The sequence below is a fragment of the Pseudomonas sp. AC229 genome (assembly GCF_979254655.1).
The window spans coordinates 115344-173014 of record NZ_CEEDHK010000015.1 but is presented as its reverse complement, the minus strand read 5'-3'; the positions used below and the strand labels follow the sequence as shown (position 1 = coordinate 173014).

The 57671-nt window shown below is 55.1% G+C and carries 48 protein-coding genes, 2 tRNA genes and 1 pseudogene (2 of these 51 cut by a window edge); 14 read left to right on the top strand and 37 right to left on the bottom strand.

Annotated elements, in window-relative coordinates; translation table 11 throughout:
• The 4 genes in view from AC0IW7_RS20520 to AC0IW7_RS20505 are tightly spaced (at most 27 nt apart) and all read right to left on the bottom strand, a layout consistent with a single transcriptional unit that may run on beyond the window.
• Nucleotides 1-382: the start of a restriction endonuclease subunit S gene (locus AC0IW7_RS20520; RefSeq protein ID WP_471820453.1), read on the bottom strand. The gene continues 887 nt to the left of window position 1, outside the view; the window shows 382 of its 1269 coding nt (coding positions 1-382); it begins with the start codon at nucleotides 380-382; its stop codon lies beyond the left edge, outside the window.
• Nucleotides 375-2021 (bottom strand): HsdM family class I SAM-dependent methyltransferase, encoded by a 1647-nt coding sequence (locus AC0IW7_RS20515; RefSeq protein ID WP_471820452.1) that lies wholly within the window; start codon nucleotides 2019-2021, stop codon nucleotides 375-377. Before AC0IW7_RS20515 ends, AC0IW7_RS20520 begins: the two co-directional genes overlap by 8 nt.
• Nucleotides 2015-5125: a type I restriction endonuclease subunit R gene (locus AC0IW7_RS20510; RefSeq protein ID WP_471820451.1), complete on the bottom strand. Its 3111-nt coding sequence runs from the start codon at nucleotides 5123-5125 to the stop codon at nucleotides 2015-2017. The genes AC0IW7_RS20515 and AC0IW7_RS20510 overlap by 7 nt, the downstream gene beginning before the upstream one ends.
• A gap of 27 nt (nucleotides 5126-5152) precedes the next feature.
• Nucleotides 5153-5359, bottom strand: a complete 207-nt coding sequence (locus AC0IW7_RS20505) for a helix-turn-helix domain-containing protein (protein WP_471820450.1) — start codon at nucleotides 5357-5359, stop codon at nucleotides 5153-5155.
• A 400-nt stretch (nucleotides 5360-5759) separates the two neighbouring features.
• On the opposite strand from AC0IW7_RS20505, the gene AC0IW7_RS20500 reads away from it, so the two are divergent.
• Nucleotides 5760-9020, top strand: coding sequence for a DEAD/DEAH box helicase (locus AC0IW7_RS20500; RefSeq protein ID WP_471820448.1), 3261 nt, complete (start codon nucleotides 5760-5762; stop codon nucleotides 9018-9020).
• A 73-nt stretch (nucleotides 9021-9093) separates the two neighbouring features.
• Here the strand turns inward: AC0IW7_RS20500 and AC0IW7_RS20495 are convergent, their stop codons facing one another.
• The 3 genes from AC0IW7_RS20495 to AC0IW7_RS20485 form a co-directional block, all read right to left on the bottom strand.
• Complete coding sequence (locus AC0IW7_RS20495) at nucleotides 9094-13092, bottom strand: hypothetical protein (protein WP_471820446.1); 3999 nt, start codon at nucleotides 13090-13092, stop codon at nucleotides 9094-9096.
• Nucleotides 13093-13202: 110 nt separating this feature from the next.
• Nucleotides 13203-14885 (bottom strand): hypothetical protein, encoded by a 1683-nt coding sequence (locus AC0IW7_RS20490; protein ID WP_471820444.1) that lies wholly within the window; start codon nucleotides 14883-14885, stop codon nucleotides 13203-13205.
• Between the two features lie 280 nt (nucleotides 14886-15165).
• Nucleotides 15166-17079, bottom strand: coding sequence for an NERD domain-containing protein (locus AC0IW7_RS20485; RefSeq protein ID WP_471820442.1), 1914 nt, complete (start codon nucleotides 17077-17079; stop codon nucleotides 15166-15168).
• 516 nt (nucleotides 17080-17595) lie between these two features.
• Here AC0IW7_RS20485 and AC0IW7_RS20480 point away from each other — a divergent pair.
• From AC0IW7_RS20480 to AC0IW7_RS20455, 6 genes are all read left to right on the top strand, one after another.
• The gene (locus AC0IW7_RS20480; protein WP_471820440.1) at nucleotides 17596-17934 is read left to right on the top strand and encodes a hypothetical protein; all 339 of its coding nucleotides are present in this window, start codon (nucleotides 17596-17598) and stop codon (nucleotides 17932-17934) included.
• A 99-nt stretch (nucleotides 17935-18033) separates the two neighbouring features.
• Entirely contained in the window at nucleotides 18034-19002 is a 969-nt protein-coding gene (locus AC0IW7_RS20475; RefSeq protein WP_471820438.1) for a DUF932 domain-containing protein, read from the top strand.
• Nucleotides 19003-19080: 78 nt separating this feature from the next.
• Entirely contained in the window at nucleotides 19081-20082 is a 1002-nt protein-coding gene (locus tag AC0IW7_RS20470) for a YqaJ viral recombinase family nuclease (protein ID WP_471820436.1), read from the top strand.
• Nucleotides 20083-20162: 80 nt separating this feature from the next.
• A complete protein-coding gene (locus AC0IW7_RS20465) occupies nucleotides 20163-21059 on the top strand; it encodes a recombination directionality factor (protein ID WP_471820434.1) in 897 nt (298 codons plus the stop codon).
• A 37-nt stretch (nucleotides 21060-21096) separates the two neighbouring features.
• Nucleotides 21097-21273, top strand: coding sequence for a hypothetical protein (locus tag AC0IW7_RS20460; protein ID WP_471820432.1), 177 nt, complete (start codon nucleotides 21097-21099; stop codon nucleotides 21271-21273).
• 58 nt (nucleotides 21274-21331) lie between these two features.
• Nucleotides 21332-21706 carry a hypothetical protein gene (locus AC0IW7_RS20455; RefSeq protein WP_471820430.1) on the top strand — a complete coding sequence of 125 codons (375 nt, stop codon included), beginning with the start codon at nucleotides 21332-21334 and terminating at the stop codon, nucleotides 21704-21706.
• On the opposite strand, the gene AC0IW7_RS20450 is transcribed toward AC0IW7_RS20455, so the two are convergent.
• Entirely contained in the window at nucleotides 21692-22051 is a 360-nt protein-coding gene (locus AC0IW7_RS20450; protein ID WP_471820470.1) for a helix-turn-helix domain-containing protein, read from the bottom strand. The two genes, AC0IW7_RS20455 and AC0IW7_RS20450, sit on opposite strands and share 15 nt — an antisense overlap.
• Nucleotides 22052-22176: 125 nt before the next feature.
• On the opposite strand from AC0IW7_RS20450, the gene AC0IW7_RS20445 reads away from it, so the two are divergent.
• Together AC0IW7_RS20445 and AC0IW7_RS20440 are read left to right on the top strand one after the other, a co-directional pair.
• Complete coding sequence (locus AC0IW7_RS20445; protein ID WP_471820428.1) at nucleotides 22177-22629, top strand: hypothetical protein; 453 nt, start codon at nucleotides 22177-22179, stop codon at nucleotides 22627-22629.
• Between the two features lie 28 nt (nucleotides 22630-22657).
• Nucleotides 22658-23032: a hypothetical protein gene (locus AC0IW7_RS20440; RefSeq protein ID WP_471820426.1), complete on the top strand. Its 375-nt coding sequence runs from the start codon at nucleotides 22658-22660 to the stop codon at nucleotides 23030-23032.
• 474 nt (nucleotides 23033-23506) lie between these two features.
• Here AC0IW7_RS20440 and AC0IW7_RS20435 read toward each other — a convergent pair whose 3' ends face one another.
• Both AC0IW7_RS20435 and AC0IW7_RS20430 read right to left on the bottom strand, forming a co-directional pair.
• Entirely contained in the window at nucleotides 23507-23689 is a 183-nt protein-coding gene (locus AC0IW7_RS20435; RefSeq protein ID WP_471820425.1) for a helix-turn-helix transcriptional regulator, read from the bottom strand.
• 254 nt (nucleotides 23690-23943) lie between these two features.
• Entirely contained in the window at nucleotides 23944-24501 is a 558-nt protein-coding gene (locus tag AC0IW7_RS20430) for a YagK/YfjJ domain-containing protein (protein WP_471820468.1), read from the bottom strand.
• A gap of 964 nt (nucleotides 24502-25465) precedes the next feature.
• Between AC0IW7_RS20430 and AC0IW7_RS20425 the strand changes: the two genes are divergently transcribed.
• On the top strand, nucleotides 25466-26557 hold the full coding sequence (locus AC0IW7_RS20425) for a hypothetical protein (protein WP_471820423.1): 1092 nt from the start codon (nucleotides 25466-25468) through the stop codon (nucleotides 26555-26557).
• Nucleotides 26558-26564: 7 nt separating this feature from the next.
• Here AC0IW7_RS20425 and AC0IW7_RS20420 read toward each other — a convergent pair whose 3' ends face one another.
• Complete coding sequence (locus AC0IW7_RS20420; protein ID WP_471820421.1) at nucleotides 26565-27995, bottom strand: YfjI family protein; 1431 nt, start codon at nucleotides 27993-27995, stop codon at nucleotides 26565-26567.
• A gap of 421 nt (nucleotides 27996-28416) precedes the next feature.
• On the opposite strand from AC0IW7_RS20420, the gene AC0IW7_RS20415 reads away from it, so the two are divergent.
• On the top strand, nucleotides 28417-29325 hold the full coding sequence (locus AC0IW7_RS20415; protein WP_471820419.1) for a hypothetical protein: 909 nt from the start codon (nucleotides 28417-28419) through the stop codon (nucleotides 29323-29325).
• A gap of 498 nt (nucleotides 29326-29823) precedes the next feature.
• On the opposite strand, the gene AC0IW7_RS20410 is transcribed toward AC0IW7_RS20415, so the two are convergent.
• The 14 genes and pseudogenes from AC0IW7_RS20410 to AC0IW7_RS20345 form a co-directional block, all read right to left on the bottom strand.
• Nucleotides 29824-30513, bottom strand: a complete 690-nt coding sequence (locus tag AC0IW7_RS20410) for an RNA ligase family protein (RefSeq protein WP_471820417.1) — start codon at nucleotides 30511-30513, stop codon at nucleotides 29824-29826.
• Nucleotides 30510-31058, bottom strand: coding sequence for a hypothetical protein (locus tag AC0IW7_RS20405; RefSeq protein ID WP_471820415.1), 549 nt, complete (start codon nucleotides 31056-31058; stop codon nucleotides 30510-30512). Before AC0IW7_RS20405 ends, AC0IW7_RS20410 begins: the two co-directional genes overlap by 4 nt.
• Nucleotides 31051-32340: an AAA family ATPase gene (locus tag AC0IW7_RS20400; protein ID WP_471820413.1), complete on the bottom strand. Its 1290-nt coding sequence runs from the start codon at nucleotides 32338-32340 to the stop codon at nucleotides 31051-31053. Before AC0IW7_RS20400 ends, AC0IW7_RS20405 begins: the two co-directional genes overlap by 8 nt.
• Nucleotides 32341-32545: 205 nt before the next feature.
• Nucleotides 32546-32647 (bottom strand): annotated as a pseudogene (locus AC0IW7_RS20395) (LysE family translocator); the annotation flags it as partial.
• A gap of 206 nt (nucleotides 32648-32853) precedes the next feature.
• Nucleotides 32854-32930, bottom strand: a tRNA-Pro gene (locus AC0IW7_RS20390).
• A 91-nt stretch (nucleotides 32931-33021) separates the two neighbouring features.
• On the bottom strand, nucleotides 33022-33378 hold the full coding sequence (locus AC0IW7_RS20385) for a MerR family transcriptional regulator (protein ID WP_122492473.1): 357 nt from the start codon (nucleotides 33376-33378) through the stop codon (nucleotides 33022-33024).
• Nucleotides 33359-33661 carry an integration host factor subunit alpha gene (gene ihfA, locus AC0IW7_RS20380; RefSeq protein ID WP_003243414.1) on the bottom strand — a complete coding sequence of 101 codons (303 nt, stop codon included), beginning with the start codon at nucleotides 33659-33661 and terminating at the stop codon, nucleotides 33359-33361. Before ihfA ends, AC0IW7_RS20385 begins: the two co-directional genes overlap by 20 nt.
• A 3-nt stretch (nucleotides 33662-33664) precedes the next feature.
• Entirely contained in the window at nucleotides 33665-36043 is a 2379-nt protein-coding gene (pheT, locus tag AC0IW7_RS20375) for a phenylalanine--tRNA ligase subunit beta (protein WP_471820411.1), read from the bottom strand.
• Nucleotides 36044-36081: 38 nt separating this feature from the next.
• Nucleotides 36082-37098 carry a phenylalanine--tRNA ligase subunit alpha gene (gene pheS, locus AC0IW7_RS20370; RefSeq protein WP_122451698.1) on the bottom strand — a complete coding sequence of 339 codons (1017 nt, stop codon included), beginning with the start codon at nucleotides 37096-37098 and terminating at the stop codon, nucleotides 36082-36084.
• A 95-nt stretch (nucleotides 37099-37193) separates the two neighbouring features.
• Nucleotides 37194-37550: a 50S ribosomal protein L20 gene (gene rplT, locus AC0IW7_RS20365; protein WP_108096687.1), complete on the bottom strand. Its 357-nt coding sequence runs from the start codon at nucleotides 37548-37550 to the stop codon at nucleotides 37194-37196.
• Nucleotides 37551-37579: 29 nt separating this feature from the next.
• On the bottom strand, nucleotides 37580-37774 hold the full coding sequence (rpmI, locus tag AC0IW7_RS20360) for a 50S ribosomal protein L35 (RefSeq protein ID WP_042552869.1): 195 nt from the start codon (nucleotides 37772-37774) through the stop codon (nucleotides 37580-37582).
• 60 nt (nucleotides 37775-37834) lie between these two features.
• Nucleotides 37835-38386: a translation initiation factor IF-3 gene (gene infC, locus AC0IW7_RS20355; protein WP_206000741.1), complete on the bottom strand. Its 552-nt coding sequence runs from the start codon at nucleotides 38384-38386 to the stop codon at nucleotides 37835-37837.
• The gene (gene thrS, locus AC0IW7_RS20350) at nucleotides 38386-40308 is read right to left on the bottom strand and encodes a threonine--tRNA ligase (protein WP_471820409.1); all 1923 of its coding nucleotides are present in this window, start codon (nucleotides 40306-40308) and stop codon (nucleotides 38386-38388) included. The genes infC and thrS overlap by 1 nt, the downstream gene beginning before the upstream one ends.
• Nucleotides 40309-40528: 220 nt before the next feature.
• A tRNA-Val gene (locus AC0IW7_RS20345) sits at nucleotides 40529-40605 on the bottom strand.
• A gap of 183 nt (nucleotides 40606-40788) precedes the next feature.
• Between AC0IW7_RS20345 and AC0IW7_RS20340 the strand changes: the two genes are divergently transcribed.
• Nucleotides 40789-42072, top strand: coding sequence for an NAD(P)/FAD-dependent oxidoreductase (locus AC0IW7_RS20340; RefSeq protein WP_471820407.1), 1284 nt, complete (start codon nucleotides 40789-40791; stop codon nucleotides 42070-42072).
• 56 nt (nucleotides 42073-42128) lie between these two features.
• On the opposite strand, the gene AC0IW7_RS20335 is transcribed toward AC0IW7_RS20340, so the two are convergent.
• From AC0IW7_RS20335 to ppsA, 9 genes are all read right to left on the bottom strand, one after another.
• A complete protein-coding gene (locus tag AC0IW7_RS20335; RefSeq protein WP_471820405.1) occupies nucleotides 42129-42800 on the bottom strand; it encodes a peptidase C39 family protein in 672 nt (223 codons plus the stop codon).
• Nucleotides 42801-42920: 120 nt separating this feature from the next.
• A complete protein-coding gene (locus AC0IW7_RS20330; protein WP_122492480.1) occupies nucleotides 42921-43958 on the bottom strand; it encodes an OmpA family protein in 1038 nt (345 codons plus the stop codon).
• A gap of 107 nt (nucleotides 43959-44065) precedes the next feature.
• Complete coding sequence (gene sigX / locus AC0IW7_RS20325) at nucleotides 44066-44656, bottom strand: RNA polymerase sigma factor SigX (RefSeq protein WP_471820403.1); 591 nt, start codon at nucleotides 44654-44656, stop codon at nucleotides 44066-44068.
• A gap of 93 nt (nucleotides 44657-44749) precedes the next feature.
• On the bottom strand, nucleotides 44750-45574 hold the full coding sequence (locus AC0IW7_RS20320; protein ID WP_122492482.1) for a mechanosensitive ion channel family protein: 825 nt from the start codon (nucleotides 45572-45574) through the stop codon (nucleotides 44750-44752).
• Nucleotides 45575-45576: 2 nt separating this feature from the next.
• Nucleotides 45577-45822 carry a CrfX protein gene (locus tag AC0IW7_RS20315; protein ID WP_463382096.1) on the bottom strand — a complete coding sequence of 82 codons (246 nt, stop codon included), beginning with the start codon at nucleotides 45820-45822 and terminating at the stop codon, nucleotides 45577-45579.
• 53 nt (nucleotides 45823-45875) lie between these two features.
• Nucleotides 45876-46871, bottom strand: coding sequence for a zinc transporter ZntB (locus AC0IW7_RS20310; protein WP_471820401.1), 996 nt, complete (start codon nucleotides 46869-46871; stop codon nucleotides 45876-45878).
• A 79-nt stretch (nucleotides 46872-46950) separates the two neighbouring features.
• Nucleotides 46951-47439: a ribonuclease E activity regulator RraA gene (gene rraA, locus AC0IW7_RS20305; RefSeq protein WP_471820400.1), complete on the bottom strand. Its 489-nt coding sequence runs from the start codon at nucleotides 47437-47439 to the stop codon at nucleotides 46951-46953.
• A gap of 68 nt (nucleotides 47440-47507) precedes the next feature.
• Nucleotides 47508-48515, bottom strand: coding sequence for an alpha/beta fold hydrolase (locus tag AC0IW7_RS20300; RefSeq protein ID WP_471820398.1), 1008 nt, complete (start codon nucleotides 48513-48515; stop codon nucleotides 47508-47510).
• A 128-nt stretch (nucleotides 48516-48643) separates the two neighbouring features.
• Entirely contained in the window at nucleotides 48644-51016 is a 2373-nt protein-coding gene (gene ppsA, locus AC0IW7_RS20295; RefSeq protein ID WP_471820396.1) for a phosphoenolpyruvate synthase, read from the bottom strand.
• A gap of 193 nt (nucleotides 51017-51209) precedes the next feature.
• Between ppsA and ppsR the strand changes: the two genes are divergently transcribed.
• Both ppsR and AC0IW7_RS20285 read left to right on the top strand, forming a co-directional pair.
• Nucleotides 51210-52028: a posphoenolpyruvate synthetase regulatory kinase/phosphorylase PpsR gene (ppsR, locus tag AC0IW7_RS20290; protein WP_110618553.1), complete on the top strand. Its 819-nt coding sequence runs from the start codon at nucleotides 51210-51212 to the stop codon at nucleotides 52026-52028.
• A gap of 45 nt (nucleotides 52029-52073) precedes the next feature.
• Nucleotides 52074-52718 (top strand): LysE family translocator, encoded by a 645-nt coding sequence (locus tag AC0IW7_RS20285; protein ID WP_471820394.1) that lies wholly within the window; start codon nucleotides 52074-52076, stop codon nucleotides 52716-52718.
• A 163-nt stretch (nucleotides 52719-52881) separates the two neighbouring features.
• Here AC0IW7_RS20285 and prpF read toward each other — a convergent pair whose 3' ends face one another.
• The 3 genes from prpF to prpC all read right to left on the bottom strand — a co-directional run.
• The gene (gene prpF / locus AC0IW7_RS20280) at nucleotides 52882-54069 is read right to left on the bottom strand and encodes a 2-methylaconitate cis-trans isomerase PrpF (protein ID WP_471820393.1); all 1188 of its coding nucleotides are present in this window, start codon (nucleotides 54067-54069) and stop codon (nucleotides 52882-52884) included.
• 131 nt (nucleotides 54070-54200) lie between these two features.
• Entirely contained in the window at nucleotides 54201-56810 is a 2610-nt protein-coding gene (gene acnD, locus AC0IW7_RS20275; RefSeq protein WP_471820466.1) for a Fe/S-dependent 2-methylisocitrate dehydratase AcnD, read from the bottom strand.
• A 14-nt stretch (nucleotides 56811-56824) separates the two neighbouring features.
• A protein-coding gene (gene prpC / locus AC0IW7_RS20270) for a bifunctional 2-methylcitrate synthase/citrate synthase (RefSeq protein WP_110618555.1) crosses the window boundary here: on the bottom strand, nucleotides 56825-57671 show its 3' portion. It continues 317 nt past the right edge of the window; only the last 847 of its 1164 coding nucleotides appear in the window; its start codon lies beyond the right edge, outside the window; the stop codon is at nucleotides 56825-56827.

Here is a 57671-nt window from a genome sequence, read left to right as displayed (position 1 = left end):
TCGAGGGGGTGCTGAGGTGATAAGTTAAAAATTCAGGATCAATCATCTTCCCAGGACGAACGAGGAGACAACCTGTGCCGCAAAAATAGCCAGCCTCAGTTTTCCTGATTAATGCTTTTTGAGTTACATCGCCTCTCCTGCTATAGACAATGTCTCCTTCTTTCACCAAGTGCTTAGATAGGCGACTAGCATCTTCCTCCGAAATGAACGCGATGGAGGACAAATCCACCCGATTACTTTTCATGTTTGCAGGCATGATGCAAGGTACGCCTACATCAACATAATCAGCAGCGTGTAACTGGCTACCAAACGGACCTGTTTGAATTTTTCCACCGCCGGCAGAGACAATCTCTCCAAGCGTTGTTTGGCACCACTTACTCATACAACAACCCCGCCAACTGCTTTTTGATCTCCCGCTCCAACCCCGCAGACTCCTTGAATAGCTTGTCCAGATTGTCGCTAAATCCCTGTATTTTTGCGGTGAACTGCTTTGGCGTCAGATCTGAATACTCAATATTTACCTCGAAATACTGCCCAGCGCTCAGACTGTAGTTTTTGGCGGCGATCTCGGAATAACTCACCACTACCGAAAAATCATCTACTGCCTGTTTGGCGTTGAAAGTGGCGATGATGCGGTCTTCCTCGGCTTCGGATAGCAACGTTTTCTGGTTCTTACCGTCTTTGACCTTAGTGCCTAGGTTGGAGGCGTCCAGTAGGACTACGCCTTCTTTATTTGCGTCGTCGATAAACAGGATGGACACATTGGTGCCAGTAGTGGCGAAGATGTTGCTGGGCATGGACACCACGCCGGCCAGCATCCTGTTGTCCACTAGATGCTGGCGAATCTTCTTGTCGATACCGCTTTGTGCAGTGATAAAGCCGGTCGGCACTACTACGGCGGCTTTACCACCGGGTTTCAGCGAGTGGATGATGTGCTGCAAAAAGAGCTGGTAGATAGCCATCTTGTCCATGGCCTGCTTGGGGATATTGGGAACCCCGCAGAAGAAGCGTTCTTGATGCTCCTTGCTATCCAGCTCGTTACGGAAATCGCTGAAATCCATCTTGAACGGCGGATTGCTGACGATGTAATCGAATTTTTTAAGCGCCTTACCCTCCCGGTGGTAGGGGTGGAGCATAGTGTTGCCCTGGATGATATTGGGGATGGAATGCACCAGGTTGTTGAGGATCAGGTTCAAGCGCAGCAGACTGGATGATTTTTGCGAAATGTCCTGCGAATAAATGCTGCAGCGCTGCTCGCCGATGGCGTGTGCGATGTTCATCAGCAAGGTGCCGGAGCCGGCGGAAGGGTCGTAGCAGCTCACGTTCCTGATTTTGCCGCGCACATTATCGGGAACCAGAATGGCAGCCATGATCTTGGCCACGGCGTGTGGGGTGTAATACTCGGCGTATTTGCCGCCGCTGTCCTTGTTGTAGTCCTTGATCAGGTATTCGAAAAGCGTGGAATAGAAGTCGTACTTCTGAGTAAAGATGCTCTCAAAGCTGCGCTCTAAACTGAATTCCACCAGTTTGTTGATCAGGGCGCGGCAGAAATTGTCGCGCTTGGACGGGTCCGAGATGTATTCGCTGACGCGATCAAACAGCGTGACCTTGGCTCCGCCATCGGTTTTCACCGCGAAGATGTCGTTGTTGGTAATGGCGATGTCGCGCAGGGTGTCGTCAAATAACTTGGCGAATTCAGGCTCATTCTGCCGGCCGAACAGATGGGCTAGGAAGTGCTCAGGTTTTAGGCGTGGGGTGTCCGGCCCCAACTGCAATTGCAGCATTTCCAGTTCATCAGCACTAAGACTAGCCATGGCCTGCTCCCAAGTGAGGGCTTGGCCTAGCTCGGGGCGGATTTTCTTGGCTTCGAAGGTGAATTTATCGTTGAGAAACTTATAGAGAAAGACCTGGGTGATGATCTTGAATTCGTTGCCATCGTTGCCCAGGCCATAGGCAGCGCAGATGCCCTTTAGACTGTCGATCAGTTGGCGGGTGCGTTGCTCAAATTCTTGCGTTACCACGTACGTGTTCCTGTTCGAGTGCCGGAGGCAAATTCATTGATGTATTCGGCCACCACCAACTGGTTGATGGTGCGGGAAGCGTCTGGAGTGAGCTGGATTTTCTGGCGATTTTGGAACTCGCCAATCACCAGCGGCATCATCATCCCTTCGAAATAGCTCTCGTTATTCACTAGCTGGGTGTTCTGAAGCACCTGCTCGTCGGCCTGTTGTTTGACACCGGAGAGCGCCTCAAACAGGCGGCGTTCGGTTTGTGTGAGGCCGCCACGCTCTTGCAGGCGCTTGTGGATGCGGGTGTATTTGGCGTCACCCTGGTACTTGGCGCGCAGCTGGTTATTCTGCCGATTGAGCTCTTTGACCTGGTCGTGAATTGCGTTGAGTGCGCCGATGTTGGCGGTCATTTCGTCCTGGGTGACTTCGTTGAGTTTCTTCTTCTTGAACAGCCGCTCCAGCTCTTCCCTCAGAGTAATGAACTTGGGATCTTGCTGGTCGAAATTGTCGGCCAGGGCCTCGCGGGTTTGGCGCAGAGTGTTCTTGAGCTTGTCAGCCAGTACCAGTTCTTCTTCACGGATCTTAGTGAACATGAACAGCACATCTTCCAGCGCCACGTTGAGCAGGTTGCTGGTGTCAGTGCTGGATTCGATGCTCTCTTTCAGGTTGAGCATATCGAGGTGGTTGCAGGTTTCGCGGTAGAGCTGGTTAATCTTCTGAAAATCAAGCTCTTGCAGAAGCGGATAGTCACCCTGCAGGCGGATCAGGTTGTAGAGGCTGCGGGCGTCGGCCAGTGCTTTCTTGAGCGCCAGCACCGTGGCGCGATCCTGAATTTGGGTGATCTGCCGCGAAAACTCTTCGGCGTTTTCGATGTTGAAGCTGAATAGGATGTCCTTGATCGCTTCGATTTCCTCGGCGATTTCTTCAGCGGATTTGAACAGGTTGGAGTAGTGCTCAACCTCATCGCCTAGCTCGGCCTGCAGCTCGTCGAAATAGGCCTTGTTGGTGGCGTCGAATTCCTTGCGAATATCGGCGAAATCGACCACATAGCCGTAGCGAAAATCCTTGTAGGTACGATTGACGCGGGTGAGCGCCTGCAGCAGGTTGTGCGAACGAATTACCCGGCCGAGGTAGAGCTTTTTCAGGCGCTTGGCATCGAAGCCGGTGAGCAGCATGTTGTAGACGAACAGCAAGTCGATCTTGCCCGCTTTGAAGTCTTCCACCCATTGCTTGCGCTCTTCCTTGCTGCCCACGTCGTGCAGGATCAGGGCGGCGCTTTTGACACGGTTCTCCAGCAGGCTGCGGGCAGCGTAACTGTCGGGCTTCGCGGCGGCGATCAAGGCCTGCGAGGAGTCCTGCAGGTTACGGCTGGGCTGGCCCTGCTTGGCATGAACAGTGCCGAAGATCTCAAACATCTGCCGGGCCTGGTCGGCACTGTCGCAGATCACCATGCCGCCGATGCTGGCATCAGCTAGTGCACTGCGGCTCTTTTCGAAATCACGCACGATGTATTCGAGCATGGGCTCGACGAATTTAGGGTGGGCGTAGATGAGCTTGCGGTCGATATCACCCTGCTGCAGCTCTACAGCAGCCAGCGCTTCTTGAAGGACCATTTTGTAGTTAGTGGCAATTTCTTCGCGGATCAGGCGAAGGGTGTAACCGTCAGCGATGGAGGCGTTGTAGTAGTACTTGTGGATGTAGTCGCCAAACAAAGCGCGAGAGTTGTAGTCATCGCCAAGCAACGGAGTTCCGGTAAGTCCAACCTTGATGGCGCAACGGTCTGACTGGCTTAGATTTGCGAGGAAACTGCCCTGCGGGTTGTAGCTGCGGTGCACCTCATCAAGGAAGTAGACGCGCTGGATGTTGACGTCGTAGTCCTCGGTACGCACCACGTCCGGGTCATCCTGGAATTTCTGGATGTTGACCACGGTGATCTCGGGCCGTCCGCTGTGGTTGTGTAATACCTGGGTGGCCTTGATATCACGGGCGAAGGCTTCACGGCTGTCGATGCTGTGTACGATCAGCCCACGCCCGGAAAATTCGCGCTGGGCCTGGGTGAGCAGATCGAGCCGGTCGACGATGAAATAGAACTTGGGGATTATGCCCTGGCGCTGGAAGTAGTCCGTCAGAAAGCGGACGTTGTAGTAGGCAAGCGCGGTTTTACCGCTACCCTGGGTGTGCCAAATGATGCCCTTGTGCACGCCGGCATCGAGCTTCCTCTCAATCGCCTTAGTGGCGAAAAGCTGCGGATAACGCATGACGTGCTTATGCAGGCCGTCGGCCTCGTTGACATAGACGAGCGAAAAACGCAGCAGAAAAGCCAGGCGTTGGCGGCTGAACAATGACGTGCAAATACGATTGGTCGGTGCGTCGGGATCCTTGTTACTGAGGAACTCCGGGCTGTGCTTGATGACGTTGAGGTTGTTGTCGCGCAGCACCGCGTTCTCGACGTCGTCATCTTCGGCAGCCAGCAGCTCGGCCAGATTCAACGTTTCCTCTTCACGGAAGTAATTGAAGATCGGCGTGTCATACGAAGGGCTGGCATAAAAAGCACCTTCGATGGGCTGCGGAGAACCGTCTTCGTACTCCATGTTGTTGGAGAAGACCATCAACTGGGTAATGTTAATGAAGCGACGGAAACGCGGATTGCGGCAGCGCGTAATGATGCGGTTTCGCTCAGCCAATACGCCTTCACGGTTGTGGGGCTTCTTGACCTCAATAAAGACCAGCGGCATGCCATTGATAAGCAGAGTGATGTCAGGCCGAAACTCGTCGTCGCCGTTTTTGCAGGGCAGCTCGGTCACAACGTGGAAGCTGTTGTTGTCGAAGTTCTCGAAGTCGATCAGACGGATGCTCGAACGCTCGGTTAGCTTGTCGTAGAAAGCCTGGCCGAGGTCTTCGTTGTCCAGCAAGAGCTTGACTTCCGCCAGCAGGCGGTCGATGTCATCGGCTTCCACACCAGGGTTAATCCTGGTCAGCGAAGAACAAAAAAGCGCCGGGAAGATATTGGTTTGCTCATCCCAGGAAGCCCCCTTCAGGGAGAGGTAGCTGTAGCCCAGGCGAACCAGGTGCAAGATGCAAGGGATCTTGACGCGCGAATCTTCACTGAAAACCATCAGGTGTGCTCTTCCTTATGCAATGCGCTAGTTGTGTTGCACCAAAATATCGGCGGCATCATCAGCTCCACCGGCTCTTACCCACTCGTCCACCTCGGAGAGCTGGAACTTCCAGAGCCTGCCAATGCGATGAGCCGGCATGCCCCGTCGTTCACGCCAGCGGTAAACCGTGTCCTTGGCCACACCCAAGTGAAGGGAGACCTGTTCGGCGGTGACCCAAGGTTCAGTGCTCATTATGGTTACGCTCAAGCTTAAGCAGCCATAGTCGTTTAAAGTCGACTGAAGTCTATCAGTGGAGCGAAAAATACGCTGCCCACGCTATGCACCTGCTTACAAGCTGAAACCTATACGGCGGGGGATTTACTACAACGCCCTGGTCACCATCACAGTGCCCGCGCTGAAGGTTGTCAGGCACTAGGTCGGAGGGGCGAAAAATCCAGCGGCATCGTCAACGACGACAACGATTGGGCCAACGAAACGATGGTCAACCCAAGACCCGCTGGAGCTGTTCCAGCGAGTGGTCACTGTGAGCCTAGAAACAATGAAAATCGTCAAGGCGCGGCCTCCGCTGGATATCTGAGTGTGCATTAGCGAGCTACGCTGCTTCGATCTGACTAGCCATGGATGACGGTAAATGTTCACCCTGCCTGCAATAGTTTTTGAAGAGCGATATTCGATTGGTGTTGTTCAGCACCAGATAAGGCCGGCGCAGCAAGTCTCGTTGGTCGCCGAAACGTCAATCAACGTATCGGTGCGAATCAAGCAGCCACTAAGGCGCTTCGATAATGAGGAAAGGGTGATCGTCACTTCTCGAAAGGATATCCAGCTTCCTGATGGAATAGACGGAATACTTCTTGAAGAAAATGGCGAGTACAGTTGGGCTCGGCATCGACTGCTAGACGAGTTTCAAAGTCATCGAGCACAGGTGGGTCGTGCGAATCATGCTCGTGAAATCGCCGCCTGCTGGAACGACACGTTACGTTTCCGAGCTGAACGCCGTGAGCCAGACGAAGGAGACTCTTCCGGATTGCGCCCCCCTCAACTAGGCGCATTACATGCCATTGGGGCTCACTGGAGCCTGGAGCAAGCACCAGCGACCATCGTAATGCCAACGGGTACCGGCAAGACGGAAACGATGCTAGCGGCATTGGCAGCCTACGCCCGCGAGCCCATTTTGGTGGTTGTACCTTGGGATGCCCTCAGAGCGCAGACCGCTAACAAATTCATTACCTTCGGTTTATTGCGAGAAATCGGCGTTCTCCCCTCGGATGTGCCCAATCCGATTGTCGGGATCATGAAGAAACGGCCAAAGACCCACGCAAATCTGCACATCTTCGAACATTGCAACGTTGTGGTCGCGACCATTAGTTCAATTGGCGCCGGCTTGTCCGCCGCGCTCTTGGAAGATCTCGCCAGTCGATGCAACGCGCTAATACTGGACGAGGCGCACCACGTTCCCGCCACGAGCTGGACCCACCTCAAAGCCGCGTTCCGAGGAGTACCAACTCTTCAGTTCACTGCCACACCATTCCGACGTGACACACAGCTTGTGGATGGGAAGATCATCTTCAACTACCCGCTGGGCGCCGCGCAGCGGGATGGGTACTTCAAGCCAATTCGCTTTGAGCCGTTGCAAGTCAATCCGCTAGAGGCTGATCAGGCCATTGCCGAAGCTGCCGTGATGCAACTCAGAAAGGACATGGCCGAGGGCCTTGACCACCTACTGATGGCGCGCTGCTCAAGCATCGCGCGGGCGACCATTGTCACAAAGATTTATCAAACGATAGCAGGTGATTTGAACCCTGTTCTCATCCATTCCGAGTCGGATGAAACGCAAGTGCGACTCACCGCGCTGAAGAACCGGGAAGCGAAGATTGTCATCTGCGTCGGTATGCTTGGCGAGGGGTTTGACTTGCCACAGTTGAAGGTTGCAGCTGTACATGACATGCACAGAAGCCTCGCAATTCTGCTGCAATTTGTAGGGCGCTTTACACGTGTGGCCGGCGAGAATATTGGAGATGCGACCGTAGTGGCCAATATTGGCGACAAGAGCGTTTCTGATGCACTGGAGCGTTTGTACAGTGAAGACGCGGATTGGAACCTCATACTTTCCGAAATGAGCTCAACAGCTGCTCGGGATCACGCGGAGCTAGTGGCTTTCCTGCACGCCTCCAAACGACTCGACGATCATGATCAATCCGACTCAATAGTATTGTCACCGCACTTACTAAAGCCCAAGTTCAGTACAGCCGTTTACCGGGCCACAGCGTTCGCTGGAGAGCGGTTCCATAGTGGCCTCCCCGCCAACCTCAAGCTGCAGGCCGTGTGGCAACACAAAGAGAGCCCGACCTTGTACTTCGTTACCAGGGCCGAGTCCCGTGTTCGGTGGACGAACACGAAGGGAGTGCTGGATTGCGAGTGGGCATTGTTCGTCCTACACCATGACGTGGAGCGAGGGCTTCTATACCTCTCCTCGACCAATCATGACTCGCTGTTTCCCGAACTTGCTGAAGCTGTCGCAGGCGAAGCGGTATTGATCAGCGGTGAGCAGATGTTCCGCAGCCTGGGGCACATCAACCGCCTTATGCTGCAAAACATTGGGGTCAAAAAACATGGGCGTCGGAATCTCAGCTTTGCCATGTACACCGGAGGAGATGTAGACGAGGCACTGGGTCTGACTGAACGGCACAACTCAGTCAAAAACAATGTCAGCGGGACGGGCTGGGAAGAGGGGGCACGCGTATCCGTCGGGTGCTCCATCAAGGGCAGAATATGGTCACGAGACCAGGGCTCCATTCCCGCGCTTATAACTTGGTGTCATCGGGTCGGCACCAAGCTCCTGGATAACACGATCAACATCGAAAACATCATTGCAAACGTACTGGTGCCCTCTGATGTTGAAGAGTTTCCGGCAGACAAGATCGTCTTGGCAATAGAGTGGCCTGCCGAGCTTCTGGGGATCGCGGAGGAGCGGATTGTACTTAGCCCGACCGCCCAAGAAGACCCGCTGCCACTGTACATGTTCGAACTGGAGTTCGTTTCGCTCACCGCCGCATCACTCCAGTTTGTATTGGTCGCAGGGGATGACACCATGATTGGCGAGTTCGAGCTTCGTCTCGACGCTCAACTCGGCTTCAGGGTGCAGCAAACGAGCGGAGATCCGCTAACCATCACCATCGGAAAACGCACTAGCCGACTTGATGAGTATTTCTGTAGTTATCCTCCGCTGATTCGTTTTATCGACCTCAGTGAGCTCGACGGCAATCTGCTGATACAGCCGAGGAATCCTCGCGACCTGATCCTCGATGTCACCCAGTTTGAAGCTTGGGATTGGACGGGCATTGATCTGACCAAGGAGAGTTACTGGAAGGACGGGATGGGCCGGCAAGACTCAATCCAATGGAAGGTGGCTCAAGTTTACATCGCCGGAAATTTTGACGTCGTCTTCGACGATGACTCGGCCGGCGAGGCGGCCGATCTCGTGTGCCTAAAGGAGGACAAAGACGTGATCCGGCTAGCCATGATCCACTGTAAATTCTCCGGTGCGGCGACATCGGGGGAACGCATCAAGGATGCTGTCGAAGTTTGCTCCCAAGCTGTGCGCTCCGCAAAATGGAAATGGAGGTTTGCGGATCTCTGCCGTCACCTGCTTGGGCGGGAAGAACGTTTGAAAACGTTTGCACGCCCCACACGCTTCTTCCAGGGTAATGCGGCTAGGCTGAACGAGCTGATTAGGCAGAGTCGGTTCAAACCCATCGTCGCGGAGGTGCTGATTGCTCAGCCAGGCATATCAGCGACTAGCCGTAGCGATGACCAGGAGATGGTCATCGCGGCCGCCATGGCCTACCTGAAAGAAACCATTGGATGTGATCTGCAGATTATCTGTAGCCCCTGATGGTGGACCGCCGTGCAGCCATACCCTTCCTAGGCTCATCGTCGCGAAGCTGCGGGTGATCCATCTTGCGCGCCTACTGATCGGTCTTGATCTTCATGTACGCAAGCACCTCCGCACAAACTACGGGATCACCAAGATCGGCAATTGTTGCTTCGTCAACATTGGCAAGAGTGCCGCCCAGTGCCCAGACCACAGCCTTGTGGCCTGCAGGTAGCATCGCAGCAATTTCCTCTGCAACTGACTGATTACGATCTTTGAGCAGCCAAACTATTAGAAGCAGAAATGCACGGCGCATGGGATTGGTCGCTAGCTCTTCTGCTGCAGCTCTAGTAGCAGGGATGTATCCGCGCCAACCCAACAGCAAGGCGAGCACACCAGCCACCGACTCCTGGCGTGTGGCAACTAGCGACGGCGTTATCTCGTCGACTATCCGCTGATCGACCAGTTCTCCCGCCTGAAGAAGCGCATATGCAGCTGACGACAGGACCGGCGCTCGACCCGGACCCACCGCGACGTCAAAGAGTCTCTTCTGCATGACTACGCTGGACTTCGCCAGTAATCCGAAGATGGCATTGCGTACATGCGGATCCGAAGTGTCGATCGCGACCGAAAACAAGGTTTCGTCATCCTTCGCCCCGAGAGGACCTGAACCAGAGAGCGCGGCAATTGCTTCCTGCGCGATCGGATAGTCGTCGCTGTCGTCACGATAGTGCATCGAGTTTTTCGACCACTCGTCACCCGCTAGTTTGATCAACGTCATTTGGTGAGCCGGGTGTGGCTTCGCTTTGAGTATCTCCACAAGCGCCTGCCGAACGGGGCTACCGCGGTGAGAGGCGAAGGACAATATACGCTCTGGCAGCGGGGCGACGATTGGGCTCGCGACCGCCGCCAAAGCACGTGCAACAACATGGGCGAATCGGTGATCAAGTGCTGCCTCCACCTCGTCAGTCATCCCGTGACGAATCGCGGCCTCCACCGCAAGAACGACGGTGCTGGAATCATCGCTAGCTCCAAGTGCCCAGCGGACGTCGTCCTCAACTGACAACGTTATGCTCACATCAAGCTCAAGCCGGAGCGCACGCACCTGATCACTCCCGTCGGGAACAGCGGTGAGAATGACGCGCGCCGCATCAGAGAGTAAGACGGGGGCTTTTTCATCTAGAGCAATCTCGGCAGCATAAATCTCGCAAAATGGCTGGGGAAGATGCGCAAAAGCGGCTTCTGCAGCGGCGGTATGTTTCACTCCGTCGCGTGCGCGACTGCGGCTCAGATAGACAATCCCACGACTGATCTCAACCACACGGTTGGTCGAGCCTTGCTCGAGAAGATCGGCCACGACCACAGAGAAAGCCGCCCCACCGAGCTCGAGCAGGCACGCAAGCGCCGTACGCTCAATGCTAACGTCCGGCGAACCCTCCCTGAGTCGGGCTTCAAGCGCTAGGCGATATTGAGGATCCCAATCTTTCAGCAGCACCAGCCACAGATCATCTTCATCCTTCGTGCCATAACCCGCCTGGAAGGCACCGGCGAACTCTTCCCCGTCGACCCGGTTTTGGCGCGCTTCGTCGGCAAGTGCACGTAGCCAATACGAACGAAGTCGATCAAAGTGAGGATGTTGGACGATACAACGCCAACCCTTTACCTCACGAACACGACTTACATAAGCCTTTAGGAACTCGCTGGCCGTGTAGCCATCGTCATTCTCCGAGAGATGCTGTGCATGCTCCTCGCTGTAGACGTCGTTGATAATGTCGAGACGCACTTCGGCAGTCTCCCGCAAACCCTCTTCCGTCGGCGTCAGCACGTCGACGGCTATATCGACAATAGCTTCGAAAGCGTCGATGTCATTAAGCGCCCCGTGAGCGATTACGTCATCAGAAGCAATGTAGCCGTAATGGACGGTCTCACTTGCTGCATCGAAAAATGCAGACTCTAGTCCTGAAGAAAGCCGAAATAGATCGTCAGCGAATGACCTGGGGTAGTGAACCTGATCTTGCGGCAAGATTTTTCTAATGAAGGCCTCGATTAGCGGCTTGGTCGATTGATCGTTAGATCGGTCGTGATACCAGTCAGCGCTATATTCCGGCCGTGCCCAGGTAACCAGACCTCCAAACGAACTGTCGGGGCGATGTAGCAAAAAGCGCGCTATTTCGGCAGCATTACTTGCTGCCGAACCGGAGCGAGCGGCAAGTTTGAGATGAGCTCCGAGCTCTTTGCCACCATCTACAAGCCTTGCCTTCAGCCAGGTATCGATCTTGGCAGCCGCGCCGCTGCTTGGCTTTACCCCAAACTGATCACATGTTCGAGCAAGTATGCGCGATGCCGCACCTGCGCCCCATTCCGCGCCAGGCCCCGTGGCAGAAACAATAAGATCGATCAATTTGCGTAGTGTCTGGCGGACGACCTGCCGGTGTTCTTTGAGTGTTCGCGTAATACCGGCTTCGACGCGAGGATGGTAATAGGTGATGATTCCTCCATCGCTTTGGCGCAAATTCCGAGCGGCGACTAAAAAGTCTACAAGCGGCGATACACCTTTCTCCATCGCAGCATCCATGTCGGCGAGACCATCCTCAATCTCGCGGAGAACTGAGCGCGTCACCTTATCGTTCGCCGCTAGCAGCGCCCAGACAATAGCAGCCGCGCGCACGTCATCGCGCGTCTCGATCTGCTCGATAACGGTCTGTTCAATCGAGTTCTGGTGCGCACGATCGATGGCCGCAGTCACAAAGCGAGGTGGGTTTTTGAGTCCATCGCGATCCTGTGTACGCATCGCGTCGAAGAACTTCTGGATCTCAAGCGGTGTCGCCAGCTTGTCGAGCACCTGGCGCTCGGAACCCCGAGCAAGCGGCTGTAAATCGCGCGGAAGACTGTCGATCCGACTTTGATAGAGCAGTTGTCGCTCGGATTTCCCATAATTCTCGGCTTCGAGCCTTACGACCCAGGGTTTAACCGTTCCGAGAGCGCCTGATGCCTGCGCTACGTCGAACCTCGAAGTCGCGATGATCATTCGGTCGGGCCTAGCGGCCGCGAGGAAATCCCCTAGCTGATCGTTCCATGGACGGCTGTCAGGATCGAAGTCGAACCGTCCCCATGGATCCTCAATGTCATAAAGAACCGGGGGAGGCGTCGTGTCATTGCGTAATTGGGAAGGACCAAGCCTGATTGGTACACGCGTGAGGCCATGTACGTCCTTGCGCAACTCATCGTAGAGCATCTTGGTCGCGAGTGTTTTGCCGGTTCCCGACTGGCCGATGATGATAGCGGCCGATCCCTCGGCCATCGCGGTGCGCAAATGCCCCCAGTTGTTTGGATGGACGTAATGTTCGAGTTCGGGTGCACTTGCGAGATAACCTTCGTGCAGCCGGATAACCGCCTCCAACTCTTCACGCCTCCAGCACCCGCCGCCTGCTCGTGCGATTCTCGTGCGTGCCTCTTCGCGCAGCTTAGTGCGGCACTCGTAAAGCCGCGCACTAGGAACGCGGCAACCTTCAGCGAGGAGGCGATTAATGTCCCCAAGCAGACGTTCGTCATCCTGATTTGCAATAACAGCGACGCGGCCGGAGATGTCGTGATCGATACCTCGGGATATGACACCCGGCATCACGCTGGGTGCGGGCCAAGTCCCAGCTCGCCGCCGGTTAAGCTTTCGCGCGTCGCCATTGACGCCAGCGCTGGTTACGAGCAGATAGCGGGAGTTGGTATCTTTGAGCCGCTTCGCGGCCGATATTCGATTATCACTACCGTGTTCGAGTAGTGTCTTGAGCGTTTTGGGCGTCCAGGCGTCGCCGCCTAGGCGCTTCGCCTGAACTATAAGCGTATAGCCCGTCATCGGCACTTGGCTGACAAGCCGCCCGGGCTCGGGATCAGTAAGCGTGACCTCCAAATCTTCCTGAGTGGCAGGTTCCAAAACGAGGTGTTCCGCCAGCCGCGACACGAGTATTAAGTCGAGCGCTAGCCAAACCGAAACGTCAATCTGATACTCATAACCAGCGAGCGAAGCGGCGCCCGCTCCGCTCTCATCTGCCATGACGTCTTTAGCTCCTGTAACGCCAGGATTTTTTCGCTGTGTCATAGAAAAACATCCATGTCAGGCTGCCAATAATTAAGTAGCCCATCTTAGCGTGCACTTCGAAATAGCGCCGAGGGGCCGTTTATATCGCAGTTGAATCCTATCCACTCGACCTAGACAGGTATCCGCTTGGAAGCGGAGGCCTTTACGCTGGGAGCACACTCGCTACAGCTCAGCTTCCGCTGCTTAAACCAGATGTGTTCCGGTTCGAAGTAAAAGGCTTTGCGAACCTCATTTACGAATTCTGAGCGAGTGAGCGCTTCTCCCGTGTAGCGGTAAAAAACAAGCTCGTGCAGATGCTCAAGGATCGACTGCTCGCTATCGAAGTCGGCCGCGTCGAACTCATACCCCGAATCGTCCTCGTCGTTCTTCCAAGACTCGAATAGATAAGGACGAATCGCAGCAATTAAGTTGGCCTCCATGCGGCCACCCATAATCTCCGCCTTTTTCCAGACGACGTCAGAATCGAGTGAAAGCTCATGCTTAGGATCGGCGGCTACTAAGCCAATGGAGTCCATCGGCAACTTGTGAGCGGTGCTGCGCCAGTGACCTTCCGTTTTTCCCATCCAACGATCGAACTTCTGTTGCAGTTGAAGGATATGGCTCAATAGCCGTGCTCGTGGCGTGCACTGTTCGTAACCTGCTTCAATGCTATCTCGGATAGCTTGAATGGCTATGCGAGCTGATCGCTCTTCCGCCGGCGCAAGGAACGGCACTGCTCGATAAGCGCGAACCTTACCTAAATAGCATTCAATGGCCCGCTCCTGACTTCCGGTCTCTAAAGCCATCCAACCAACCAGGGCTTCTCGAATCTCGCCGAGATTGCGCTCCAAAACGGCTTTCCCTTGAACGAGTTCGCCGAGGCGCGTCAATACAGCAGATAGCTCCTGATGTTTTTCATGTGAGAGTGAGTTCAACGGCCTGCGCAGACGCGAGTGAAAAGGTGATCCGATAACCATCGACACTCCATCATCAGACGACTGGCGATCCGACTCCTGACGACCGATCCAATACAGTCGTTTGGGGTCGACAAGCCCATGGGTTGGCTGCACCCAGGCGCTGATCTGTGCATATTCGAGCAGTTTGAAAAGAGTCTCACTACGCTCTTTACTAGCCAAAAGCGCACTCAAAACAAAGCCGGTAAATTCTCTGAACCCTGGGTGCTCGACGACTTCCTCAAGGGAGCCATTCAGCGAGCGGATCACGGATATTGAATGCAGTGCATGCAAGTACTCGATAACGGTAATTCGCGCCACTTCAGACGTTGGAAATTGGGCGAGCTGCCATCCATCTTCAGAAGGATTTGGCTCGTTCACCAGCGCGTTCGAAAGTCGTCTTATTTGCCAAGGAGCACCATGACAGATTTCTGCAGCGTCCTCGAACAGCATAGGCGCACGCAGCCAGAGCTGGGCGTTGTCTGAGCGGCAGATCTCCCGAGGGGCATGAATATCCTCGAACACCTGGAGCAAAACTAACCGCCTGGCTACTGCTTCAGTTTGATTCTGGTCGGCTGGTTCAAATCGCACACCGGTACGATCTTCTAGTCGGTACGGATAACCAGGTAGTACGCGCAGCTCTGCAGTTAGGCGAGCAAGCTCGCTGGAAAATGAGACTGGGGCGTTTCCTATTCGGTGTTCAGCCATGGCCATGTGGGCGGTGGCTTGCTTCCAACCAGAAAATCCAAAGTCGATAGCAGCAACGTCCAATGCTTCGCTATGCCTGATGTTAGTTTCAGAACGAAGTTGCTTGGCGTGATTTTTGAGATGGCGCTGTAGGCGAGATGTATAGCTGCTCATACGAAGTCCTTCGTGCTTACGCAGCCCGAGAGGCATCACCCGCAAATACCGACAAGGCTGCTAGCAGCACAAAGTCAACGTATGGATAGAAGAAAATTGCAGTCCCTACAAGGGTTCGCTATAGCGGGTGGCCGGCTTCTGCATGAGGCCTCACTAACGATCAAACCACAGACGCTAGCATCGTTCAAGATATGCACAATCCGAGTTAAAAAGAACATGAGCATTCGGCCTGAAGCGGCAAGCCAATTCAGTGGCCTCATCCGCCTCGTCATTAGCGGTCCTATTTAAAAAAACTTCGCCAAAGTTCCTCTGACTCGACCAGTCGGACGAAGCGCTCAGCAGAGAAACCGTCTGGGAACATTGACCCAATTTCAACATCGTCAATTTCGTCAATCGGCCGGAGAAGCTTCTTCTCATCACGCAAAACAACCTCCAGCGCCTCCCGAGACACCACCCTAAACCCATCGACTAACTGCCCATCCATCTCAATGGATGTATCGACTATCCAGGCAAGTAGATCGTCCTCGGGATGCTGACCGTGGTAACCCAACCTAGATCGTAACTCCAGATCAGCTATAAGAGCTCTTGCCACCCCAACGCGCTTACGCCTTAACTGCCAAGCTGCCTTGCGCAACGTGTTGGTGCGATGGAGCCAGACTTCATGGGTGGTCGAGCGGATATAGCCCGATTTGACCTCCAAGAGCAGTAGTACGCCATCTTGATGGCAGATCAAATCGACTTCGCCGGCATCATCCTCCTCTGTTGCAGGAGGTCGATACCCCACCTCAACGGCGAAGCCTCGTTGCCGAAGGCTCTCGGCTAGCGCCAACTCAACCCGCTGGGTTTCTGCTTGCGCGTCGGTCCGGCGCGCATTTAGGCGTCGAAGGTTATTAATGGCTGCCGTCAGGTTGTTTTGCTGCGCGCCCACCCAGGGGAACTGAAAACTGTAACGGCCTACTTTGTAAAAGGGCTGTTCGTACAAACGCGGCGTGGGTATTCCTGGCTGCTGTTGCATTTGCTGAGCTAGCGATTTCAGGTCGCCGGTCCAAAATTTGAGGATCGACTTTGCCGTAACAACGCTGCCTTGAGGGTGCTCTTCGCAGACCGTCCAATCTTTGATCCTGTGGACTTTCTCTTCCTCTTCGGACCAGGTCATGGGAAACCGGTTCTCCCCAGTGCGCATGCCATCCATGGCCAGGCGACCCAGCGCGTGGGCGACTACACCCGATTCGCGGAAGTGGGCACGAAATGGCTGAATGAACTGACTTAGGAAGAAGACCGAGAACAGCTCACTCGCCAATAGCAGATGGTGGAGCTGAACCTCAGAACCATCACTGAGCGAGAGCCGATCGCCCAAGCCGTAAATCTGCTGTAACTGCAGCCTGCCACGAATGGCCTTGATGTAGGCCAGTTGATTTAGCTCATGATTCTCAGGCGAACCGATAGTTTGCTCGGCCAAACCTGAATCGATAAATACTTGCACCGCTCGATTCATCCAGTAGTGCCAAAGCAGATCACTCTTACGCCCAGTTCGCTGCCATTGTTCTGTTCCAGCCTGGGACTTGTTATAGATAACCGACTCGCCTGGCGTCAGTTGATAACGGCACTCAGGGTCGAAGCAGAACCAATCGATTGAGCCCTCGTAGTCGATCCTCTCTCGCACCGCCTCAATCAGTACGGCTAGCCACTCCAGATTCTCTCGACATACCGCCAACTCGGCGGCTCCTGAGTCTCGGAAGATAATCGGGGATAGGTGCCGTTTCAGAGATTGACCGAGTTTTGACTCGCTCATCCGAAAATCCTCCTCCGGACACGAGCGCAGTTTCCTCAGGATGATGCGGTTATAGACGCCCCATTGCTGACTAGAATGATCATCGAAGGCCTCTTCGGTAAATGCCTGATACGCCAAAATGCTGAGGTATGAAAACAGCTCCAGCAGGGATAAATGCTTAAGGTGTTTTTCAGCGTGAGCGATCACCTCATCAAAAGGCTTGAGCTGATCAAGTAAGCGGTCACACACGCCGAAGAAGACTAGCCACTCATCAGCTGTCAGTGCTGCACGAAGCGTCTTCCAGAGCGGTGACTCTGCACGCTCAAAAAGCTTTGAGTAGCGAATTGCCCATCTTAGGGTGTCAGGGTTATGGCTCGCCAAGTGCAGCAGGAGATCGACACTGATTGCAGTGTCGAAATGCAAAACTCGGCTCAGCGCTAAGCTGGCGAGCTTTGAGCATGCAACTGCCTCAGCATCAAGCCAATACGTAGCAGAAGTCACACCTATTGCACGATCAATTGAGGATAAGTTTTTGCCTGCGGGCCTTTGGTCTAGGAAATGATGCAAGCACTCATCAAGAGCGGCGCCCTTACTCAGCTCTCTCTGATTCCTTTCGTATACCGACTGATAGTGATGTCGGCACCGCTCTCCTTTTTCTGTCACCTAACCCCCTCCCCTGCCAACCTTAGCCACACGCTCCACAGCCTAACGCTTACTCAAGTAAAGCTACCTAAGGTTCGTTCCATGACTGTCGTCGCAGACGTCAAGCTACCAGGCAACAGCATCGCAAACGAGCGAGCAGCGAGAGCGATGTAAGAAATTGACAGGCCGATGCTCCTCGATAGGGCCAATTGCAGGATCAGAAGCCTCAAACGGCGACTCGAAAAAAATTCAGATCTATATGACCTGTAATGAACCTACCCACATGGAGCTAGAGCCATGTCATTGCAGTGTCCGCTATGTTTGTCAGTAAACATCACACAGAAAATATCCGTGCTGAAAATAGGTGCTTCGATTGGCGCCGTTGGTGGCCTAGCGCGCGGCATCGGCCTGGCCCTTTTCTCAGCCAAAACCGGTACATCAATAGGTGCGCTAGCGGGAGGTTTTGGTGCCACGTCCGGCGCCGTTTCCAGGATGGTGCTAGGGGGACTTGCCAGCGGCATCGACGGTTGCATTTTGGGTGCAAAACTTGGCGAGCAACTTGACCGCAAGGTGCATTTGAACATCCGGTGTATGGATTGCGGATACCGCTTTACTGCACCTGACTTCCCCGTTTGACAGGGTTTGGCCCTCTCTCCTGCTCTAACCAAATCCTCAACCCTGATGGCTCGCTGCGCTTTGCGCAGCGCTTTCGCCTGCTCGATAGGAAAACTTGTTATGGCTCATGAAATCGAAAAAATGGCTTATGTAGGCTCAACGCCATGGCATGGCTTGGGTAATCACCTCACGGAAAATCAACCCATTGAAACCTGGCAACGGGAGGCTGGAATGGACTGGCAAATCCAGGAAAGCCCCGTACATTTCAAATCAGACGCAGCCGGGCACCTAGGTGTGATCCACTCCTTCCCAGAACAAAAAGTGCTGTATCGCTCCGATACGAAATCTGCACTGTCCGTGGTGTCAGATCGTTACCAGGTAGTGCAACCCCGTGAAGTGCTGGAGTTCTATCGCGACCTTACAGAGATGTCAGGCTATGAGCTAGAAACCGCTGGAGTTCTAAAAGGCGGCCGCAAGTTCTGGGCGCTGGCGCGTACCGGCCAAGGTTCCACTTTAAAAGGGAATGACCAGGTCAATGGATACTTGCTACTGGCTTCGTCCTGCGATGGCACTCTGGCAACGACCGCTACTCCTACCACAGTGAGAGTGGTCTGCAACAACACCCTAACCATCGCTTTGGACGGCACTACTCGCGCCATCAAAGTCCCGCACAACACTCGTTTTGATCCTAACGCAGTTAAAAGGCAGCTCGGCATCGCAGTCTCGCAATGGGACGACTTCATGTACCGCATGCGAGCCCTCGCCGAACGCAAAGTACAGTGGCATGAGGCGCTGGGCTTCTTCATGAATGTACTGTGCGAAACCACACCCACCGGCGCAATGCCCGAGGTACTACCCAACGAGCGTGCACTGCGCAAGGTTCAGAGTCTGTACGAAGGGCGTGGTCGTGGTAGTCAGCTTGCGTCGGCCAGTGGCACCGCGTGGGGACTGCTCAATGCCGTAACTGAATACGTCGACCACGAGCGCCGAGCGCGTAACAACGAGTACCGCATGGACTCGGCATGGTTTGGCCAGGGAGCACAAATCAAACAGCGCGCACTGAACACAGCTCTACAACTATTGGCCTGACCTCCTAAACCCCAAACCCCATAACGCCCGATCAGCCTCATCGCTGATCGGGCGTTTTTATGTCAGTAGGTGAACGCTATGAAAGCTATTTCGTTAGGCAGCACCAGCAAGCCTCGCCCGGCGTTACGTCTGATAGGAACCAAGGAGTTGCCGCGAGAAGACTGGCTGGCTGTGCGCAAGCTTGGTATCGGCAGCTCGGATGCAGCAGCATCTGTTGGACTCAATCCCTACAAGTCCCAGTTGGAACTATGGCTCGAAAAAACAGGACGCGACGCCTCACTGCCGAAAGCAGATCCGAACGACGAAGAAACCCCGATGTACTGGGGCAACGTCTTGGAACCCGTCGTGGCTTGGCACTACAGCAAACGCACCAAGAACAAAGTTCGACGTATCAATGCGGTGCTGCAGCATCCTAATCCCGAGCTTCCATGGATGTTGGCCAACATAGACCGAGAGGTGATCGGCGCCGACGATGTGCAAATTCTTGAATGCAAAACAGCCGGCATAAACGGCGCATGCCTTTGGAAAGAAGGTGTGCCTGAGTATGTGCAACTACAGGTAATGCACCAGCTCGCCGTCACCGGCAAGCAGGCCGCAGATGTTGCGGTACTGCTGGGAGGCCAAACGCTGGAGATTCATCGCATTGAGCGAGACGAGCAGATGATTAGTCGCCTGATCGAGCTTGAACGCGAGTTCTGGCACCACGTATTAACCGATACGCCACCACCTGCAGATGGTTCTGCGTCTGCTGAAACAGCACCGCGCTGTCTTTACCCAGAGGACAGCGGCCTGACCGTCGACTTTAGTGGTCGAGCTGGGTTGGCAGCGGTTTACCTGGAGCTCAAAGCGGTGCGCAAATCCATTGGCGAGAAAGAAACACGGGAGGCCCAGCTCAAACAAATCCTGCAACAGGCGATGGGTGATGCCACACGCGCAGACTTCAGTCATGGCTTTATCAGTTGGAAGAAATCCAAAGACACCAATGCGCTCGATGTGGAGCGCATGCTTAAAGACAAACCCTACCTACAAGTCCGTTACTCCAAGCTCAAGGAAGGCAGCCGTCGCTTCCTCATCAACTGAAGCCCAACCAGTTCCTCCCATGGCCAGTCCATGCAGTTCGCGCTGCGTGGCCGGCCTTTTTCATTTTAAGGAGAACCAAAATGCTCAAAGGTTTAGCTATTACCCCGCCCGTGCTTGGACGTATATCCATCGGTAGGGTTATTGAGAAAAACGGCAAGCGTCTGCCTGAAAAAGATGATCAGTTCACCATCACCTCGCAGGTACAAGGCAGAGATGGATGGCTACTACACCCACTCAACGACCAGTTGCGCAAATCCCAGGAAGACAAGCTACGCAGCATTCCAGTACGACTGTTGTTTAACGAGCCGCAGCTGAACTTTCGTGCCGACTACACCCTGTTCGATCGGCAATCTGGACGACCGCTGTGTGTGGGGAATGGTGAAACATGCAAACGGATAACCACTGAGGGCATGCAGTCCCTGCCCTGCCCCTCGCCGGATGCTTGTCCGCTTGCCAAAGGCGGAGCCTGCAAACCCTACGGACGACTAAACGTGCTAATTGGCGATGACGATCCCCTTGGCAGTTTTGTGTTCCGCACAACCGGGTTCAACAGCATTCGCACTCTGGCCGCCCGGCTGCACTACTACCAGGCCATCTCTGGAGACCGCCTGGCCTGCCTGCCATTGGAACTACGATTACGTGGCAAGTCGACTCGCCAGAGTCACGGCACACCGATCTTTTACGTCGACATCACCGTGCGTAGCGGTATGGACATGACGGAGGCCCTAACGAGTGCGAGCGAACTAGATGAACAACGGCAAGCCGCTGGCTTCAATCAATTAGCACTGGACGAGGCTGCACGACGGGGCTTCAGCAATGGCGCGTTTGAGGACAGCGAGGAAGATGGCGGCGTCATCGCTGAGGAGTTCTTTCCAACGACTGAAGTACCCACCCCTTCCGCTCAACCTGCAGTTGACCTACGCCCTTCATTGGCTGAGAAGCTTGAAAGGCAAGCCCAGCATCGGGCTCAGCACTAACCATCTCACCCCCATTACGATTAAAGGAGCTACGTCCATGACGCTGCCACGCTTCATTTTCTATTTGTTCGTGTTTATTAGCTTGCTGGCCGGTAGTAGCGCGTTAGTAGCAACAGTGTTGTTGCTGGTGCGCTTTCCACCATTGCTAGTCGCCGTGCTCATGGCGTCTTGGATCCTTGCTCGTGCTCTACGAAAAGACCCGGCGCAAAAGTAATGCATTCCGCAGGTGTGCGCTCATGCCTCCCTCAACCCATATGTGCAGGAGAAGCAAAATGACTAGTCATTGCCTGATCTGTGACTCTTCCGTCGTTTTATCAAGCAACGCGTCAAAGGCAATTGCTCATCTAATTGGGGGCCTGGATGGATTTTTAAGTGGCGTTCAGCAATCCACCTCGGAACAGGCAGCTACGGATAACAAGACTGGTGAAAGCCCTTTAATGCGATTAATCAGCGTGATGAAGCATGGTGTGTCCGGCGCCGCCGCAAACATGGCTGATACCCAAGCTTTCGTTCGCGACGTTCAGACCTACCAGTTCATGGACTACGATTGGGTGTGCCTGCGTTGCGGGGCAAAATTCGACGAACAAAACAACAACGCTGATCGCAATACCTACCCCGCTCCAAACCCTCGCTCAACGTCGACCTAAGCGCTCACTCAGTCGTTCAACCATCTCCACTACCAATTGCCGATCACTCTGCTGCAGAGCAGACAACAGGCGGCTAATGCGACTGGCCTGATCATCCGGGCGAGAACTGGACTCCGTCAGCAACTCCGCGGCGTCACAGTTGAAGATGGCTGCAAACTCAAGCAGCCGCGCAATGTTGGGAATCACGACCCCACGCTCTATGCGCGATACGGCTTCGTTACCCAAACCCAACCGCTCTGCCACCTCCTCCTGCGTCAGCCCGCAACGGGTACGTTGTTTCGATATGGCACGGCCTATAACGGCTGCCAGCTGCTTCTGTTCGTCTTCGATCACGATGCCCTCCATTTCAACCTGAATGGTTGAGCATCGCCTCATTGACATGAAGAACATCACAAGTTGAAAATCAACCCCCAAGGATGAGTATCGACTTTTTATTTCTTCCCGCATCTCAACACGATAAGGAATATCCAATGAACAAACTTCTTCTGCCCATCGTTTGCCTGGGCCTGTTGACCAGCACTCTCGTCAGCGCTGGTAACGGCGCTTGGACGTCCGGCTGGGGCATGGGTGTAAGCGAGTACGCCGTCGACGACGGAAACGGCAATGAGCTGGTGATCAATTGTCCTGATGACGAAGGGAAATACGTCTCCGCCAGTGCAACGGTAAAAGGCCAAACCCTCATCTCCGAAAGCGAAGCAGGCTTTGACGTCATCGTTGACGGCAAAACCTACAGCAATCCCTTCTACACCGACTGCCAAGCCTGCAGCGACATATTCAAGGCGGAGTTCTGGCAGGCATTGCGCAAGGCCAACCGCCTGCAACTGAGCGCGAACGGCAAGACGATCAATCTGCCCACTAAGAATTTGAAGACGGTGCTGCCGGCACTCACCGACAAGAACAATAGCTGCCGAGCCTCCTGGTAGCTCCATCCACTACAGAAAGGAAAAATTCATGAGTCAGCAAAACGAAAACAACCCGGATCAGCTCAACGGCGATGGGGGCGGCATGGGCATCAACCCTGCAGTCATAGGATGGGGAGTAGCAGCACTTGCCTTCGCGATATTTAGCGTGACGTTCAACACATCCGCCTTGGTACTGGGTGCAGGCTGGCTCGCCAAATGCGGAGCCGTGTTGGTTGGCGCGGTGCTGGGATGGATCGGCGCACTGCTGGGCGACGCTATCCGTAAGTTTGCCCACCCCGATAGCGTCTTCACCAGCGGTGGAATGCTCAGCCTGATATGGATCAAGGTCTTCTGGGCGATTGGACCTCAGGTGATTGGGTTAGGAGTGGGCGTGATGCTCGGCTGCGCAATAGTGCTTCGTTGAGGAACCCCAATGCCCAACCTATTTCCTTTCTTTCTTGCCGGAACGCTCCTAGCCCTTACTGGCTGCTCCGATGAAAACTCACGAGCCAAAGGGGAATTTCTCTCTAGCTGCCTGCGGGTAGGCGCTCCCAAATCCATTTGCACCTGCGTGTACCAAAAGCTTGAGGCTAAACACTACTCTCCACAGGAGCTGCGCTCGCCTTCTCCGAGACTAATGCAAGAAATAACAGCCATGACCCGGGCTTGTCGACAATAGTGAACCGATAAGGTTCTACAACAGCCGAGCCCCTTAAGTGGGGTTCTCGGCTTTTGTTTGCGGTTTTTTTGTTTTCAACAATGCCATCCATGAGACACCCATTTTGGAACTCATTGGTTGGTGCATGCGAGTCTCTCCACTAAAAGGTACCGGTAAAGGCTATCCCCCTCGACACCGGCTAAAGCTCGCCCAGTAGCAACCTCGAGCTTACACGTCCCGCTATAGACCCCGTGCTTCGACCTTAATAAGAATCCAGCCCAAGACCTCGCTTTCTAACCAACCGACACATCTTTTCCCTAACGGAATCGGTTTGGGAAAAACGTTCAATGCAATGTACTTATAGACGGTAGACCGACCCAACCCGGTCATCTTCATCACTTCCTTCAGGCGAATAATTTTCATAATCAGGGTCCTCGTATACGTCCAAAGCATCAACCAAACGAGTTTTGTTTCTACATAACAAAAACAAGTGTTGAAGATCGTCCAGAATACGCTATACGCATTGGAGAGATCGCAGACACTCAATCTAAGTTGCAGTGAAATTATTTGAAATCCCACGCGTTAAACTGGATCAGTCAACAAAGCGCCTAAGGGCGCAACCGAATCAAGGTCTCTACGCAGGACATACAACCGGACGAGCCAACCAATCACTAAATTCAATGCACACACTGAATACTACAAACATGAGTAGGAAGGTCATTTTTTGCGAGGCTGTACCCTATATTCCGAGCGCCATCTCGTACCTTAGAGTACTCCTTGCATAGGTAGAGCATTGCATTAACAACCTCCTTGTATCCATGGCCGTTGATAATGCTGTACTGCCCATTCCGGCTAAAACTTACTAGCCCTTTATACGTCGAAAGATCTATCTTCAACGCAGCCGACCAAGCTCCTTGGATACATCTTGCGAGGTTATCCTCATCAGAATTGTATTTCCCAAGACTGCGAAATGCATTTCGATTGACCACCAGCATGACGTGGTAATGGGGGCGATTATTTATTGGCCCGAATTCTCTCACCCAAACAAATCTCACATCTGTAGAATGCGCACTATATTTTTTTTTCCGCATACGTCCACGTTGATGTTTAATTTTAGACCTCAGCGATTTTATAAACCTAGTCATAGCTTCATTTCCAGGAATTTGCTCTTTAGAAAACTTCTGAGGAAACCGCAGGTCTAGTCTAACCACAAATAAGTTACGATAATCTCTCATAGCATACCTAAGCACTCCCTCAACTATCTCAACATAGCTGAAGATACTTGGACTATTTATCTTACTTACGACTTCCACCTCACTCACCGGACTCTCCTCCAGAATATATATAAGCTATATGCACTGCAAAACTATGCGCAGGCCACAGTAGGGCTGATCACACCACATGTATCATTTGACGCTACCCACCTAAAACCCACCTCATCTACCAATTTCAAATGCATAACGTAAACTTAGGCATCGTGATGCTCAGCCGTAATGAAGCACACCTGCTTGCAACATACAGGCTAAACAATATATTAATTGATATAGTACGACGGGTAGTATTAAGCGGAAAAACATTTAGCAATCCACACCCCACTGCTAAGACACGTACTCCCTGGATCACAAGGCACAGCAACAAAAAAACTAGTATCTAGTTAACTCCGATTTATTATCTCCAGGTGCAAACCAGTGGTTACCGCTCCTCCACGCAATTTTAGAATTCGGCTCCGGTTTCTTCACAAACAGTGAGTGAGAAGAGCGAGAGTGCATCACAAACTTTTTGAGTTAACGCCCCGTGCACACTTTCCTGATTTGATGATGACTAAGCTACCAGAAGGAAAATGTTTTGACGCAAATCTGGAACCGTTACACGTGATTACAACGCAATTACATATCTACCTGGCCCAATATTCTGCGATCGACTCTCCACAACCTATGGTAAGGCCAACCGTTCGCCGAGATGTGCTGCTCGTATAATTTTCCATTAGTATCCTACACACTGGTGATTTATCAGTCTGACTGCCCGTTGACTCTATTTGAGCGGCGCTGACTGCTCCTATCTTTATGAACATAGTGTCGCCTCGCAGACCGCATCAGGCCGAGCGGCGCGGGTCACGCTACAGGTATGTCTTTGATTTGCGCTTGGGCCAGCGCAGGATAAGATGAGACCGATATTTTCAGCAATCAGGTGGGTGGCAGAATGACCGAGGAACTACGAAATTTACGAGCACCGTTCTCTTTAGAAGAGGCTATGGAGGAGCTCGGCGTTTTACGAACTGAATTTATCGATTTCGTACGATGGGCAGATTTGGATTTAATTATCCCTATCCCAGGAGGCGTCAAAGTCAGAATTTTTTATAAATATCAATTGCTATCCTTTATGAAGCCTACGTGCCCCTCAATAGAATTCACTGGCCAAGTTGACTATTTACACGTACACGAATCAGTGTTGAGAAAAACCGTATTAGGAGGTAAACATAGGCTATCTAAATTTGAAGCGATCACCTTTAGCTCCGGCAAGACCTTCTCCGCAAAGGAGCTCCACCAAGAGATATCCATACGCGCCACGGAGATAGCTCAAACCCAAAAGCTCACACCCTGGGAAGAAATTAATTCCAACATGCAACTTCACAAATTGATGGAAAGTGCAAACTGCGAGAAATGGTTTAGTATTACAAAAAACAAATTAATTGATCTTTACTCCGAATCAACAACAGAGCCTACGCTGGTTACTAGCCTGGACTTCGAAGGTCCCGATACCGCTCAGATTGAGCATGTCGATATAAAGAGCTCAGATTTTCTTTTTTTTCCGAACATGATTTACGAGCTGAAAGATATTATTATGAACCTTCCCCAAAACACCGAACAGCTCATAAAACTTAGCCAAATTGAGATATTGAATGAAGCTGCAAAATTATACAAATCTGAGATTAGCGAAATCAAAACTCTCACTAAGTACTGGCAGGAAAAAAACGAATCATCACAACTTATCAACTACCTTCGCAAAGCACTGAACAAAAATGACAGAACATTGAAAGCCTGCATTCAAGTTCTAATAAATGATGAGCGCTTGTTTAGCGACGCAATGCCAGAAACCGAACCAAGAAACACCATATATCCTGAAAGTTACTCTTACGCGCTAAGGCTCTTGAATGAAGCACGCGACCCAGCAACGGTTGCTTTAGATGATTTTGACTTAAGCCCCTCTGACCAAGCGCGTGCAACGCTCATCAAGCTCGGCTTCAAACCCGGAGTAGCGCAACATCTTAAAGTAATTATCAATGGAGAGTGATCTCGACTCAGCAATACCCGTAACCAGCTCCTCCCGCATTGAAGATCACACCTTGAGTTCCCTTGCCATAAACTTGCGTAGTTAAATACCCTCTTGATGCAAGGAGCTCAAAAGCGGCAGCAAACCGACCGTCTTTCCGCAAAACATTTGGGCATGCTTGCCTGACGTAGTTTTTACGATAACAATACTGGGCAGTGTTATTGAATCGCGACAGAAACCACTTATATAAAAGCTGAGCGTCATCTTCGCCCGTAGATCGTTCGGAGAATATCTGCAGAAACTGATCAACGTGCCAAAAACAAAGTCGGCAGGAAAAATCCAGGGTTTCGACAGAAATACCCCCACTCCGCCCCTCAAAGAAATGAAGTAAAGCTGATATCCGCGCTATATTTTCAGGAGTCCTTGCAGCCAAGTCTGAAAAATCAGTAAATCGCCCACCCATTCGTGACTCTTCTACAACCGCATTTTTAATGGCAATCCATCGCCTATGAGCTTCAGGAGAAAACTTAACCATAGAGCGATCGATCCCACAAATGCTCATACGCAGGAAACGGCGCAAGTACACATGAAATTGTTCTAGGTTTTGCCAATCGAGCTCCTGATCATCTTCATACTGCGCGACAGCGCTCGGTGGAACCTCTAACACTAGGCATCGTGCAAAAAATCCAGACTCTCGGGCCAAGGATCCGTATCGGCTGATAAAAGACTCGAATACTCCAGGCTGACTCATGATTAGGATCGAGATCCTGACATCTTCTAACACGAAGCTATCCGTGGTTTTACGGTCAACTGTTACCCTGTCACCGCTCCAAAGTTGGTTGAGTGCCGGCATATTTTTCATGGAATGTTGCGAAAGAATGATGCCTCCCTCACTTGTTACCAACCATGCACTATGTCCACCACCGCCTAAAGACGCCAGTAACGCTTCAGGAGTGGCATCTTCAAAAATCATCCTGAACGGTTTAGGGCGCGCTGGAATATTTTGATCGTGAGCTATTAGCAGTTGAATAAAATCATCGTTAGCCAGCATCTTCCTATTCTTTTTGATAAGTTCTTGGCGATTCAGTGACCAAATTTCGAATCTGGCTTTATAATTCGTCATCTCTTCAATGTACGCTCGGCCCTGACGGACCTCGTACTCCTCGATAGATTTTTTGAAAAGATTTATCGTCCTATTTTTTCCTCCTCCCGATGGAACAGTGATCAATGCGTTTAATGAGACGGGCAACGCGGTACCGGAAGGCATTTCAACATCTGCTATTTCCTGTAGTACTGCCGCTATAGTACTTAGCGCTGTAAGACAAACGAACGGCAATGGCAGCTTTAGGTTGTTTGCACATTCCCAAACCGCCGAATTAAAACACGGATGCGCATCCGACAGCATCGGGTATACCGAACCACGAATGGGTAAAATTGAATAATACGTTGAGTTATACATTGGTTTCCCTATGGATTTAGCCGGGAGGTAGCAGGCAGGGGAAAAATATCATCGAGCTACTTCATGGCAGGGAATTTGGAACGGTTACAGACAATTACATACCCATTACAGATGCGTACGTGCCCCATTGGTGCCCTAACCATTGCTAACCTGCTACAAATAGCGAAAATAGCTGCTACAAGGCCTGTCTAGTCGAGCGAAGAGCGATTTTACAACGCTGCGTAAGGCCGAAATTGACCCGGCCTTACGTTATTTTTCACCCTATTACTAGACTGTTCAGCCCCTTCGGACTCGCGGCGTCTAGAATATTCGGTGGAGTCGGAAAATCTGTCAGTCCCTCAGAGGGTGTCACCAATAACCAATTGATGTTGAGTTTGCCGAGAGTAAGATCCGGTAAATCATGGAAGAAGGATAACGCGCTATGGGCGAGGCAAAACAACGGAAATTAAAGGCCACTATTGGTCTTACTAGCCCAACTTCTGGAGATGCTAATTGGAGCTTGTCGAACGCACGCAAAGCTCAGGAGCTTGAGTCTTGGTTTCAAAAGCATGGTATCGATCCAACTCAACCAGGGTTTCATGACTCTCCTGCGTTTCTAAAGGCAGAAGCCCAAGACTCGACGGCCCTGAACCAGGTCGCTCGCTTGGTAGAGGCGAGGAGCTATTCTGCCGAAGAACTGCTGCAGGCTGAACGCAAGATCCAGATTGCAGCTGAAGTATTGGCTCATCATGTTGCACAGGATGGTCGGCGTGGGCTTTGCGTTGTAGCTTCGGGCATTCTGTCCAGAATCCTCGACGAGCTAGGCGTGTGGAACTACACCGCTAAAAGCAGCCTGACGATCCGTTTCCCTCCAGAAATCTCAACGACGCCCCAACACTTCTACAGCATCGACATAGGGGACTTCGTTGCGGCACATGCTGTAGTGGTCGCACCACCCTTTTTTGTGGTCGACGTGACCATCAAACATCAGGGATACAGCAAAGCAGCCATGGCCGAATGTCTGCCGTCGATGGTCTGTTCGAAGGGATTTGATCCCTACAGCATGCAAGCGCATGAGATTATTTCCCCTCTCGCCTCCTCTCAGCTCAAACGACAAGGCTTTCCGAGTGCAAAAAACTATCTAGAGCGTGAGAGAGGAATCCTCGATCTAATGAGACAGTTGCCCTCCAGAGAAGTACATCTTGAGGGTTGCCGACTGGGCTATGGCATCGTTGCGATTGGCGGATATCAAGAACGCCTCGGCGAAATCCAAGGCCCAAATGCCATGATCAATGGATTCACTGCGCTGCAGATTTTCGAGAGCGACATACTACCGAGACTGCCTAGGTAGCTTATAAGCGTAAGGGCCGGCTGCGGTACTTTTCGGCCGGCCTGCATTAATAAAAATTAACTAGCTGTCCATCAGTTGCTATCTAGCCGCCCTAGCTCATACCTGCTCTACGTCGTTCATAGCCAACTGAACTCGCTTCTGCCGATTGGCAAGTACACCGATAACCTGGTTCTAGTCGATGAAGCTAGTGCTCGTTCCCAGAAATTTTAGGCGGGTTTGTTCTGCCTCTATTGATCGCCAGCAGATCTCGCTTAGCAAGCAAGTGAATCCTGAATCAGGCGCGGGAAAAACCTACTCCCGAATTGCCGCTGTTATCTGCTCGTTCCTTAACCGGTGTCGTTCATTGGATCGCTCCATCGATTAGCAGTGGGGATATGGGGACAGATTTATTTTCCGACCTCTAAACCTACGCTTGCGGCCAGGAGCGGTCGTTTATCCACTAGCTGCTACTGGATGAGCTTCCAATTTAAGAACGCAAAAACATCTACGCAGGTCATTTCAAAACTTTATGCGGTTCCACTCAATCGCACGGCTTCGCCAGTGCTCTTCAATAGCCTGCGAGAAGTCTGCGCGCACCAATTTTCCTCGAGCGCGCAGCCAGACGCCGTCATCGCTGCGCACGACGACACCTTCCATAGGTCCATCTCGATAATGGCTTGGTTGGGATTCGAGAAACGCCTCCAGGCGTGCGCAGGTGACACGCCCACGGAACAGGCACGGAACCACCGCAACACCGAGCCTTCCAGCGAGCGTATCACGCTCCGCCACGCTCCAGAAACGCCCCACGCTGCGGTCATACACATCGAAAAGCAGCCACCAGTCCGGCAGACAGCCGTAGTCCAACGAGTGGCGGGCCGCACACCATTCGCCGAAGAGGATGAGGTCGATGTTGCCACTCAACACATCGAACAAGTGGTCTTCATGCTGACGCAACCACTGTCGCAAGCGATCGAACTGACCTGAAAAAGGCGGGACAAGATAAGTCCCCCGATTCTGTACCCGTATTGCCCCTTGTGAGTCGATGGAAATGCCCAGGTTGGCGCCATCGAGCTTCTCCTCCACCGTTACCTCTCCCCCCAGCAGTTCATGTAGCGCCTGAGCGGAAATCAGCTTGTCGTCGCGCGGCAGTTTGGTACCCGCAGCGCTGAAAAGATGGGGGGTGGAGGGGAAACGGAAAAAATCACTCATGCCTTTATCTTTCGTGCCTTCTTGCTCGTCCACCTGGGACGCAGCCACTCGTGCTCGATCAGGTGTTCGGTGTGCACCTGCGCCTCGTCCAGCGCCGCTGCACAGTCGAGCCAATCGGTATCACAGGCATTGACCAACTTGCAGTCATGATTGTTCGCCTTGGACGCCAACACGGCGGCCACCATCTTTCGATCTTCCAGATCGCTGATGGCCGCGCTCAGTTCATCGGGCAAGAGGGCGTGCCCATTAGCATCGACTTCGATACCGACCCAATCTACCTGACCATAATCACGCTTACGCATCATTACAAGCCAACCGTAGTCCTGTTCAGTCAATTTGTTGCTGTATTCGGTACACATATGCCAGCCCCAATCGAGCACTACACGGCGCTCGACGTCCTTTTCGAGCGCATGCACCCATGCCAGCACCTTGTCACGATACTGCTTTTCTTGGACCGGCGTGGCGTTCTCGTCGAAGAGCGAACACTCGTCCGCAGCACTGGCTACGATCAATACATTGGTGTCGACGACCCTGGTGTCAGCCATTTGCACGCTCCTGCATGCGCTTGGCACGCGCCATCGCTTGCTGGCGAGCTTCACCCACGCTGTCACCGAAGAAATGCTCAGGCCAATTGCCAACGACGCCGAATTCATCGACCTCCAACGTCTGCAAGAGTGCTTGTGCGCCCTTGCGCTTGACGAAGTACATCGAGACATCGCGCTGTTTTGCGGTGCCCCTGGCGATGAGCGTCTGCATTCGTCGGAACAGGTGTTCCGAATGGGTCTCGACGATGAACTGAACATTGCGCTCCTTGCTGACGGAAACGAACAACTCGGCAAGGATCGACTGGGCCAAGGGGTGCAGGTGAATCTCGGGCTCTTCCAAGATTACGGTGCTACCCACAGGGGCGAAATAGGCGACGACCAACACAGGCAGTACCTGCGAAACACCTATGCCTACGTCCCTTAGATTAGAGGCCACACCATCGCGGTGGATGATCAACTCATAACGATTGGAGCGCCCCTGCTGCCGGACCTCCAACTGCTCGGCTACCTTCATGCGTTTGAGCCATTTGGAAACGCCCTCGACTACGTAGTTCTGCTCCTCCGAACGCAACAACGCGCTCGCCAGCAAAGCGCCGATGGCGTTGCTGCCATCGCTGCCGACGTCACCTGGTTTGCTTTTGTTCCAAGCGTAGTCACGTTCGGGTTTGCGCCGTAGAGGCCCAAGGTAGCTGATACCTTCCAGTTCGCGGCGGATGGACAGGCTAAGGTCCTCTACCAAGGCTCCATCCTGATCGAGTTCGGCAATGGCATCGGCAGAAAAAGAGATGGACCGTTCAGGCGCATAATTTCGCCCTTTGAAGCGGGGTTGAACTTCGTCATCGACAAATATCGAGAAAGCACCACGGTCCCTACGCACCGCACGAAACTCGCGGGCGTCGGTGTTCAGCTTCATCTGCTGGACCGCGACACTGCCACTGGAGGTCTTTCCATAGGACGTTTCCAGAGAGCCCGTCTTCACCCGGGAGTCATCGAAGCGGTTAAAGTCGAAGCCAATTGAAAACTGCCTGGGTGAATCGGCGCCATGCTTGAGAACGCTATCGAAATCACCGAAGCTGAAAAGATCGTTGACCTCATCACCACCCAGATTCAGGTGAATGGTGCGATCAGGAGAGCGGACGGTTTGCTTGAGCAACAACAGGCTTTGCAACAATGAAGACTTGCCAGAGGAATTGGTACCCAACAACATGGTCACAGGCGCCAAACCAATTTCCCCTGTGTCTTTCCATGCCTTGAAGTTGGTCAATCGCAGCGATTTGAACACGTATCTCTCCTTGATGCAGACGCAGAATTAGTAGGGCGATGAGCCGATTGCGCGCGACGTTAACATCCGAGCAATACCTTGAATACCCCAACTAAGGGCGCTTGGCGTTCAGCCGAATGCCATTTGTTCAATATCATTGATGACTACGCCGGTGCCTAGCAAAGGCAAAATCCAAGGCTGTCAGTACCGCAAACCGCGCCCCCTAAACCATCATCTGCGCGCAGACCGATCCATGTGCCGGATCTACGAACAGGGGAATGAATGCGAACACGAACAAACCTGGCTTCGGATTGAGCACAGCCGAAAGCTGAGCTAGATATTAATGCGAAGGAAAGCGGCAAATCAGGCACAAGACAATTCGGTGCCAAACATCGCTAACGCGGCCCCAAATCCACCGCACGTATAAAAAATTCCGGTGGGGCAAAAAGTGGGGCAAAAATACGACGCAACACAAATCACTCGCCCATAAAAAAATCCAGCCACCGCTAAGTGACTGGATTTCTTGAAGAATAATGGTCGGGACGGAGTGATTCGAACACTCGACCCCTAGCACCCCATGCTAGTGCGCTACCGGACTGCGCTACGCCCCGACGGTACAACTTTATTGCTTCCCAACCGCCCGAAAGCGGGATGGACTATACACTAAGCTTTTGAAATGTGGAAGTTTTCTAGCGAACTCTATTATTTGCGCAACACCAACAAGACCTCTTCCAACTCTACAATCATCTGGCGGATCAGCTGCTTGTACTGAGTAGTGTCGTCCTTAGCTTCATCTCCAGACAACCGCTGCCGCGCCCCTCCGATTGTGAAGCCTTGCTCGTACAAAAGAGCCCGAATCTGCCGAATCATCAGCACATCCTGACGCTGATAGTACCGGCGATTACCGCGTCGCTTTATCGGGTTGAGCTGAGTAAATTCCTGCTCCCAGTAACGCAACACATGCGGCTTTACCGCACACAGCTCGCTCACTTCACCAATAGTGAAGTAGCGCTTGCCGGGTATGGGCGGTAACTCGTCGTTATGACTTGGTTCCAGCATAAGCCTCAACTCTGGCTTTTAATTTTTGCCCGGGGCGGAATGTGACCACGCGTCTTGCCGTGATTGGGATTTCTTCCCCTGTTTTCGGGTTCCTGCCAGGTCGCTGACGCTTATCGCGCAAGTCGAAATTGCCGAAACCGGACAATTTCACTTGCTCATTAAGCTCTAGCGCCTGACGGATTTCCTCGAAAAACAGCTCCACCAATTCCTTGGCTTCCCGTTTATTCAGGCCTAGCTCTTCGTACAGACGTTCGGCCATTTCAGCTTTCGTCAGAGCCCCCATACGCTACTTCCTTAACGTGGCGTTGAACCTTTCTTCAAGCGAGGCGAGGATATTCTGAGTTGTAGTGCTCACCTCTTCATCATTAAGAGTGCGCGATGGATGTTGCCAGGTCAAGCCGACGGCCAAGCTTTTTCTATGCGGATCAATACCTTTACCGTGATACACATCAAATAGCTTGAGGTCCGTCAGATACTCGCCCGCCGCCTCGCGAATTGCGCCGAGTACCGCATCGGCAGCGATGCTTTGGTCAACCAAAAGTGCCAGATCGCGGCGCACTTCAGGGAACCTCGAAAGCTCGTGGAATTTGGGCAAAAGGCCCTGCGCAACTTCAGCCAACACCAGCTCGAACAGGAAAAGCGCTTGATCAATGCCGAGGGTTTTCGCCAACTCAGGATGAAGCGCACCGACATAACCAACCAATTGGCCATCTCGCTCAACTCGCGCGGTCTGGCCTGGATGCAGCGCCGGATGCTCGCCCGCAACAAAACTGAACGCACGTTGCGCGCCCGAGAAGCCCAGCAGTGCTTCAACGTCAGCTTTCACATCATAGAAATCGACCGTATCACGACCGTGGGCCCACCCTTCGGCCAGACGCGAGCCGCAAATTACGCCAGACAACATGGCCTCTTGCCTCAAGCCGTCAAGCTGCCCCACGAAACGCAAGCCACTTTCGAACAAACGGACACGTGTTTGCTGACGATTCAGGTTGTGCTGAACAGCTTTGACCAAACCTGGCCACAGCGAGGAACGCATTGCTGCCATATCCGAAGAGATGGGGTTGGCCAACATCAGAGGCTCTACGCCGGGAGTGAACAATGCGAACTGCTGAGGATCGATGAAGCTGTAGGTGATCGCTTCCTGATAACCGCGAGCCACTAACAACCGACGCAGCGCCGGCAGTTCGGCTCTTGCCTCGGCTTTAGGTTGTGGCGCCAGGCGCGCTTGCGGGTAGCGAACCGGAAGACGGTTGTAACCATACAGACGCCCCAACTCTTCGATCAGGTCAACTTCGAGACTAATGTCGAAACGATGACTCGGAACGACTACGGACCACTGCCCCGCTGCTGAATTGCTCACCTGCAAGCCCAACGCCGTCAGCAGGCGCTCGATCTCGCCGGCATCCATTTCCATGCCAAGCATCTGATTCACGCGCTCAGCACGAAGCGTGACGCTTGCCGTAGTTGGCAATTGTTCGCTGCTGACAACCTCGATGATCGGGCCTGGCTCCCCGCCGACTATCTCAAGCAGCAGACCCGTAGCGCGCTCCATCGCCTCACGGGCAAGGTTCCAATCGACGCCGCGCTCAAAGCGATGCGAGGCATCGGTGTGCAAACCATAGGACCGCGCCTTACCGGCAACGGCGATCGTGTCGAAGAACGCGCTCTCCAGGAACAGATCGCGCGTACTGGTTGCGACGCCACTGTGCTCGCCACCCATAACACCAGCAATCGCCAACGCGCGCTCGTGATCGGCAATGACTAGAGTGTCAGCTCGCAGCGTTACTTCCTGACCGTCCAGAAGAACCAGCTTTTCGCCCTCCTCGGCCATACGTACCCGAATTCCGCCCTGGAGCTCGTTCAAATCGAACGCGTGCATCGGCTGTCCGAGTTCCAACATCACGTAGTTTGTGATGTCTACGGCAGCATCAATGCTGCGAACATCGGAGCGACGCAGGCGCTCAACCATCCAGAGCGGCGTCGGCTTGCTCAGGTCAACATTTCGGATAACGCGGCCGAGGTACCGCGGACAGGCTTTTACAGCAGAAACCTCGACGGGGATCGTCTGTTCGTGAACAGCTGAAACAGGCGCGACTGCAGGACGACTGACGGGTGTGTCGTACAACGCGCCGACTTCCCGCGCCAATCCGGCAAGCGACAAGCAGTCGCCGCGGTTGGGCGTGAGATCGACTTCTATACTGGCGTCGTCCAAACCGAGGTAGGCGCGCACGTCTTGGCCAACCGGCGCATCAGCTGCCAGCTCCATCAGACCGCTGCTGTCATCGCTGATTTGCAACTCAGAAGCAGAGCAGAGCATGCCGTAAGACTCGACGCCTCGCAGCTTGGCTTTTTTGATTTTGAAATCTTTCGGCAGCTCGGCGCCAATCATGGCGAAAGGCACTTTCAGTCCTGCTCGCACATTAGGCGCGCCACACACGACTTGAAACGTCTCTGCGCCATTGCTGACCTGGCAGACGCGAAGCTTGTCAGCGTCTGGATGCTGCTCGGCGCTAAGGACCTCGCCAACCACAACACCACTAAATACGCCGGCGACCAACGAAACGCTGTCGACCTCAAGCCCGGCCATGGATAGACGCGCTACTAACTCATCACGGGAAACCGACGGATTTACCCAACTACGCAGCCACTGTTCGCTGAATTTCATTCTGCTCTTCTCCTAGAAAACGTTAACGGGCAAGCGACCTAGCGAAATTGCGCGAGGAATCGCAGGTCGTTGTCGAAGAACAGACGCAAGTCGTTAACGCCATAACGCAGCATGGCCAGACGTTCAACACCCATACCAAACGCGAAGCCCTGATATTTCTCGGGGTCGATGCCGGACATGCGCAACACATTCGGGTGAACCATGCCGCAGCCCATAACCTCGAGCCAGCCGGTTTGTTTACACACACGGCAACCTTTACCGCTGCACATCACGCATTGCATGTCGACTTCAGCGGATGGCTCGGTGAACGGGAAGAAAGAGGGACGGAAACGCACGCCCAAGTCTTTCTCGAAAAACACTCGCAGGAACTCTTCGATCGTACCTTTCAGGTCGGCGAAGCTAATGTCCTGATCGACCAGCAGCCCTTCAACCTGGTGGAACATCGGCGAGTGCGTGATATCGGAGTCGCAACGGTAAACGCGGCCTGGGCAGACGATGCGAATTGGTGGCTGCTGGGATTCCATGGTGCGCACCTGGACAGGAGAGGTGTGAGTGCGCAGCAACATGTTGGCGTTGAAGTAGAAGGTGTCATGCATTGCCCGCGCCGGGTGATGGCCGGGAATGTTGAGCGCCTCGAAATTATGGTAGTCGTCTTCGACCTCAGGACCTTCGGCAATGCCATAGCCAATATGGGTGAAGAATTGCTCAATGCGCTCAAGCGTGCGCGTGACAGGGTGTAGCCCTCCAGAGGACTGACCGCGGCCTGGCAAAGTTACGTCGATAAATTCGGCTGCAAGCTTGGCGCTCAGCGCGGCTTGCTCGAGCAAATCCTTGCGACTGTTGAGCGAGTCTTGAACGCGATCCTTGGCGGCGTTGATCAGCGCACCGACCTTGGGACGATCCTCTGCAGACATATTCCCCAGGCTTTTCATCACCTGAGTCAATTCGCCTTTCTTGCCGAGATACAAAACCCGGATCTGCTCCAGGGCATTGACGTCTTCTGCGCGCTGAACGGCCTCTAGTGCTTGAGAGACCAGCGCATCCAGGTTTTCCATTTACAGACTCCAGATACGAAATAGGGGAAGAGCTTAAAGGCTCTTCCCCTATTGGTGACGTTTAGCACCGGGCGAGCCCGGTGATTGTCGGGGACTTAAGCCAGAACGGCTTTCGCTTTCTCGACAATCGCAGCAAACGCCGCTTTTTCGTTCACTGCCAGATCAGCCAAAACCTTACGGTCGATCTCAATCGCTGCCTTTTTCAAGCCAGCGATGAAACGGCTGTAGGACAAACCGTTGATGCGGGCGCCAGCGTTGATACGGGCGATCCACAGAGCACGGAATTGACGTTTTTTCTGACGACGGTCGCGGTAGGCGTATTGGCCTGCCTTGATTACCGCTTGCTTGGCAACGCGGAACACGCGTGAGCGTGCGCCATAGTAGCCTTTAGCGAGTTTCAGAATTTTTTTGTGACGACGGCGAGCAACAACGCCACGCTTAACACGAGCCATGAGTAACTTCCTCTAATTCTTGACCGAAATTAACGAACGCGCAGCATGCGCGCGACCTTTGCCACGTCAGACGGATGCACCATGGTGCTGCCGCGCAGATGACGCTTACGCTTGGTCGACATTTTGGTCAGGATGTGGCTCTTGAAAGCGTGCTTGTGCTTGAAACCGGTAGCGGTTTTCAAGAAACGTTTAGCTGCACCGCTTTTAGTTTTCATTTTTGGCATGTTCGGATACTCCGCATTCAGTTGATAAACATAACCGCAAGGCCTGCCGTGCCCTGGTGGTTATTTCTTCTTTTTGGGGGCGATGACCATGATAAGTTGGCGTCCTTCCATCTTCGGGTGCTGCTCAACGGTGCCGTATTCAGCGAGGTCACCTTCAACCCGCTTCAACAACTCCATGCCCAGCTCCTGATGCGCCATCTCACGACCGCGGAATCGCAATGAAACCTTGGCCCTGTCCCCATCACTAAGGAAACGTACCAGGTTGCGTAGTTTTACCTGGTAATCCCCTTCTTCCGTCCCTGGACGAAACTTGATTTCTTTAACCTGAATCTGCTTCTGGTTTTTCTTCGCTGCGGCAATCTGCTTCTTCTTTTCGAAGATCGATTTGCCGTAATCCATTACGCGGCAGACGGGTGGAACCGCATCAGCGGAAATCTCTACCAGGTCCAGCTTGGATTCTTCAGCGATTCTAAGCGCTTCATCAATCGAGACGATGCCAATTTGCTCGCCGTCAGCGCCAATTAACCGAACCTCGCGTGCCGAGATATTCTCGTTGATCGGGGCTTTCGGTGCAGCTCGTTTATCTTGTCTCATTTCACGCTTAATAATAATTACTCCGAATCTTGGCGACCACGCCGGGAAACCGCTTGCGTAAGAAATGCTGCGAATTGGGCGACTGGCATGGAGCCCAGATCAGCGCCTTCTCGCGTACGCACAGCGACAGTTTGCGTTTCAACTTCCCGATCTCCGATAACTAAGAGATAAGGAACCTTGAGCAAAGTATGCTCGCGGATTTTAAAGCCGATTTTTTCGTTTCTCAAGTCAGACTTGGCACGGAACCCGCTTTGATGGAGCGTTTTTTCAACCTCAAGCGCAAAATCACCCTGTTTGTCAGTGATATTCAAAATTACAGCTTGCGTTGGAGCCAGCCAAGCCGGGAATGCACCCTCATAGTGCTCGATCAACATCCCGATAAAGCGCTCGAATGAACCCAGGATCGCCCGGTGAAGCATAACCGGGTGTTTGCGACTGTTGTCTTCGCTCACGAACTCGGCACCAAGGCGAACCGGCAAATTGAAATCAAGCTGTAAGGTGCCACATTGCCAAACGCGCCCAAGGCAGTCTTTCAGCGAAAACTCGATTTTCGGGCCGTAGAACGCCCCCTCACCCGGCTGCAAATCGTAAGGCAGTCCTGCACTTTCAAGAGCCGAGGCCAATGCTGACTCAGCGCGGTCCCACAGCTCATCCGAACCCACGCGTTTTTCCGGACGCGTCGACAGCTTGAGCTGGATATCGGTGAACCCAAAGTCTGCATAAACATCGAGCGTCAACTTAATGAACGCAGCAGATTCCGCCTGCATTTGCTCTTCAGTGCAGAAGATATGCGCATCGTCCTGGGTAAACGCTCGAACGCGCATGATGCCGTGCAGCGCACCCGAAGGCTCGTTGCGGTGGCAAGCGCCGAACTCTGCCAGACGCATCGGCAGCTCGCGGTAGCTTTTCAGCCCCTGATTAAACACCTGGACGTGGCACGGGCAGTTCATTGGCTTGATGGCGTAGTCACGACTTTCCGATTCGGTCGTGAACATATTTTCCGCGTAGTTCGCCCAATGCCCGGATTTCTCCCAGAGACTGCGATCAACAACCTGCGGCGTCTTGATTTCGAGGTAACCGTTCTCGCGCTGGACCTGGCGCATGTACTGCTCAAGCACTTGGTAAAGCGTCCAGCCGTTAGGATGCCAAAACACCATGCCTGGCGCTTCTTCCTGGGTGTGAAACAGGTTCAGGCGCTTACCAATCTTCCGGTGATCACGCTTTTCAGCTTCTTCGATACGTTGAACATATGCGGCCAACTGCTTCTTATCAGCCCAGGCTGTGCCATACACACGTTGCAATTGCTCGTTCTTCGCGTCGCCGCGCCAGTACGCACCGGACAATTTAGTCAGTTTGAATGCTTTAAGGAAACGCGTGTTCGGCACGTGCGGGCCGCGGCACATGTCGAGGTATTCCTGGTGGTAGTAGAGCCCCATTTCCTGGGTATCAGGCATGTCCTCAACCAACCGCAGTTTGTACTCTTCCCCGCGCGCGGTGAATTCGGCGATTACTTCGGCACGCGGGGTCATTTTCTTGACCACGTCGTATTCGGTATCGATCAGTTGGTGCATGCGCGCTTCGATTGCCGAAAGATCGTCGAGCGTAAAAGGACGCTCATAGGCGATGTCGTAATAGAAGCCTTCATCAATTACCGGACCGATCACCATACGGGCAGTCGGATACAGCTGCTTGACGGCATGCCCCACCAAATGCGCGCAAGAGTGGCGAATGATTTCGAGCCCCTCTTCGTCTTTCGGCGTGATGATCTGCAGGGCGGCGTCGCTGCTAATGAGGTCGCAGGCGTCGACCAGCGTGCCGTTGACCTTGCCGGCCACGGTGGCCTTCGCCAGTCCTGCACCAATGGATTGAGCAACCTCGGCTACGGAAACCGGGTGATCGAACGAACGCTGACTGCCGTCGGGAAGAGTAATAACAGGCATGGCGCTTCCTCTCCTAGTGGTGACCCCTACCAAAGGTCACATGGGTTGGGATGAGCCAGTACGCGATTCGGCGGTGTACCCGCCTCACAGTGGCAGGAGCCATAAGGCAACCTGACCGAACCGCAGTCACTGGGGATTTGTGGACGTTGGATGCTTTCAGAAAGCCGAAGCCCTGACAAGCGCCCAATAAAAAAGGGTCACCTAAGTGACCCTTTATGTTTGGTAGGCACGATTGGACTCGAACCAACGACCCCCACCATGTCAAGGTGGTGCTCTAACCAACTGAGCTACGTGCCTGCAATGGAGGCGCATTCTACGGAGACAGGTAAAAGAGTCAACTCTTTTCTCCCTAACTACCTGAATAAACGTATTTTTTACTGTTTACCAAGGCGTTTTATATTTTGCACGGAGGCTAGCCGGGCATTTTTAACTCAGGTAGGATCGCCCGGTTCGTAAAAAATATAAAACAGAGGTTGCAAGATGGCACACACTCCTTATCCGCAGTCTTACTACGCCGCATCGGCCAATGCCGCTCCCGCCAGACCCGAATTGGTAGGCGACGTAGAAACCGATGTCTGTGTAGTAGGTGCCGGATACACCGGCCTTTCAACTGCCCTCTTCCTCCTCGAACACGGTTTCAAAGTCACCATCGTCGAAGCCGCGAAAGTGGGTTTTGGCGCATCGGGCCGCAACGGCGGCCAGATCGTTAACAGTTACAGCCGCGACATCGATGTAATCGAGCGCACCGTCGGCGCCAAACAAGCTCAGCTCCTCGGCCAAATGGCCTTTGAAGGCGGCCGCATCATTCGCGAGCGCATCGCCACTTACAACATTCAATGCGACTTGAAAGACGGCGGTGTTTTCGCTGCCATCACCAAAAAGCAGATGGGTCATCTGGAATCGCAGAAGAAGCTGTGGGAGCGCTACGGCCATACCCAGCTTGAGCTGATGGACGGCGCGCGCATCCGCGAAGTGGTAAATACCGAGAACTATATCGGCGGCATGCTCGACATGAGCGGCGGCCACATCCACCCGCTAAACCTGGCGCTCGGCGAAGCAGCTGCGGTCGAATCCCTAGGCGGCATCATTTATGAACAAACCCCTGCCACCCGCATTGAGCGCGGCGCCAACCCAGTGGTGCACACGCCACAAGGTCGAGTGAAGGCTAAGTTCATTGTGGTTGCGGGCAACGCTTATCTTGGCAATCTGGTCCCCGAGTTGTCGGCGAAGTCGATGCCTTGCGGCACGCAAGTCCTTACCACGGAACCCTTGAGCGATGAAGTTGCCAAGAGCCTGCTTCCGCAGGACTACTGCGTTGAAGACTGCAACTACCTGCTCGACTACTACCGCCTCAGTGGCGACAAGCGCCTGATCTTCGGCGGCGGCGTGGTATACGGCGCTCGTGACCCGGCCAACATCGAAGCCATCATTCGACCCAAGCTGATCAAAACCTTCCCACAGCTTAAAGACGTGAAGATTGATTACGCCTGGACAGGCAACTTCCTGCTAACCCTGTCGCGCCTTCCTCAAGTTGGCCGCCTCGGCGACAACATCTATTACTCCCAGGGTTGCAGCGGCCACGGCGTTACCTACACCCACCTGGCCGGCAAGATTTTGGCCGAGTCACTGCGGGGTCAAGCCGAACGCTTCGACGCATTCGCCGGACTTCCTCATTATCCGTTCCCGGGCGGCGAGCTGATGCGCGTGCCCTTCACCGCCATGGGCGCCTGGTATTACAGCTTGCGCGACAAACTGGGCTTTTAACTCAGCACAACAAAGAACGGCGCCTATCAGGGCGCCGTTTTTTTGCGTCGCGTATTTCAGTGCCGCGCCCCTTTCAACGCTTCATACGCGTTGGTGGCTGCCAGCTTCTGCCCGGCCTGCTCAAGCTGCGATGCGGCATTCGTCCAGCGCTGACGATCCACATTTGCCGGCAGCTGTGCCGGCGCCTGAGTCAGAATTGCCCAGTTGCCGGCTTCGCTCCAAGCCGACTGAAAGCTTTTAAAACTCATCAAAAAACGGCGATTCATGCCGGATCGCAGCAACAAGCGCTGCTTGACCCGGTCATACCCCACCACCACGGCATAACGGGGCGACGAAACAAAGCTGCCGTCATCTATACGAACCAACACCGGAAACCCGGCAGAGACTTGCTCCAGTAAATCGGCCAAGCCGGGCGATAGCGGATACACCAGCAACCCATACCCATTAACCAGACGAGTCAAATTCTTCTCGACCGCTGATTCCTGGCCGGGCAAGTGCATTTTCTTCGCCACTAAACCAGGCGTGGTGACGACACCTTGCTGCGACAGCATTTCTGCCACCGCGCCCGGCACACCCTCGAATGCGGTTTCAGCGAAAAACGGCACAGCGTTCAGCTCAACCCGCTCCGGCAATGCGCGCACTTGCGGCGCGATAGCCACGCGAGAGGCGCAACTGGCTACCAGCAGCAACGCGCAACTTGCTAATAGTAAGAGACGCAATTTCGCCACTTGCGCAGCTCCTATTTAAGTAAAGAAAGACCAGAGCATACCGTGCCGACAACCAGCGCACCGAATCGCAGGCAAAGAAAAGCCCGGCCTAAGCCGGGCTTTTCTGAAACACCGTGCTAATTACTTAGCTTGGGCTTCAACTTCAGCTTCTACGCGACGGTTAACAGCGCGGCCAGCTTCGGTAGCGTTGTCAGCAACCGGCTTGGACTCGCCGTAGCCAACAGCGTTAACGCGCTCGCCACCTACACCGTACTGGTTAACCAGAACTTCACGAACGGCGTTAGCACGACGCTCGGACAGTTTTTGGTTGTAAGCGTCAGTACCAACGGAGTCAGTGTGACCTTCAACAGTGGTGGAAGTCGCTGGGTACTGGTTCATGAAGTCAGCCAGGTTTTTGATGTCGCCATAGCTTTCTTCTTTGACTTTCGACTTGTCGAAGTCGAATTTCACGTCCAGTTCAACGCGAACAACTTCAGCAACGGCTGGGCAGCCATCAGCGTCAACAGTTACGTTGGCAGCAGTGCCTGGGCACTTGTCAACGTTATCGCAAACGCCGTCGTTGTCGCTGTCCGAGCAAACTTCTGGAGCAGCAGCAGCGGCTACAGGCTCAGCTGCTTTCTTGCCGCCGCCGAAGTTAACGCCGATACCAACGCTTGGCGCCCACTCGGTGTCGCCTTGGTCGATGTTGTATTGAGCTTCAACGCCAGCACGGGCGTAGAAGTTCTCGGTGAAATACACCTTGGCACCGCCGCCCAGGTTGGCGAAGGTGGAGCCGTTACGACCGCCATTGCCGTTCTGGCCAATGCTCTGGTCGGAGAAGCCGGCCGAAACGTACGGACGCAGCATGTCGCCAGGAGCGTTGAAGTGGTACAGCGCGTCCAGAGCGGTGTTCGAGCCTTTGATGTTGCGGCCGTCATCGCTGCGAGCGTTGTGAACTTCGTCGTAGCCCAGACGCAGTTCAACGTCGTCGGTCAGGAAGTAACCAACGGAACCGCCGAAGAGGTTGCCGTTGTTTTTGAAGTCACGAGCGCTGTCGAACATTTCTTTTTTCGCGAAGCCTTCGATTTCTACTGCACCTTGGCCTTGGGCCAACGCCTGAAGAGAGGAAGCAGCGATCAGCGAGCCGATAACAACGCCTAAGGTGTTTTTAAATTTCATCCGTAAATCCCTATCTTGGTGGTCAGTAAGTTGTCTGACAAACGCAAGACAACTCAGGCGGCGATTCTAACAGCAATCGCCTGGTCGGTTAGAGGTATTTCACCTAACTAAGTTTCGGTAACGCCGGAAAATTTTTCCCGCAACCGGTCGAGCGCTCTTTTATAACGCATCTTGGTTGCGCTCAAGCCCATATGCATGATGTCGGCGATTTCCTGAAACTCCAGTTCGGCAACAAATCGGAGCACCAGAATCTCCCTGTCTATGGGGTTTACATGGACTAGCCAACGGTCCAGACCGCCCGGTTCTTGGGCAATGGGCGCTTTTTCTTCGGAAGCTTCTTCCAAAGAATCCAAACTTAAAGCGTCCAACAAACGCCTTTTTCGACGTTCTTTACGGTACTGGGTAATGCACTCGTTGTAGGTAATGCTGTAAAGCCAAGTCTTGAACTTTGACTTGCCTTCGAAATTCTTCAACCCATATAAAACTTTCAACATTACTTCTTGACAGACGTCGTCGGCATCCCTGTCGTTTCCGAGATAACGGGCACACACGTTAAATAGGGTTCGCTGGTAACGACGCATCAGCTCTTCATATGCCCGCGTAATGTGGAACAACTCCACATGCGCACGCGCCACCAGCTCTTCATCCGAGAGCTCGCGGGGGTCATAACGGGACGATAGCGATTGAGCTTTATTCAAAACGAGTCGGGCCGGCAGTCTGGTGGATAGCCGCCAAGGCCCTGAACCTCAGGCAGTTCAGGATGGCGGCATACATTAGCAGGGATTGGCGCGTTAGCGACTGCTCACCCGTTGCTCAAGGATTTCGCGATTGGACAGCGAAACCAGCTCGCCGTCATCCGTCAGCAGGGTGGTTTTCACCGTACCGATTTCCTCGATCTGCCCTTCCACCTCACCCACTTTCAACTGCTGCCCCACCTCATACAGCTCTCGCACATAGATACCGGCGAGTATCTGCGCAGCGATGTCACGACTGCCCAGGCCCAGCGCCAGTGCCACAGCCAGGCCAACCGAGATCAGCACGATTGCGATCACGTTGTTGAGCAAATCAGTTTTGACTTCGAGCTGGCCGATAGCGACCGAGATGCTGAGGATAATGACCAGGCCCTGAGCGATGCGGGCCAGGCCATTGGCGTAATCCAGACCCACGCCATCCGCTGCACTGCGCACCAGACCACTGACCAGTTGCGCCAGCAAAATACCAATCACCAGCACCAGTGCCGCGCCAAACACTTTTGGCAGGTACAGCGCCAGCACATCCAGGGTTGCCGATACCCGCTGCAGCCCCAGCGATTCAGCGGCCGAAACCAGAAAAACGAGCAGCACAAACCAGTAAACGATCTTGCCGATCAGCGCCGACACTGGCACTTGAATGCCTGCACGGCCAATCAGCTTGGTCAGGCCAGTGCCTGCCATCAAGCGATCCAGGCCCACTTTGCCGAGCAGTTTCGACAGCAAGGTGTCGAGCAGCTTGGCGACCACAAACCCCAGCAGCACCAGGATCAGCGCCACGAACAGGTTGGGAATGAACACTGCAACCTTGGTCCACAGCGCAGCCATTGCCTCTTTCAGGCTTTGGGTCCAGAGATCGAGTTCCATGTTCAGTCAGCCTTCTTGGTCATACGAGCGGAGGAAGTGCGGCGCGATACCGGCGCGACATGATCAGAGCCTTTGTTCACGGCGATCATCAGCGCTTCGAGGCAACGCCCCATGAGGCCGAACAGGTCGCCGGCGCCCACTTGTCTATTGGCGGTTTTCAACACGCGGCCCAGGGTTGCGTCATCGTCGTGGCTGGTGGCCGAGGACTTGAGCAAATCTCGCAGGGATTGTTCGAATGGATCGTGCATGCGCACCTCAGGATTTCTCAGGGCTAGACGCGGGCTATTTTTGCCGGGTCACATCAAACCCAACGTAATCGGCGAAAAAGCCACCATTGTCCCAGCGCGACCGATGCCATTAGCAAACACGCCAGAAGAAAACCATACGGGCTTTCGGACCCCGGGATGCCGCCGACATTGATGCCCAGCAGCCCGGTAAGAAAACTCATCGGCAGGAAAATACCGGTGATGATGCCAAAGCGGTACATAGTGCGGTTCATCCGCTCGCTCATGCGCCGGCTCTCGGTTTCCAGCACCAGCCCTACCCGCTCGCGAATCAGTTCGAGCTCTTCGAGGTAGCGAGTAAGCAGGTTGTTCAGCTCGTTCCAGTAATCCGCATCATCGCTGCAAAACCACGGCAGTTTATTGCGGGTCAGTTGCGCATAGATGTCACGCTGCGGCGCGAGGAATCGCCGCAAACCGGCGGCGCGACGACGGATATGCAGCATTTGCCCATGCTCCGGCGTGAAACGCTCATCCGCGTCGGCGCGCTCTTCCTGCGCATCGACTAGCTCGGACAGGTCCATCACCAGCGCGTCGACCTTGCCGGTCATGTGTTGTGCGATATACAGCATCAGTTCCGAGGCGCTTTTCGGTCCTTTTCCGGCATCAAGTTCGGCGATCAGATCTTCGGTTGCATGCAACGGCCGCAGTCGCAACGAGATCACGCGCTGGGCGGCGGCGAAAATTCGCACCGACACCATGTCTTCCGGCTCGGCGCCCGGGTTCAAATTGACGCCACGTAGAAATAGCAGCAGTTCGTCGTTAGGCAAGGGAAGCAGACGTGGCCGCGTGTTCTCCTCCAGCAGCAAATCGCAGCTGAATTCGTTCAGGCCACTGTCGGTGCGAAGCCAGGCGTGGGTCTGCGGGTGACCGCGATCCCAATGCAGCCAAAGACTTTCAGCCGGCTCAAGCTGAATAACGTCGAGCTGCTGGCGCGTAATGGCGCGCGCACCACCCTCGCCGTCCAGCACAAACGCGTGCACCAGCCCCCATTGGGCGTTGTCTTCCTCGTGCATTCCCTCGGCATTCCTTCTTTATTACTGCGGCACGACACCTAAAAGAAAAACCCGACTTGCGCCGGGTCTTATGGCCGTATCAGGACGGCATGCTGAGCGGTTGCGCAGAAACGATTATGCCGTTGTTATCGGCGTACACGTACTCGCCCGGGCGGAAGGTGACGCCGCCGAAGGTCACGACCACGTTGAGGTCGCCAATGCCGCGCTTGTCGGTTTTCATCGGGTGGGTTGCCAAGGCCTGCACGCCCAGCTCGGTTTGCGCAATGACGTCGACATCACGGATGCAGCCATAAATGACCAAGCCTTCCCAGCCATTTTTCGCCGCCTTTTCCGCGAGCATGTCGCCCAGCAATGCACGGCGCAGCGAACCGCCACCGTCCACAACCAGCACTTTCCCCTTGCCGTTCAGGTCGACCTGATCCTTTACCAGTGAGTTGTCTTCGAAGCACTTGATGGTGACGATTTCGCCGCCAAACGAGTCGCGGCCGCCGAAGTTGCTGAACATTGGCTCAACCACTTGCACTAACTCGGGGTAGGCATCGCACAAATCGGGAGTGACGTATTGCATGGGAAAACTCCTGGTTAGGTTCTGGAAACCGCTGACTCAAATTTGGATACGGCGCCATCTTAGCCGTGTCACTGCAACGAAGAAACGCTCGGCGCAGGCGCTTCTTCAGGTTCCAACGCAGCGGGAAGGCGCAAATTGCGCAACCAGTGCTCGGCCAGCGGCCAGACCTCGGCCTGTGCCTGTTTGCTGACCAGCATCTCGACGTGCCCGAAGTCATCACTGAACCCCTGCCGTTTGCCTAAGCAAACAAAGCAGCGCTGCTCGGAGCCGAATTGTTCCAGCAACTTGCGGCAGCCCCACGCCGGGTCTTGCTCATCGCCGTCGGCAGTTACTACCAATACGGGCACGTTGACCTCGGCCAGCCCTTTCCACCAGTCGTTTTTCTTGCCTTCGCCAAAACGGCCAAACAGGCGGTGCCAGCGCAGGCTCTCGCGCATTAAGCCAACCGGCTCGTCCTCCGGGCCGCGCTTGAGGCGCGAACCAGAAATCACCGAAACGCCCTTGAGCAGCAAGCGTGCGCCCCACTCCACTGGCGGAATTTTCAGCGGCCAGTAAACGCGGCTGACCTGGCTGCCGAATAGCGCCACCGACGCCACGTCGTCTTCGCTCAGGTAATGCCCACCCAGTGCGGCGGCCAAGGTAATGCCACCCAGCGAATGGCCAATCCAGTGAGGCGCCTGCCCGCTCTGCTCGCGCACGAAAGCGGCAATGGCCGGCAAGTCGTAACGCGCGTAGTCGGCCACCGTGTTGTTGTTGTAGTCGAGGTTGCGTGGCGACAAGCCGTGGCCACGCATTTCGGCAATCCACACGTCGAATCCGGCGCGCGCCAGATACGGCCCCAAGCCAATGCACTTGGGCGAATACCAGAAGCGGCGGTTGGAAAAGCTGCCCGGAATCAGAATGACCGGCACGCCCCGGTCTTCACCGTGGTCAGCCATGCCCAAGCGGGTCAGCGCCAGCTCGACGCTGAAGTCCGGGCTGTTTGAGGGTTTGAGGCGATAAACATCCTCGCTGAGATCGCCACGAAACTCGGCGCTCATCAAGGCTACGGGAAACAGTTCACTGCTACTTTGCATGCGGATCGACTGACAGGAAAACTTGCAGAAAAAAGGGCGGGAAATAGCCCCGCCCTTCTTTTGTTTTTTGTGTTTCTTGTTGGGCTTTGCGGTGCTCAGCTGTGAGCATCGCGAAACCCAACGGGACCTTAGGCCTGTTGACCTTCCGCCAGGAAGAACCAGGTTTCCAGCACGGAGTCCGGGTTCAACGACACGCTTTCAATGCCTTGCTCCATCAGCCATTTGGCCAGATCGGGGTGGTCCGAAGGGCCCTGACCGCAAATGCCGATGTACTTGCCGGCCTTGTTGCACGCTTGAATAGCGTTGGACAGCAGCTTCTTGACCGCCGGATTACGCTCGTCAAACAGGTGAGCGATGATGCCGGAGTCACGGTCCAGGCCCAGCGTCAGCTGAGTCAGGTCGTTGGAGCCGATGGAGAAGCCGTCGAAGAATTCCAGGAATTCGTCAGCCAGAATGGCGTTGGATGGCAGTTCGCACATCATGATGATGCGCAGGCCATCTTGGCCACGAGCCAGGCCGTTGGCCGCCAGCAAGTCGATAACCTGGCTCGCTTCGCCCAGGGTGCGAACGAACGGCACCATGATCTCGACGTTGGTCAGGCCCATCTCGTTGCGCACTTTTTTCAGTGCACGGCATTCCAGTTCGAAGCAGTCACGGAACGCTTCGCTGATGTAACGCGACGCGCCACGGAAGCCCAGCATTGGGTTTTCTTCTTCCGGCTCGTACAGCTTGCCGCCGATGAGGTTGGCGTATTCGTTGGACTTGAAGTCCGACAACCGCACGATGACTTTCTTCGGCCAGAACGCCGCGGCCAAGGTGCTGATGCCCTCGACCAGTTTCTCGACATAGAAGCCAACCGGATCGTCGTAACCGGCGATGCGTTTGTCGACGCTGTCTTTGATGTCTGCTGGCAAGCCTTCGTAGTTCAGCAGCGCCTTGGGGTGCACGCCGATCATACGGTTGATGATGAATTCCAGACGCGCCAGGCCGACACCAGCGTTAGGCAACTGGGCAAAGTCAAACGCGCGGTCCGGGTTGCCGACGTTCATCATGATTTTGAACGGCAGATCAGGCATGGCATCGACGGAGTTGGTGCGAATGTCGAAACCCAGTTCGCCTTCGAAAATAAAGCCGGTATCGCCTTCAGCGCACGACACGGTCACGCCCTGGCCATCGACCAGCACTTGCGTGGCGTTACCGCAACCGACCACTGCCGGAATACCCAGCTCACGGGCGATGATCGCGGCGTGGCAGGTACGGCCGCCACGGTTGGTGACGATGGCGCTGGCGCGCTTCATGACCGGTTCCCAGTCCGGGTCGGTCATGTCGGAAACCAGCACGTCGCCCGGCTGAACCTTGTCCATCTCGGCGATATCGTTGATCACGCGCACTTTACCGGCGCCGATCTTCTGGCCAATGGCACGGCCTTCCACCAGCACTTTGCCGGTTTCTTTAAGCAGGTAGCGCTCCATCACGTTGGCGGTGGTGCGGCTTTTTACGGTTTCCGGACGCGCTTGAACGATGTACAGCTTGCCGTCGTCGCCGTCTTTGGCCCACTCGATGTCCATCGGGCGACCGTAGTGTTTTTCGATGATGATCGCCTGCTTGGCCAGCTCGGTGACTTCGGCATCGCTCAGGCAGAAACGGGCGCGGTCAGCGCGGTCGACATCAACGGTTTTCACCGACTTGCCGGCCTTGGCTTCGTCGCCATAAATCATCTTGATGGCTTTGCTGCCCAGGTTGCGACGCAGGATCGCCGGGCGGCCTTCTTCCAGGGTTTTCTTGTGAACGTAGAATTCGTCCGGGTTCACCGCGCCTTGCACCACGGTTTCGCCGAGGCCGTAGGCGCCGGTGATGAACACCACGTCACGGAAGCCCGACTCGGTATCCAGGGTGAACAACACGCCAGCGGTGCCGGTTTCCGAACGCACCATGCGCTGAACGCCAGCCGACAACGCCACCAGCTTGTGATCGAAGCCTTGGTGCACGCGGTAGGAAATGGCGCGGTCGTTGAACAGCGAGGCAAACACTTCCTTGGCGGCGCGGATTACGTTTTCCACGCCACGAATGTTCAGGAAGGTTTCTTGCTGGCCAGCGAACGAGGCGTCTGGCAAGTCTTCGGCGGTGGCCGACGAGCGCACGGCGACGGCCATGTTTTCGTTGCCGTTGGCCATGACTGCGAAGGCTTGGCGAATTTCGGTGTTCAAGCGTTCAGGGAATTCGGCTTCCATGATCCATTGACGGATCTGCGCACCGGTTTTGGCCAGGGCATTGACGTCATCGACATCCAGCGCGTCGAGCGCGGCGTGGATCTGGGCGTTGAGGCCGCTCAGTTCGAGGAAATCACGGTAGGCTTGGGCAGTGGTTGCGAAACCACCGGGGACCGAGACGCCAGCGCCTGCGAGGTTACTGATCATTTCGCCGAGGGATGCGTTCTTGCCCCCCACGTGCTCCACATCATGGACGCCGAGCTTATCGAGGGAAACTACGTATTCAGCCAAGGTGATCTCTCCACTAACGGTGTTGGACTAGCTCAGACCCTATTTACTCTCACGCTTTGCCGCACCTTGGTGCCGCTCCCTGTGACGGTGGCCTGGCCCTGGAAAATAAGTAACAATGCCAACCGGCATGGCTTCGATCAAATGGGGCCTATGATAGCCAAGAATCATCCTTAGCTTAAGGCCCTCGGTGCAAATGAAACGAACCGCTTTCTTCATCTCCGACGGCACCGGCATCACGGCCGAAACGCTTGGCCAAAGCCTGCTGGCGCAGTTCGAGAACATCACGTTCCACAAGCTCACGCGCCCCTACATCGACACCGTAGAAAAAGCGCGGGCGATGGTACAACAAATCAATAATGCGGCTGAGAAAGACGGCGTTCGCCCGATCATTTTCGACACCATCGTCAACCAGGACATCCGCGATATTCTCGCCAAGTCCGATGGCTTCATGATCGACATCTTCTCGACCTTTCTCGCTCCCCTCGAACAGGAACTGACGTCACATTCGTCCTATTCGGTGGGCAAGTCCCATTCCATCAGCCACAACTCCAATTACATGGAGCGTATCGAGGCGGTGAACTTCGCCCTCGACAACGACGATGGCGCCCGCACGCATTACTACGACAAGGCCGACCTGATTCTGGTCGGTGTCTCGCGCTGCGGTAAAACCCCAACCTGCCTATATATGGCACTGCAATATGGCATTCGTGCAGCCAACTACCCGCTGACCGAAGACGACATGGAGCGCCTGCAATTACCCAACGCGCTCAAGCAGTACAAAGACAAGCTGTTCGGCCTGACCATCGACCCCGACCGCTTGACCGCCATTCGCAACGAACGCAAGCCCAACAGCCGTTACGCCAGTTTTGCCCAGTGCGAGTTCGAAGTGCGTGAAGTCGAACAACTGCTGCGCCGGGAAAACATTCCGTACATCAATTCCACGCATTTTTCCGTGGAAGAAATCTCCGCCAAAATCCTGGTGGAAAAAGGCGTTGAGCGGCGCTTGAAATAGACGCCGCTGAAACAGACCCGCTACAGCGAAAAAGGTGCACATTCGATGACGCTAATGGACTGCTTGTTGTTTGCACCGATCGCCGTAGCGATTGCCCTCACGCCGGGGCCCAACAATTTCTGCGCGCTCAATAACGGTATTCGTCACGGCGTCGGCACTGCCGTTGCCGCCACGGTTGGCCGCAATGTGGCCTACGCGATCTTCCTGGCCATTTCCGCCGTTGGCCTGGGTGCCATGTTGCTGGCGTCGGAAACCGCGTTCACCGTTTTGAAATGGCTGGGCGCGGCTTACCTGCTTTACCTCGGCATTCGCGCCTGGCGCAGCCGTGAATTCAGCGGTCTGGATCTGGCTGAAAGCAGCGTAGCAGAGGGCGCGGCTGGCGGCAGAAGTGTGACGCGCCTGATGCTTCAGGAGTTTCTCGTCGGCATCAGTAACCCCAAAGCCATTTTGCTGTTCGCGGCCATCTTCCCGCAGTTCATCAAACCCGATTTGCCCACCACCGAACAATTTGTGTACCTGGGCGGCACGTACCTGTTGGCCGAGTTCGTGGCCTCCATGGTGTACGGCCTGTTCGGGCGGCAGATTCGCCGGCTGATCAAGACTCCAACAGGGGCGCGGCGCCTGAACAAAACCACCGGGGCGTTTTTTATGGGCGCCAGTGGGGTGTTGTTGAGCACTACGCACCATTGATCGTGCTCGCAGCCTCCCCCTCTCCCTAACCCTCTCCCCGCTGGGGCGAGGGGACTGAAAGCCGATCGGAAATAAGCCCGCCACCGCGCTCAAGCTCCCCTCGCCCGCTAAGCCGGCCGGGCAGGCGAGAGGGGCTGGGGGAGAGGGCCGGCCTCCACGCAAATCAGAAGCTCCCCGCCGGCACCCGCACCCACCCTTCCATCAACACCCGCGCACTGCGGCTCATGATGGCTTTCTTCACCACCCACTCGCCGTTCACCTGCTGCGCCTCGGCGCCGACGCGCAAGGTGCCGGACGGATGCCCAAAGCGCACCGCCGTGCGCTCACCGCCGCCTGCCGCCAGGTTGACTAAGGTGCCGGGGATCGATGCCGCCGTGCCAATGGCCACTGCCGCCGTGCCCATCATGGCGTGGTGCAACTTGCCCATGGACAGCGCGCGCACCAGCAAATCGACCTCGCCCTTGGCCACGGTTTTGCCGCTCGAAGCGCGGTAGTCCTGCGCTTTGGCAACAAACGCCACCTTGGGCGTGTGCTGGCGAGTCAGGGCTTCTTCGGGCGTTTTGATCAGGCCCATGCGCAGCGCGCCGGCCACACGAATGGCTTCGAAGCGCTCAAGCGCCGCGGGGTTGGTGTTGATGTCTTCACGCAGCTCGGTGCCGGTGTAGCCGATGTCCTCGGCATTCACGAACACCGTGGGAATACCGGCCGTGATCATCGTCGCCTTGAAGGTGCCGATACCCGCCACTTCCAAATCGTCGACCAGGTTGCCCGTGGGAAACATCGAGCCGCCCGCCTCGCCATCGTCAGATGGGTCGAGAAACTCCAGCACGATTTCCGCAGCGGGAAAGGTCACGCCGTCCAGCTCGAAGTCGCCGCTCTCCTGAACCTGGCCGTTGCTGACCGGCACGTGGGCGATGATGGTTTTCTGGATATTGGCCTGCCAGATCCGCACCACGCACACGCCGTTCTCGGGGATGCGCGCGGGGTCGACCAAGCCGGCGTGCAGCGCAAACGCGCCGGCGCCGGTGGAAAGGTTGCCGCAATTGCCGCTCCAGTCGACGAACGCTTTGTCGATGGAAACCTGGCCGTACAGGTAATCAACGTCGTGATCCGGCTGCGTGCTTTTCGACAGAATCACGCACTTGCTGGTACTCGACGTGGCGCCGCCCATGCCGTCGATTTGCGCGGCGTACGGGTCGGGGCTGCCGATCACGCGCATAAACAGACGGTCACGGGCCGTGCCCGGCACCTGGCAGCTTTCCGGTAAATCTTGCAGGCGGAAGAACACGCCTTTACTGGTGCCGCCACGCATATAGGTGGCGGGGATTTTGATTTGTGCTGGGTGAGGCATGAACTGTGTCCTCGATCGTTGGAGCATCCCTTCTCCCTCAGGGAGAAGGTGCCCGAAGGGCGGATGAGGGATGACGTCCACCAAACCCTCACCCCAACCCTCTCCCAGAGGGAGAGGGAGCTAGCGTTTTTTCACGCCACCGTCGCTTCCAGGAAGTCCTTGGCGAAACGCTGCAACACGCCGCCCGCCTCGTACACCGACACTTCTTCGGCCGTATCCAGGCGGCAGGTCATCGGCACTTCCAGGCGTTCGCCGTTTTTCCGGGTAATGACCAGGGTCAGCGTGGCGCGCGGGGTGCGCTCGCCAATCACGTCGTACACCTCGGTGCCGTCCAGCCCCAGGGTCAGGCGGTTGGTGCCGGGTTTGAACTCCAGCGGCAAAACGCCCATGCCCACCAGGTTGGTGCGGTGAATACGCTCGAAGCCTTCAGCGGCAATCGCTTCCACGCCAGCCAGACGCACGCCTTTGGCGGCCCAGTCGCGGGACGAGCCCTGACCGTAGTCGGCGCCGGCCACGATAATCAGCGGCTGCTTGCGCTCCATGTAGGTTTCGATGGCTTCCCACATGCGCGTGACCTTGCCGTCCGGCTCGATGCGCGTCAGCGAGCCCTTCTTCACCTGCCCGTCCACCACGGCCATTTCGTTGACCAACTGCGGGTTGGCAAAGGTGGCGCGCTGGGCGGTCAGGTGGTCGCCGCGGTGCGTGGCGTAAGAGTTGAAGTCCTCTTCCGGCAAGCCCATTTTCGCCAGGTACTCGCCGGCGGCGCTGTCCAACAGAATGGCGTTGGATGGCGACAGGTGATCGGTGGTGATGTTGTCCGGCAACACCGCCAACGGGCGCATGCCGGTCAGGCTGCGCTCGCCGGCCAGGGCGCCTTCCCAATACGGCGGACGGCGAATATAGGTGGACTGCGGGCGCCAGTCGTACAGCGGACTGGCCGCCTCCTCCACCGTGCCCAGGTCGAACATCGGAATGTAGATCTGCTTGAACTGCTCCGGCTTCACCGACGAGGCCACCAAGGCGTCGATTTCCTCGTCGCTTGGCCACAGGTCTTTGAGCGTGATGGCGTTGCCGGCGGCGTCATGGCCGAGCACGTCCTGTTCAATGTCGAAGCGCACGGTGCCGGCGATGGCGTACGCCACCACCAACGGCGGCGAGGCCAGGAACGCTTGTTTGGCGTACGGGTGAATGCGCCCGTCGAAGTTGCGGTTGCCCGACAACACGGCGGTGGCGTACAGGTCGCGGTCGATGATTTCTTGCTGAATCACCGGGTCCAGCGCGCCGGACATGCCGTTACAGGTGGTGCACGCATACGCCACGATGCCAAAGCCCAACTGCTCAAGTTCGCTGAGCAAACCGGCTTCTTCCAGGTACAACTTGGCCACTTTCGAGCCCGGCGCAAACGAGGTTTTCACCCACGGTTTGCGTTGCAGACCCAAGGCGTTGGCTTTCTTCGCGACCAAGCCGGCGGCGACGACGTTGCGCGGGTTCGAGGTGTTGGTGCAACTGGTGATGGCGGCAATGATCACCGCGCCGTCAGGCAACTTGCCCTCGGCTTCTTCGCCCTTGGCCGCCGCCAGCATGGCGTCGCCGGCAATGCCGCGTTCCTGCAAGGCGCTGGTGGGCAGGCGTTTGTGCGGGTTGCTGGGGCCGGCCATGTTGCGCACTACGCTGGACAAATCGAAGCTCAGCACCCGCTCGTACTCGGCCGTTTCCAGCGCGTCGGCCCACAGGCCGGTGAGCTTGGCGTACTGCTCAACCAACGCCACTTGCTGCGGCTCGCGGCCGGTCAGCACCAAGTAATCGATGGTTTGCTGGTCGATGTAGAACATCGAGGCGGTGGCGCCGTATTCGGGGCACATGTTCGAGATGGTCGCGCGGTCGCCGATGGACAGGCTGTTGGCGCCTTCGCCGAAGAATTCCACATAGGCGCCAACCACGCGCTCCTTGCGCAGGAACTCGGTAATCGCCAACACGATGTCAGTGGCAGTAATGCCGGGCTGGCGTTTGCCGGTCAGCTCGACGCCGACGATATCCGGCAGACGCATCATCGAGGCGCGGCCAAGCATCACGGTTTCCGCTTCCAGGCCGCCAACGCCGATGGCGATCACGCCCAAGGCATCGACGTGCGGGGTGTGGCTGTCGGTGCCGACGCAGGTGTCGGGGTACGCCACGCCATCGCGCGCCTGGATCACCGGGCTCATTTTCTCCAGGTTGATCTGGTGCATGATGCCGTTGCCGGCCGGGATCACGTCGACGTTCTTGAACGCGGTTTTGGTCCACTCAATAAAGTGAAAACGGTCCTCGTTGCGACGCTCTTCCACGGCCCGGTTCTTCTCGAACGCGTCCGGGTCGAAGCCGGCGAATTCCACGGCCAACGAGTGGTCGACGATCAGTTGCGTCGGCACCACCGGGTTGACCTTGGCCGGGTCGCCGCCCATGTCGGCGATTGCGTCACGCAGACCGGCCAGGTCCACCAGGGCGGTCTGGCCAAGAATGTCGTGGCACACAACGCGCGCCGGGTACCAAGGGAAGTCGAGGTCGCGTTTGCGTTCGATCAGTTGCTTGAGGGAATCGGTGAGCATGGCCGGGTCGCAGCGGCGCACCAATTGCTCGGCCAGCACGCGCGAGGTGTACGGCAGCTTGGCGTACGCGCCCGGCTCGATGGCGTCGACCGCTTCGCGCGTGTCGAAGTAATCCAGCACGGTGCCCGGCAGGTTCTTGCGGTATTGGGTGTTCATCGCAATGCTCATGGTTATGGGCGGTCCTTGAGCGGCACGAACTTGAGGTCTTCGGGACCGGTGTAGTTGGCGCTCGGGCGAATGATTTTGCCGTCGATACGCTGCTCGATAACGTGCGACGACCAGCCCGAGGTGCGGGCGATCACGAACAGCGGCGTGAACATGGCGGTGGGTACGCCCATCATGTGGTAGCTAACGGCGCTGAACCAATCGAGGTTGGGGAACATTTTCTTGATGTCCCACATGATGGTTTCCAGGCGCTCGGCAATGTCGAACATCTTGGTGTTGTTCTGCTCCGCCGACAGCTCGCGGGCCACTTCCTTGATCACTTTGTTGCGCGGGTCGGCCACGGTGTAGACCGGGTGGCCGAAGCCGATCACCACTTCTTTCTTCTCCACGCGGGCGCGGATATCGGCCTCGGCTTCGTCCGGGTTGTCGTAGCGCTTTTGAATTTCGAAGGCTACTTCGTTGGCGCCGCCATGCTTGGGGCCACGCAACGCGCCAATGGCGCCAGCGATGCACGAGTGCATGTCCGAACCGGTGCCGGCGATTACGCGGGAGGTAAAGGTCGAGGCGTTGAATTCATGCTCGGCGTACAGGTTCAGCGAGGTGTGCATGGCGCGCACCCACGACTCGCGCGGTTTTTCGCCGTGCAGCAAGTGCAGGAAATGACCGCCGATGGAGTCGTCGTCGGTTTCCACATCGATGCGCTTGCCGTTGTGGCTGAAGTGATACCAATACAACAAGGCCGAGCCCAGCGAGGCCATCAGCTTGTCGGCAATGTCGCGGGCGCCGGGGTGGTTGTGGTCGTCTTTCTCGGGCGACACGCAGCCCAGCACCGATACGGCGGTGCGCATCACA

Excerpts from the sequence above, each read along its gene's own strand:
- AC0IW7_RS20480 (WP_471820440.1), top strand. The coding sequence starts at position 17,596 with ATGTCATTGCAGTGTCCGCTATGTTTGTCAGTAAACATCACACAGAAA.
- AC0IW7_RS20340 (WP_471820407.1), top strand. The coding sequence starts at position 40,789 with ATGGCACACACTCCTTATCCGCAGTCTTACTACGCCGCATCGGCCAAT.
- AC0IW7_RS20510 (WP_471820451.1), bottom strand. The coding sequence starts at position 5,125 with ATGGTTTTCAGTGAAGATTCGCGCGTCAAGATCCCTTGCATCTTGCAC.
- AC0IW7_RS20330 (WP_122492480.1), bottom strand. The coding sequence starts at position 43,958 with ATGAAATTTAAAAACACCTTAGGCGTTGTTATCGGCTCGCTGATCGCT.
- AC0IW7_RS20450 (WP_471820470.1), bottom strand. The coding sequence starts at position 22,051 with ATGGAGGGCATCGTGATCGAAGACGAACAGAAGCAGCTGGCAGCCGTT.
- pheT (WP_471820411.1), bottom strand. The coding sequence starts at position 36,043 with ATGAAATTCAGCGAACAGTGGCTGCGTAGTTGGGTAAATCCGTCGGTT.
- AC0IW7_RS20455 (WP_471820430.1), top strand. The coding sequence starts at position 21,332 with ATGACTAGTCATTGCCTGATCTGTGACTCTTCCGTCGTTTTATCAAGC.
- AC0IW7_RS20465 (WP_471820434.1), top strand. The coding sequence starts at position 20,163 with ATGCTCAAAGGTTTAGCTATTACCCCGCCCGTGCTTGGACGTATATCC.
- AC0IW7_RS20425 (WP_471820423.1), top strand. The coding sequence starts at position 25,466 with ATGACCGAGGAACTACGAAATTTACGAGCACCGTTCTCTTTAGAAGAG.
- AC0IW7_RS20460 (WP_471820432.1), top strand. The coding sequence starts at position 21,097 with ATGACGCTGCCACGCTTCATTTTCTATTTGTTCGTGTTTATTAGCTTG.
- AC0IW7_RS20310 (WP_471820401.1), bottom strand. The coding sequence starts at position 46,871 with ATGCACGAGGAAGACAACGCCCAATGGGGGCTGGTGCACGCGTTTGTG.
- AC0IW7_RS20470 (WP_471820436.1), top strand. The coding sequence starts at position 19,081 with ATGAAAGCTATTTCGTTAGGCAGCACCAGCAAGCCTCGCCCGGCGTTA.
- ppsR (WP_110618553.1), top strand. The coding sequence starts at position 51,210 with ATGAAACGAACCGCTTTCTTCATCTCCGACGGCACCGGCATCACGGCC.
- AC0IW7_RS20420 (WP_471820421.1), bottom strand. The coding sequence starts at position 27,995 with ATGTATAACTCAACGTATTATTCAATTTTACCCATTCGTGGTTCGGTA.
- ihfA (WP_003243414.1), bottom strand. The coding sequence starts at position 33,661 with ATGGGGGCTCTGACGAAAGCTGAAATGGCCGAACGTCTGTACGAAGAG.
- AC0IW7_RS20490 (WP_471820444.1), bottom strand. The coding sequence starts at position 14,885 with ATGAGCAGCTATACATCTCGCCTACAGCGCCATCTCAAAAATCACGCC.
- rpmI (WP_042552869.1), bottom strand. The coding sequence starts at position 37,774 with ATGCCAAAAATGAAAACTAAAAGCGGTGCAGCTAAACGTTTCTTGAAA.
- AC0IW7_RS20430 (WP_471820468.1), bottom strand. The coding sequence starts at position 24,501 with ATGAGAGATTATCGTAACTTATTTGTGGTTAGACTAGACCTGCGGTTT.
- AC0IW7_RS20495 (WP_471820446.1), bottom strand. The coding sequence starts at position 13,092 with ATGACACAGCGAAAAAATCCTGGCGTTACAGGAGCTAAAGACGTCATG.
- rplT (WP_108096687.1), bottom strand. The coding sequence starts at position 37,550 with ATGGCTCGTGTTAAGCGTGGCGTTGTTGCTCGCCGTCGTCACAAAAAA.
- AC0IW7_RS20300 (WP_471820398.1), bottom strand. The coding sequence starts at position 48,515 with ATGCAAAGTAGCAGTGAACTGTTTCCCGTAGCCTTGATGAGCGCCGAG.
- AC0IW7_RS20415 (WP_471820419.1), top strand. The coding sequence starts at position 28,417 with ATGGGCGAGGCAAAACAACGGAAATTAAAGGCCACTATTGGTCTTACT.
- pheS (WP_122451698.1), bottom strand. The coding sequence starts at position 37,098 with ATGGAAAACCTGGATGCGCTGGTCTCTCAAGCACTAGAGGCCGTTCAG.
- acnD (WP_471820466.1), bottom strand. The coding sequence starts at position 56,810 with ATGAACACCCAATACCGCAAGAACCTGCCGGGCACCGTGCTGGATTAC.
- AC0IW7_RS20445 (WP_471820428.1), top strand. The coding sequence starts at position 22,177 with ATGAACAAACTTCTTCTGCCCATCGTTTGCCTGGGCCTGTTGACCAGC.
- AC0IW7_RS20440 (WP_471820426.1), top strand. The coding sequence starts at position 22,658 with ATGAGTCAGCAAAACGAAAACAACCCGGATCAGCTCAACGGCGATGGG.
- AC0IW7_RS20285 (WP_471820394.1), top strand. The coding sequence starts at position 52,074 with ATGACGCTAATGGACTGCTTGTTGTTTGCACCGATCGCCGTAGCGATT.
- AC0IW7_RS20505 (WP_471820450.1), bottom strand. The coding sequence starts at position 5,359 with ATGAGCACTGAACCTTGGGTCACCGCCGAACAGGTCTCCCTTCACTTG.
- AC0IW7_RS20500 (WP_471820448.1), top strand. The coding sequence starts at position 5,760 with ATGTTCACCCTGCCTGCAATAGTTTTTGAAGAGCGATATTCGATTGGT.
- rraA (WP_471820400.1), bottom strand. The coding sequence starts at position 47,439 with ATGCAATACGTCACTCCCGATTTGTGCGATGCCTACCCCGAGTTAGTG.
- AC0IW7_RS20385 (WP_122492473.1), bottom strand. The coding sequence starts at position 33,378 with ATGCTGGAACCAAGTCATAACGACGAGTTACCGCCCATACCCGGCAAG.
- AC0IW7_RS20315 (WP_463382096.1), bottom strand. The coding sequence starts at position 45,822 with ATGCACGATCCATTCGAACAATCCCTGCGAGATTTGCTCAAGTCCTCG.
- AC0IW7_RS20475 (WP_471820438.1), top strand. The coding sequence starts at position 18,034 with ATGGCTCATGAAATCGAAAAAATGGCTTATGTAGGCTCAACGCCATGG.
- prpF (WP_471820393.1), bottom strand. The coding sequence starts at position 54,069 with ATGCCTCACCCAGCACAAATCAAAATCCCCGCCACCTATATGCGTGGC.
- AC0IW7_RS20405 (WP_471820415.1), bottom strand. The coding sequence starts at position 31,058 with ATGGCTGACACCAGGGTCGTCGACACCAATGTATTGATCGTAGCCAGT.
- AC0IW7_RS20410 (WP_471820417.1), bottom strand. The coding sequence starts at position 30,513 with ATGAGTGATTTTTTCCGTTTCCCCTCCACCCCCCATCTTTTCAGCGCT.
- thrS (WP_471820409.1), bottom strand. The coding sequence starts at position 40,308 with ATGCCTGTTATTACTCTTCCCGACGGCAGTCAGCGTTCGTTCGATCAC.
- AC0IW7_RS20320 (WP_122492482.1), bottom strand. The coding sequence starts at position 45,574 with ATGGAACTCGATCTCTGGACCCAAAGCCTGAAAGAGGCAATGGCTGCG.
- AC0IW7_RS20435 (WP_471820425.1), bottom strand. The coding sequence starts at position 23,689 with ATGAAAATTATTCGCCTGAAGGAAGTGATGAAGATGACCGGGTTGGGT.